The 56,600-nt window shown below is 61.8% G+C and carries 53 protein-coding genes, 1 pseudogene and 1 riboswitch (1 of these 55 running past the window's edge); of the genes and pseudogenes, 33 read left to right on the top strand and 21 right to left on the bottom strand.

The window, feature by feature from the left end; translation table 11 throughout:
* From mreB to tldD, 8 genes are all read left to right on the top strand, one after another.
* On the top strand, positions 1–412 hold the 3' end of the coding sequence (gene mreB, locus BM300_RS24385) for a rod shape-determining protein MreB (RefSeq protein WP_002555108.1). Its footprint begins 626 nt before the window's first position; the window shows 412 of its 1,038 coding nt (coding positions 627–1,038); its start codon lies off the left edge, out of view; its stop codon occupies positions 410–412.
* A gap of 142 nt (positions 413–554) precedes the next feature.
* Entirely contained in the window at positions 555–1,706 is a 1,152-nt protein-coding gene (gene mreC, locus BM300_RS24380; protein WP_092149031.1) for a rod shape-determining protein MreC, read from the top strand.
* The gene (gene mreD, locus BM300_RS24375; protein WP_003197820.1) at positions 1,703–2,191 is read left to right on the top strand and encodes a rod shape-determining protein MreD; all 489 of its coding nucleotides are present in this window, start codon (positions 1,703–1,705) and stop codon (positions 2,189–2,191) included. Before mreC ends, mreD begins: the two co-directional genes overlap by 4 nt.
* 183 nt (positions 2,192–2,374) lie before the next feature.
* Positions 2,375–2,971 carry a Maf family protein gene (locus tag BM300_RS24370; protein WP_092225339.1) on the top strand — a complete coding sequence of 199 codons (597 nt, stop codon included), beginning with the start codon at positions 2,375–2,377 and terminating at the stop codon, positions 2,969–2,971.
* Positions 2,972–3,027: 56 nt separating this feature from the next.
* Positions 3,028–4,485, top strand: coding sequence for a ribonuclease G (rng, locus tag BM300_RS24365; protein ID WP_018613976.1), 1,458 nt, complete (start codon positions 3,028–3,030; stop codon positions 4,483–4,485).
* Positions 4,486–4,545: 60 nt separating this feature from the next.
* Positions 4,546–8,349: a YhdP family protein gene (locus BM300_RS24360; protein WP_092348342.1), complete on the top strand. Its 3,804-nt coding sequence runs from the start codon at positions 4,546–4,548 to the stop codon at positions 8,347–8,349.
* A 130-nt stretch (positions 8,350–8,479) separates the two neighbouring features.
* On the top strand, positions 8,480–9,343 hold the full coding sequence (locus BM300_RS24355) for a carbon-nitrogen hydrolase family protein (protein ID WP_092348345.1): 864 nt from the start codon (positions 8,480–8,482) through the stop codon (positions 9,341–9,343).
* A gap of 5 nt (positions 9,344–9,348) precedes the next feature.
* Complete coding sequence (gene tldD, locus BM300_RS24350; RefSeq protein ID WP_072341241.1) at positions 9,349–10,791, top strand: metalloprotease TldD; 1,443 nt, start codon at positions 9,349–9,351, stop codon at positions 10,789–10,791.
* A 146-nt stretch (positions 10,792–10,937) separates the two neighbouring features.
* Here the strand turns inward: tldD and yjgA are convergent, their stop codons facing one another.
* Positions 10,938–11,462: a ribosome biogenesis factor YjgA gene (gene yjgA, locus BM300_RS24345; RefSeq protein ID WP_014336624.1), complete on the bottom strand. Its 525-nt coding sequence runs from the start codon at positions 11,460–11,462 to the stop codon at positions 10,938–10,940.
* A 108-nt stretch (positions 11,463–11,570) separates the two neighbouring features.
* On the opposite strand from yjgA, the gene pmbA reads away from it, so the two are divergent.
* The 6 genes from pmbA (at position 11,571) to BM300_RS24315 (ending at position 16,968) form a co-directional block, all read left to right on the top strand.
* The gene (gene pmbA / locus BM300_RS24340) at positions 11,571–12,917 is read left to right on the top strand and encodes a metalloprotease PmbA (RefSeq protein WP_092225346.1); all 1,347 of its coding nucleotides are present in this window, start codon (positions 11,571–11,573) and stop codon (positions 12,915–12,917) included.
* Between the two features lie 284 nt (positions 12,918–13,201).
* On the top strand, positions 13,202–13,597 hold the full coding sequence (locus BM300_RS24335; RefSeq protein WP_063322919.1) for a hypothetical protein: 396 nt from the start codon (positions 13,202–13,204) through the stop codon (positions 13,595–13,597).
* Entirely contained in the window at positions 13,590–14,966 is a 1,377-nt protein-coding gene (locus BM300_RS24330; RefSeq protein WP_092149025.1) for a class II fumarate hydratase, read from the top strand. Before BM300_RS24335 ends, BM300_RS24330 begins: the two co-directional genes overlap by 8 nt.
* 28 nt (positions 14,967–14,994) lie before the next feature.
* Entirely contained in the window at positions 14,995–15,435 is a 441-nt protein-coding gene (locus tag BM300_RS24325; protein WP_063322917.1) for a hypothetical protein, read from the top strand.
* 2 nt (positions 15,436–15,437) lie between these two features.
* The gene (locus BM300_RS24320; protein ID WP_092464218.1) at positions 15,438–16,049 is read left to right on the top strand and encodes a superoxide dismutase; all 612 of its coding nucleotides are present in this window, start codon (positions 15,438–15,440) and stop codon (positions 16,047–16,049) included.
* A gap of 28 nt (positions 16,050–16,077) precedes the next feature.
* A complete protein-coding gene (locus BM300_RS24315; RefSeq protein ID WP_092225350.1) occupies positions 16,078–16,968 on the top strand; it encodes a ZIP family metal transporter in 891 nt (296 codons plus the stop codon).
* Positions 16,969–17,219: 251 nt separating this feature from the next.
* On the opposite strand, the gene BM300_RS24310 is transcribed toward BM300_RS24315, so the two are convergent.
* The 10 genes from BM300_RS24310 to BM300_RS24265 form a co-directional block, all read right to left on the bottom strand.
* Positions 17,220–17,495 (bottom strand): HPr family phosphocarrier protein, encoded by a 276-nt coding sequence (locus BM300_RS24310; RefSeq protein WP_063322915.1) that lies wholly within the window; start codon positions 17,493–17,495, stop codon positions 17,220–17,222.
* A 15-nt stretch (positions 17,496–17,510) separates the two neighbouring features.
* The gene (rapZ, locus tag BM300_RS24305; protein WP_003197845.1) at positions 17,511–18,368 is read right to left on the bottom strand and encodes an RNase adapter RapZ; all 858 of its coding nucleotides are present in this window, start codon (positions 18,366–18,368) and stop codon (positions 17,511–17,513) included.
* A 2-nt stretch (positions 18,369–18,370) separates the two neighbouring features.
* Positions 18,371–18,835: a PTS IIA-like nitrogen regulatory protein PtsN gene (gene ptsN, locus BM300_RS24300; RefSeq protein WP_092348347.1), complete on the bottom strand. Its 465-nt coding sequence runs from the start codon at positions 18,833–18,835 to the stop codon at positions 18,371–18,373.
* 12 nt (positions 18,836–18,847) lie between these two features.
* A complete protein-coding gene (gene hpf / locus BM300_RS24295) occupies positions 18,848–19,156 on the bottom strand; it encodes a ribosome hibernation-promoting factor, HPF/YfiA family (RefSeq protein ID WP_003178005.1) in 309 nt (102 codons plus the stop codon).
* Positions 19,157–19,232: 76 nt separating this feature from the next.
* Positions 19,233–20,726 carry an RNA polymerase factor sigma-54 gene (locus BM300_RS24290; protein WP_063322914.1) on the bottom strand — a complete coding sequence of 498 codons (1,494 nt, stop codon included), beginning with the start codon at positions 20,724–20,726 and terminating at the stop codon, positions 19,233–19,235.
* Positions 20,727–20,890: 164 nt separating this feature from the next.
* The gene (gene lptB / locus BM300_RS24285) at positions 20,891–21,616 is read right to left on the bottom strand and encodes an LPS export ABC transporter ATP-binding protein (RefSeq protein WP_063322913.1); all 726 of its coding nucleotides are present in this window, start codon (positions 21,614–21,616) and stop codon (positions 20,891–20,893) included.
* The gene (gene lptA / locus BM300_RS24280; RefSeq protein ID WP_063322912.1) at positions 21,616–22,167 is read right to left on the bottom strand and encodes a lipopolysaccharide transport periplasmic protein LptA; all 552 of its coding nucleotides are present in this window, start codon (positions 22,165–22,167) and stop codon (positions 21,616–21,618) included. The genes lptB and lptA overlap by 1 nt, the downstream gene beginning before the upstream one ends.
* A complete protein-coding gene (lptC, locus tag BM300_RS24275; RefSeq protein WP_063322911.1) occupies positions 22,154–22,723 on the bottom strand; it encodes an LPS export ABC transporter periplasmic protein LptC in 570 nt (189 codons plus the stop codon). The genes lptA and lptC overlap by 14 nt, the downstream gene beginning before the upstream one ends.
* Positions 22,724–22,730: 7 nt before the next feature.
* On the bottom strand, positions 22,731–23,255 hold the full coding sequence (locus BM300_RS24270) for a KdsC family phosphatase (RefSeq protein WP_063322910.1): 525 nt from the start codon (positions 23,253–23,255) through the stop codon (positions 22,731–22,733).
* Positions 23,256–24,230 (bottom strand): KpsF/GutQ family sugar-phosphate isomerase, encoded by a 975-nt coding sequence (locus BM300_RS24265; protein ID WP_063322909.1) that lies wholly within the window; start codon positions 24,228–24,230, stop codon positions 23,256–23,258.
* Positions 24,231–24,504: 274 nt separating this feature from the next.
* Here BM300_RS24265 and BM300_RS24260 point away from each other — a divergent pair, with 274 nt between their 5' ends.
* The 10 genes from BM300_RS24260 (at position 24,505) to hisC (ending at position 32,586) form a co-directional block, all read left to right on the top strand.
* Positions 24,505–25,314, top strand: a complete 810-nt coding sequence (locus BM300_RS24260) for an ATP-binding cassette domain-containing protein (protein WP_072346979.1) — start codon at positions 24,505–24,507, stop codon at positions 25,312–25,314.
* Positions 25,314–26,111 (top strand): lipid asymmetry maintenance ABC transporter permease subunit MlaE, encoded by a 798-nt coding sequence (gene mlaE / locus BM300_RS24255; protein WP_092464217.1) that lies wholly within the window; start codon positions 25,314–25,316, stop codon positions 26,109–26,111. The genes BM300_RS24260 and mlaE overlap by 1 nt, the downstream gene beginning before the upstream one ends.
* Positions 26,111–26,578 (top strand): outer membrane lipid asymmetry maintenance protein MlaD, encoded by a 468-nt coding sequence (gene mlaD, locus BM300_RS24250; protein WP_003178020.1) that lies wholly within the window; start codon positions 26,111–26,113, stop codon positions 26,576–26,578. Before mlaE ends, mlaD begins: the two co-directional genes overlap by 1 nt.
* A gap of 11 nt (positions 26,579–26,589) precedes the next feature.
* Complete coding sequence (locus BM300_RS24245) at positions 26,590–27,243, top strand: MlaC/ttg2D family ABC transporter substrate-binding protein (protein ID WP_063322906.1); 654 nt, start codon at positions 26,590–26,592, stop codon at positions 27,241–27,243.
* An 8-nt stretch (positions 27,244–27,251) separates the two neighbouring features.
* Positions 27,252–27,557 carry an STAS domain-containing protein gene (locus tag BM300_RS24240; RefSeq protein WP_063325164.1) on the top strand — a complete coding sequence of 102 codons (306 nt, stop codon included), beginning with the start codon at positions 27,252–27,254 and terminating at the stop codon, positions 27,555–27,557.
* Positions 27,558–27,780: 223 nt separating this feature from the next.
* Positions 27,781–28,020 carry a BolA family protein gene (locus tag BM300_RS24235; protein WP_092225356.1) on the top strand — a complete coding sequence of 80 codons (240 nt, stop codon included), beginning with the start codon at positions 27,781–27,783 and terminating at the stop codon, positions 28,018–28,020.
* A gap of 22 nt (positions 28,021–28,042) precedes the next feature.
* A complete protein-coding gene (gene murA / locus BM300_RS24230; protein ID WP_003197868.1) occupies positions 28,043–29,308 on the top strand; it encodes a UDP-N-acetylglucosamine 1-carboxyvinyltransferase in 1,266 nt (421 codons plus the stop codon).
* Between the two features lie 127 nt (positions 29,309–29,435).
* A complete protein-coding gene (gene hisG, locus BM300_RS24225; RefSeq protein ID WP_003197870.1) occupies positions 29,436–30,071 on the top strand; it encodes an ATP phosphoribosyltransferase in 636 nt (211 codons plus the stop codon).
* Between the two features lie 123 nt (positions 30,072–30,194).
* Complete coding sequence (gene hisD / locus BM300_RS24220) at positions 30,195–31,532, top strand: histidinol dehydrogenase (protein ID WP_063322905.1); 1,338 nt, start codon at positions 30,195–30,197, stop codon at positions 31,530–31,532.
* Between the two features lies 1 nt (position 31,533).
* Positions 31,534–32,586: a histidinol-phosphate transaminase gene (gene hisC / locus BM300_RS24215; protein ID WP_092464216.1), complete on the top strand. Its 1,053-nt coding sequence runs from the start codon at positions 31,534–31,536 to the stop codon at positions 32,584–32,586.
* A gap of 188 nt (positions 32,587–32,774) precedes the next feature.
* Here the strand turns inward: hisC and BM300_RS31865 are convergent, their stop codons facing one another.
* Entirely contained in the window at positions 32,775–33,518 is a 744-nt protein-coding gene (locus tag BM300_RS31865; protein ID WP_371856178.1) for a methyl-accepting chemotaxis protein, read from the bottom strand.
* Positions 33,519–33,632: 114 nt separating this feature from the next.
* Positions 33,633–33,833 (bottom strand): annotated as a pseudogene (locus tag BM300_RS31860) (HAMP domain-containing protein); the annotation flags it as partial.
* A gap of 1,297 nt (positions 33,834–35,130) precedes the next feature.
* Here BM300_RS31860 and BM300_RS24205 point away from each other — a divergent pair.
* Positions 35,131–35,946: a M48 family metallopeptidase gene (locus BM300_RS24205; RefSeq protein WP_092149017.1), complete on the top strand. Its 816-nt coding sequence runs from the start codon at positions 35,131–35,133 to the stop codon at positions 35,944–35,946.
* A 140-nt stretch (positions 35,947–36,086) separates the two neighbouring features.
* Here BM300_RS24205 and BM300_RS24200 read toward each other — a convergent pair whose 3' ends face one another.
* From BM300_RS24200 to BM300_RS24190, 3 genes are all read right to left on the bottom strand, one after another.
* On the bottom strand, positions 36,087–36,671 hold the full coding sequence (locus BM300_RS24200; RefSeq protein WP_092348350.1) for a TMEM165/GDT1 family protein: 585 nt from the start codon (positions 36,669–36,671) through the stop codon (positions 36,087–36,089).
* Positions 36,672–36,760: 89 nt separating this feature from the next.
* Positions 36,761–36,881: riboswitch (yybP-ykoY riboswitch) on the bottom strand.
* A gap of 52 nt (positions 36,882–36,933) precedes the next feature.
* Positions 36,934–37,932: a class I SAM-dependent methyltransferase gene (locus BM300_RS24195; protein ID WP_092149016.1), complete on the bottom strand. Its 999-nt coding sequence runs from the start codon at positions 37,930–37,932 to the stop codon at positions 36,934–36,936.
* 45 nt (positions 37,933–37,977) lie between these two features.
* Positions 37,978–38,943 (bottom strand): 2-hydroxyacid dehydrogenase, encoded by a 966-nt coding sequence (locus tag BM300_RS24190; protein ID WP_092149014.1) that lies wholly within the window; start codon positions 38,941–38,943, stop codon positions 37,978–37,980.
* Positions 38,944–39,163: 220 nt separating this feature from the next.
* Between BM300_RS24190 and BM300_RS24185 the strand changes: the two genes are divergently transcribed.
* From BM300_RS24185 to BM300_RS24160, 6 genes are all read left to right on the top strand, one after another.
* A complete protein-coding gene (locus tag BM300_RS24185; protein ID WP_072346960.1) occupies positions 39,164–39,793 on the top strand; it encodes a LysE family translocator in 630 nt (209 codons plus the stop codon).
* 324 nt (positions 39,794–40,117) lie between these two features.
* A complete protein-coding gene (locus BM300_RS24180) occupies positions 40,118–41,800 on the top strand; it encodes a fatty acid--CoA ligase (RefSeq protein WP_063322897.1) in 1,683 nt (560 codons plus the stop codon).
* Positions 41,801–42,131: 331 nt separating this feature from the next.
* Positions 42,132–43,994 (top strand): DUF1302 domain-containing protein, encoded by a 1,863-nt coding sequence (locus tag BM300_RS24175; protein WP_072346956.1) that lies wholly within the window; start codon positions 42,132–42,134, stop codon positions 43,992–43,994.
* Positions 43,995–44,019: 25 nt separating this feature from the next.
* Positions 44,020–45,384 carry a DUF1329 domain-containing protein gene (locus BM300_RS24170; protein ID WP_063322895.1) on the top strand — a complete coding sequence of 455 codons (1,365 nt, stop codon included), beginning with the start codon at positions 44,020–44,022 and terminating at the stop codon, positions 45,382–45,384.
* 366 nt (positions 45,385–45,750) lie between these two features.
* A complete protein-coding gene (locus BM300_RS24165) occupies positions 45,751–48,486 on the top strand; it encodes a winged helix-turn-helix domain-containing protein (RefSeq protein WP_092149008.1) in 2,736 nt (911 codons plus the stop codon).
* Between the two features lie 171 nt (positions 48,487–48,657).
* A complete protein-coding gene (locus BM300_RS24160; protein ID WP_063322893.1) occupies positions 48,658–49,158 on the top strand; it encodes a methylated-DNA--[protein]-cysteine S-methyltransferase in 501 nt (166 codons plus the stop codon).
* Between the two features lie 79 nt (positions 49,159–49,237).
* Here the strand turns inward: BM300_RS24160 and BM300_RS24155 are convergent, their stop codons facing one another.
* The 5 genes from BM300_RS24155 to dctP form a co-directional block, all read right to left on the bottom strand.
* Positions 49,238–51,142: an alkaline phosphatase D family protein gene (locus tag BM300_RS24155; protein ID WP_092348351.1), complete on the bottom strand. Its 1,905-nt coding sequence runs from the start codon at positions 51,140–51,142 to the stop codon at positions 49,238–49,240.
* 259 nt (positions 51,143–51,401) lie between these two features.
* On the bottom strand, positions 51,402–52,397 hold the full coding sequence (locus BM300_RS24150) for a TRAP transporter substrate-binding protein (RefSeq protein ID WP_092149004.1): 996 nt from the start codon (positions 52,395–52,397) through the stop codon (positions 51,402–51,404).
* Positions 52,398–52,505: 108 nt separating this feature from the next.
* Positions 52,506–53,789, bottom strand: a complete 1,284-nt coding sequence (gene dctM, locus BM300_RS24145) for a C4-dicarboxylate TRAP transporter large permease protein DctM (protein WP_092348352.1) — start codon at positions 53,787–53,789, stop codon at positions 52,506–52,508.
* A complete protein-coding gene (locus tag BM300_RS24140; RefSeq protein WP_092149000.1) occupies positions 53,786–54,418 on the bottom strand; it encodes a TRAP transporter small permease in 633 nt (210 codons plus the stop codon). Before BM300_RS24140 ends, dctM begins: the two co-directional genes overlap by 4 nt.
* Before the next feature lie 66 nt (positions 54,419–54,484).
* Positions 54,485–55,480, bottom strand: coding sequence for a C4-dicarboxylate TRAP substrate-binding protein DctP (gene dctP, locus BM300_RS24135; RefSeq protein ID WP_014336661.1), 996 nt, complete (start codon positions 55,478–55,480; stop codon positions 54,485–54,487).
* 329 nt (positions 55,481–55,809) lie between these two features.
* Between dctP and BM300_RS31470 the strand changes: the two genes are divergently transcribed.
* The gene (locus BM300_RS31470) at positions 55,810–55,935 is read left to right on the top strand and encodes a hypothetical protein (RefSeq protein WP_256572246.1); all 126 of its coding nucleotides are present in this window, start codon (positions 55,810–55,812) and stop codon (positions 55,933–55,935) included.
* Entirely contained in the window at positions 55,932–56,159 is a 228-nt protein-coding gene (locus BM300_RS24130; RefSeq protein WP_092148998.1) for a hypothetical protein, read from the top strand. The genes BM300_RS31470 and BM300_RS24130 overlap by 4 nt, the downstream gene beginning before the upstream one ends.
* Positions 56,160–56,600 lie beyond the last annotated feature (441 nt).

Here is a 56,600-nt window from a genome sequence, read left to right as displayed (position 1 = left end):
CGAATCCACCGCCGAGCGCATCAAGCAGGAAATCGGCACGGCCTACCCGGGCGGTGAAGTGCGTGAAGTCGACGTGCGTGGTCGCAACCTGGCTGAAGGCGTTCCACGGGCCTTCACCCTCAACTCCAACGAAGTGCTCGAAGCGCTGCAAGAGTCGCTGGCGACCATCGTCCAGGCGGTCAAGAGCGCCCTGGAGCAGTCGCCGCCGGAGCTGGCGTCGGACATCGCCGAGCGCGGCCTGGTGCTGACCGGTGGTGGCGCACTGTTGCGTGACCTTGACAAGTTGTTGGCCCAGGAAACCGGCCTGCCGGTGATCGTTGCCGAAGACCCGTTGACCTGCGTTGCCCGCGGCGGTGGCCGAGCATTGGAAATGATGGACAAGCACACCATGGACCTGCTCTCCAGCGAATAAGTTTTGCTGAAGTGGTCTATGTTGTTCGCTCCCGGGCAGCACTTTGCAGTGCTGCCCGTTGGCGTTTATCTTCTGTCATTCGTATCCAGGCCGGTTTGATGCCGTATGAATAAAGAAAACATTTGCCTGGGAGGAGCGGCCTATTAAACCGCTTTTCGCCAAAGGCCCCTCATTGGGTGTGCGCCTGCTGGTGCTGACCGTGCTATCGGTCGCGCTGATGGTGGTCGATGCCCGCTTCACGCTGCTCAAGCCTGTACGCAGCCAGATGTCGCTGGTGTTGATGGAATCCTACTGGATCACCGACCTGCCGCAGCGCCTGTGGCAAGGTGTCGCCAGCCAGTTTGGCAGCCGGACCGAACTGGTCGCCGAAAACGAAAAACTCAAGACCGAAAACCTGCTGTTGCAGGGGCGCATGCAGAAGCTGGCGGCCCTCACCGAGCAGAACGTTCGGCTGCGCGAGTTGCTCAATTCTTCGGCGCTGGTCAACGAGAAGGTCGAAGTGGCCGAGTTGATCGGCATGGACCCCAACCCCTTCACCCACCGTATCATCATCAACAAGGGCGAGCGCGACGGCGTGGTCCTCGGCCAGCCGGTGCTCGACGCCCGTGGCCTGATGGGCCAGGTGGTGGAGTTGATGCCCTACACGTCCCGCGTGTTGTTGCTGACCGATACCACCCACAGCATTCCGGTGCAGGTCAACCGCAACGGCCTGCGGGCGATCGCCAGCGGCACCGGTAACCCGGAACGCCTGGAGCTGCGGCATGTGGCCGATACCGCCGATATCAAGGAAGGCGACCTGCTGGTCAGTTCCGGCCTCGGCCAGCGCTTCCCGGCCGGGTATCCGGTGGCGACGGTCAAGGAAGTCATCCATGACTCCGGCCAGCCGTTTGCCATCGTTCGCGCGGTGCCGACGGCGGCATTGAATCGCAGCCGCTACCTGCTGCTGGTATTCAGCGACAACCGCACGCCCGAAGAACGTGCCAACGATGCCGCCGTGGCCCAGGAAGCCCAGGACCGCCAGGGCGGCGAGTCGGCCGCCCCAGTGACCGCAGCGCCGGCGCCTGTCCCGGCCGCGGTGCCAAAACCACCAGTGCCAGCACCCGCGACGGCGGCTCCGGCCACCGCGCCGGCGGCAACCCCGGTCACCGCGCCCGCCGCGCCTGCTGTGAAACCGACCCGCTCGGCCACCCACGCGCCCGCCGCGCAGCCTGCTCAACCAGCCCGGCCCGCCGCCAAACCGCCAGCCTCCACGCCGGCCACCGCGCCAGCCCCCAGGGGAGCACGAGAAGAATGAGCAGTACCCAATCCGGTAACGGCTGGATGGTCTGGCTGACCTTCGCCATCGGCCTGTTGCTCAGCGTTTCGCCGCTGCCGCAGTTCATGGAAATCCTGCGCCCACTGTGGCTGGCCCTGTTGCTGGCCTTCTGGGCGCTGGCCTTGCCGCACAAGGTCGGCATGGTCACCGCCTGGTGCCTGGGCCTGGCCGAGGACGTGCTTTATGGCACGTTGCTGGGGCAGAACGCGCTGATCCTGACGTTGATCACCTTCTTGGTGCTGTCGCTGCAACAACGCCTGCGGATGTTCCCTATGTGGCAGCAGTGCCTGGTGATCCTGGTGATCTTCGGCCTGGCGCAACTGGTGCAGTTGTGGCTCAGCGCGCTGACTGGCAACCGCCAGCCGACCCTGGCGCTGGTCTTGCCAGCCCTGGTCAGCGCCTTGCTCTGGCCCTGGGTCAGCTTCGGTTTGCGTGGCCTGCGCCTGCGTTTCAAAATCAACTGATTCGGTCAGGATACCTACACTTTTTCTGATGACTTACATCCCTGTGGCGAGGGAGCTTGCTCCCGCTCGGTTGCGTAGCGACCGTAAAGGTTGGGGCCGCTGCGCAGCCCAGCGGGAGCAAGCTCCCTCGCCACAAAAGCTGTTTTTGTCTGGATGGCTGTGCTTTGAGAGGGAGATGTCTTGATGAAACCGCTTTACCTCGCCTCAGGTTCGCCGCGTCGGCGTGAACTGCTCACGCAGATCGGTGTACCCTTTACCGCCGTCGGCGCGGACATCGACGAAACTCCCCTGGACCACGAAACCCCTTCGGCCTATGTCGAGCGCCTGGCGCGCTGCAAGGCCGAGGCGGGTCGGCGAGCCCTGGACGCCGGCATGGATGGCTGCGTGTTGGGCGCCGATACGGCTGTGGTACTGGACGGGCGAATTCTCGGCAAACCCGTGGACCAGGCCGATTCCATGGCGATGCTCTTGAGCCTGTCCGGTCGCGAACATGAAGTATTGACCGCCATTGCCATACTGGGAGGGCAGCGTTGTGAATCCCGCGTTGTGCGCAGCCTGGTGCGCTTTCGGTCGATCACGGAACAGGAAGCGGCGGCCTACTGGGCCAGCGGTGAACCCCGGGACAAGGCCGGCGGCTATGGCATTCAAGGGCTGGGTGCGGTATTCGTCGCCGGGCTTGAAGGCAGTTATTCAGCCGTGGTCGGCCTGCCGCTGTGCGAAACCGCAGAACTACTGGGCCATTTCGGCATACCCTGTTGGCAAACCTTGAGCGCGCGCTGAGCGCCGTCTGACTTGATGCGGCCATAATCGTGAACATGCCTGAACGAGACCCTGCCATGAGTGAAGAGATCCTGATCAACATCACGCCGATGGAATCGCGCGTGGCGGTGGTTGAAAACGGTGTTCTGCAAGAGGTCCACGTCGAGCGCACGCAAAAGCGTGGCATCGTCGGCAATATCTATAAAGGCAAGGTGGTGCGGGTGCTGCCGGGCATGCAGGCGGCCTTCGTCGACATCGGCCTGGACCGCGCGGCATTCATCCATGCGTCGGAAATTTCCATGCGCGAAGGGCCGGCCGTGGAGAGCATCAGCGCGCTGGTGCATGAAGGCCAGAGCCTGGTGGTGCAGGTCACCAAGGACCCCATCGGCTCCAAGGGCGCGCGCCTGACCACGCAACTGTCGATTCCGTCGCGCTACCTGGTGTACATGCCGCGCACCGCCCATGTCGGCATTTCCCTGAAGATCGAAGACGAGGCCGAGCGCGAGCGTCTCAAGCAGGTGGTCAGCGACTGCGTGGAAAAAGAAGGCATCAAGGAAGCCGGTGGGTTCATCCTGCGCACCGCCGCCGAAGGGGCCGGGGCCGATGAGATCCTCATGGACATCCGCTACCTGCGCAGGCTTTGGGACCAGATCGCCGCGCAGATCAAGACCATCGCCACCCCCAGCGTGATCTACGAAGACCTGGGCCTGGCGCTGCGGACCTTGCGCGATCTGGTCAGCCCCAAGATCGAGAAAATCCGCATCGACTCCCGGGAGACCTTTCAGAAAACCACGCAGTTCGTCGCCGAACTGATGCCGGAAATCGCCGACCGCCTCGAGCATTACCCTGGCGAACGGCCGATTTTCGACCTGTACGGCGTCGAAGACGAAATCCAGAAAGCCCTTGAACGCAAGGTCCCGCTCAAGTCCGGCGGCTACCTGGTGGTGGATCCGGCCGAGGCCATGAGCACCATCGACGTCAACACCGGGGCGTTCGTCGGCCATCGCAACCTGGAAGAAACCATCTTCAAGACCAACCTGGAAGCCGCCACCGCCATTGCCCGGCAACTGCGCCTGCGCAACCTGGGTGGGATCATCATCATCGACTTCATCGACATGGAAGATGAAGAGCACCAGCGCCAGGTGCTGCGGACCCTGGAAAAACAACTCGAACGCGACCACGCCAAGACCAACATCATCGGTATCACCGAGCTGGGCCTGGTGCAGATGACCCGCAAGCGCACCCGCGAAAGCCTCGAACAGGTGCTGTGCGAGCCGTGCAGCAGTTGCCAGGGCCGCGGCAAGCTCAAGACCCCGGAAACCGTGTGTTACGAAATCTTCCGGGAAATTCTCCGGGAGGCGCGCGCCTACCAGGCGACCGGCTATAGAGTGTTGGCGAACCAGAAAGTCGTGGACCGCCTGCTCGACGAGGAGTCAGGCAATGTCGCAGAGCTGGAAGCGTTTATTGGACGCACGATTCGCTTCCAGGTGGAAACCATGTATTCCCAGGAACAATACGACGTGGTGTTGCTCTGAAGAGCTTGGGAAGCGGCGGGCCCGCGGATTTGATCGTCTTTGCCAGGGGAGCCCACTGACATGGAGCGTCTGACACGCATTTTGGCGGCGCTGACTCGCTGGGGGCTGGGGCTGTGCGCCCTGCTGCTGGTGTTGCTGGCGTTGTACGTCAGCCTCGGTCGCGAGCTGGTCCCGCTGGTGGCCGAATATCGCGCCGAGGTCGAGACCCGGGCCGGCGCTGCCTTGGGCATGCCTGTGCACATCGGACGCCTCGACGGTAGCTGGAGCGCCCTGGCGCCAATCCTGGCTGCGCGCGACGTGGTGGTCGGCGAAGGCCCCAACGCCTTGCACCTGGATCAGGTGCGAGCCGTGCCCGACCTGTGGGACAGCTTGCTGGCACGTCAGGTGCGTATTGCCCACCTGGAAGTCAGCGGCCTGAAGATCAGCCTCAAGGAGGGCACCGACGGCAAGTGGGCCCTGGAAGGCCTGCCGGTGAAGGACGACCAGCCCCTCGATCCGCAGCAATTGCTCGAACGCATGCAGGTGGTCTCCAGGTTCTCGCTGCTCGATAGCCAGGTGACGTTGCAACCTGTCGAGCAACCACCGCTGACCCTCACCTACGTCGGTTTGAGCTTGCGCACCGGCGCCATCCGTCAACGGCTGGACGTGCGCTTGACCCTGCCTGACGGTCAGCCGGTGGCGATCAACCTGCGCACCCGTATCCGCGCCAGTGACTGGAAGAACGGCCAGGCCGATGCGTACCTGAGCCTGCCGCAAAGCGACTGGGCCAAATGGCTGCCCAAACGCCTGACCCAGCAATGGAATTTTTCCCGGATCAAGGCCGGTGGCGAGTTCTGGCTGAGTTGGGGCGGCGGTACGGTGCAAAGCGCGGCCATGCGCTTGAACGCTCCTGACATCCTGGGTGCCTACGCCGAGCGCAAGCCGGTGCAGATCCATAACCTGGCGCTCAATGGATATTTCCAGCGTGGTGACCAGGGATTTACCGCGACCTTCGATTCCCTGGCGATGAACCTGGGCGAAACCCGCTGGGAATCGCGCCTGCAACTGCAACAGAGTGCTGCCACCGAAAAGGCCGAGGAGCGCTGGCACCTGCAGGCCGATCGCCTCGACCTGACCCCGCTTACGCCTTTGCTCAACGCCCTGGCACCGTTGCCTGAAGGCCTGGCGACGACCATCGACCGTCTCAAGGTGACCGGTGGCCTGCGCAACGTGCTGCTGGACTACCGGCCGCAGAACACCGGTGACCAGAAAATCAGCTTCGCCACCAACCTGGACACCGTGGGCTTTGACGCCTATCGCGGCGCCCCGGCTGCGCGCAATGTATCGGGGAGTCTGAGCGGCGACCTCGGTGGCGGCGAGCTGCGCATGGACAGCAAGGACTTTTCCCTGCACCTGGACCCGATTTTCGCCAAGCCCTGGCAGTATCTGCAGGCCAACGCCCGGTTGACCTGGAAGCTCGACAAGCAAGGCTTCACCCTGATCGCGCCGTATTTGAAGGTGCTGGGCGAGGAGGGTCGGATTGCTGGCGATTTCCTGATCCGCCTGCATTTCGACCACAGCCAGGAAGACTACATGGACCTGCGGGTTGGCCTGGTGGACGGTGATGGACGCTACACCGCCAAGTACCTGCCGGCGGTCCTCAGCCCGGCGCTGGATGAGTGGCTGCGCACGGCCATCGTCAAGGGCGCGGTGGACGAGGGCTTCTTCCAGTATCAAGGCTCGCTCAATCACGGTGCCGAAGACGCGGCACGCAGTATCAGCCTGTTTTTCAAGGTGCATGACGCCGAACTGGCGTTCCAGCCGGGCTGGCCTTCGGTCAGCAAGGTCAGCGGTGATGTCTTCGTCGAAGACAGCGGCGTGCGCATCTTCGCCAGCCAAGGACAATTGCTCGATACCCAGGTCAAGGATGTTTCGGTGAACATTCCCCATGTACCCAGCGGGCAAAGCGTTCATCTGTTTCTGGACGGCGGGTTCGCTGGAGGACTGGGGGACGGTCTGAAAATCCTCCAGACCGCGCCGATCGGGACCGCCGAGACATTTGCCGGCTGGGAAGGCGAGGGCGACCTGCAAGGCAGCGTGAAGCTCGACATCCCCCTGGTCAAAGGCGAGCAACCGAAGATCCTGGTGGATTTCGCCACCGACAAGGCCCGTCTCAAGCTCAGCGAGCCGGTACTGGAACTGACCCAACTCAAGGGCGATTTCCGCTTCGACAGCAACAAGGGCTTGAGCGGCAAGGGCATCAGTGCCCGGGCATTCGACCGGCCCGTGACCGCACAGATTTTCGCCGAAGGCCACGCCGGAGCGCTCAACACACGAGTCACGGCGTCCGGGCAGGTGGAGATCAAGAAACTCACCAGTTGGCTGAATGTCACCCAGCCGTTGCCGGTATCCGGTGTCGTGCCGTACCAGTTGCAAGTGATCCTCGACGGCGCCGACAGCCAATTGTCGGTCAGTTCCAACCTCAAGGGCGTGGCGGTGGACCTGCCGGCACCCTTCGGCATGGCCGCCGATGTCGGGCGCGACACGGTGTTTCGCATGACCCTGCAAGGGCCGGAGCGGCGTTATTGGCTCGATTATGGCGACCTGGCCAATTTCACTTACGCCGCGCCGAGCGGGAAAGTCGCCGATGGTCGTGGCGAATTGTTGCTGGGGGCCGGCGATGCCGTTCTACCCGGGGCCAAGGGACTGCGACTGCGCGGCACACTGCCTGCACTGGACGTGAGTCCCTGGCAGGACCTGGTCAACAAGTACGCCGGCCAGGATCCGGGCGGCAGTGCCAAGCAACTGCTCAGCAGCGTCGATCTGACTGTCGGCAAGCTCACGGCCATGGGTACGACCCTGGACCAGGCATCGGTGCAATTGGACCGCAGGTCGGACGCCTGGGCCTTGCGGCTCGACAGCCAGCAGGCCAAGGGCAATGTCAGCCTGCCGGACGCAAAGGCCGCCCCGATTGGTATCAAGCTTGATTATGTGCGCCTGCCGGCCACAGACCCGACGGTCCAGGCGGATGAAAACTCACCGGACCCGTTGGCGTCGGTCGATCCCGGCAAAATCCCGGCCATGGATATTGCCATCGACCAATTGTTCCAGGGCCCTGATCTCATCGGTGCGTGGTCGTTGAAAGTACGACCGACCGCCAAGGGCATCGCGCTGAACGAGCTGGACATGGGCCTCAAGGGCATGGTGTTGAACGGCAGCGGTGGTTGGGAAGGCGCGCCCGGTTCCACCAGCAGTTGGTACAAGGGCCGTATCGGCGGCAAGAACCTGGGCGACGTGCTCAAGGGCTGGGGTTATGCCCCAAGCGTGACCAGCCAGACGTTCCGCCTGGATGTCGATGGCCGCTGGCCCGGCTCGCCAGCGTGGGTCGCCACCAAGCGTTTTTCCGGCAGCCTCGACGCGTCGCTGAGCAAGGGCCAGTTTGTCGAAGTGGAAGGCAGCGCCCAGGCGTTGCGGGTATTTGGCCTGCTGAACTTCAACTCCATCGGCCGACGCTTGCGCCTGGACTTCTCCGACCTGTTCGGCAAGGGGCTGAGCTACGACCGGGTCAAGGGACTGCTGGTGGCAAGCGATGGTGTGTACGTGACCCGCGAACCCATTACCCTGACCGGGCCGTCGAGCAACCTGGAACTCAACGGCACGCTGGACATGGTGGCCGACCGGGTCGACGCCAAGTTGCTGGTGACGCTGCCGGTGACCAACAACCTGCCAATCGCCGCGCTGATCGTCGGTGCCCCGGCGGTGGGTGGCGCGCTGTTTTTGATCGACAAACTGATCGGCGACCGCGTGGCGCGCTTTGCCAGCGTAAGATACGACGTCAAGGGGCCGTGGAAAGAGCCGAAGATCAGCTTCGACAAGCCGTTTTGACAGCTTTGATCGTTCCCACGCTCTGCGTGGGAACGCCGCCCGGGACGCTCTGCGTCCCTGTGACGTGGAGCATCACTTGATGCATTCCCACGCAGAGCGTGGGAACGAGATGAGACAGGGAGGAGGCACCATGCCATTCGCCGTGATTCAAATGGTCAGTCAAAGCGATGTGCTCGCCAACCTGGCCCGTGCTCGTGCGCTGCTGGAGCAGGCTGCCGCAGGCGGCGCCAGGCTGGCCGTGCTGCCGGAGAATTTCGCGGCGATGGGACGGCGGGACATTGCCGATATCGGTCGTGCCGAAGCCTTTGGTCAGGGACCGATCCTGCCCTGGTTGAAACAGGTCGCCCGAGACCTCAAGTTATGGATTGTGGCCGGCACGTTGCCGTTGCCACCGGTGGACCAGCCCGAGGCCAGGTCCCACGCCTGTTCGTTGCTGGTCGACGATCAGGGCCAGATCGTGGCGCGCTACGACAAGCTGCACTTGTTCGATGTGGATGTGGCGGACAATCGCGGGCGCTATCGCGAGTCGGATGACTATGCTTATGGCGCTAACGTGGTGGTTGCCGATACCCCCGTGGGCCGGGTCGGCCTGACGGTCTGTTACGACTTGCGGTTTCCGGAGCTCTACAGCGAGTTGCGGGCTGCCGGGGCCGAACTGATCACGGCGCCGTCGGCGTTTACCGCGGTGACCGGCGCGGCCCATTGGGAGGTATTGATTCGCGCCCGGGCCATCGAGACCCAGTGCTACATGCTGGCGGCCGCCCAGGGCGGCGTGCATCCGGGGCCGCGGGAAACCTTTGGCCATGCCGCGATTGTCGACCCGTGGGGCCGCGTGCTGGCACAACAGGATCAAGGTGAGGCCGTGCTGCTGGCCGCACGCGACAGCAGCGAACAGGCGTCCATCCGGGCGCGCATGCCGGTGGCCAGCCATCGGCGCTTTTTCTCGCAGGGCGCTCGACAGCGACCTGTCCAAGACGACGAATTCAAGGCGTAAAACATATGAGCGGGTTGTTGTCCTCAGTCAGTGAACACCTCTTAGCCCCTGGCGGCGTAACCCTGGAGAGCCTGCAAGGCGTGCTGGGCGACCTGGCCGGCCCGGGCATCGATGCGGCCGACCTGTATTTCCAAGGGCAGATCTCCGAATCCTGGTCGCTGGAAGACGGCATCGTCAAGGAAGGCAGTTTCAACCTTGACCAGGGCGTGGGTGTGCGCGCCCAGTCCGGGGAAAAAACCGGTTTTGCCTACAGCAACGCCATCACCCTGGAGGCCCTCGGTGCCGCGGCCCGTGCGGCCCGTTCGATCTCCCGCGCCGGGCAGAATGGCACGGTCCAGGCGTTCAGCAGCCAGGACGTGGCGCAGTTGTATGCGCCGGATAACCCGCTGGAAGTCATGAGCCGCGCCGAAAAAGTCGAGCTGCTCAAGCGCATCGACGTCGCCACCCGTGCCCTCGATCCGCGTATCCAACAAGTGACGGTGAGCATGGCCGGGGTCTGGGAGCGGATCCTGGTGGCTTCCACCGACGGCGGTCTGGCGGCGGACGTGCGGCCGCTGGTGCGGTTCAACGTCAGCGTGATCGTCGAGCAGAACGGTCGCCGTGAGCGCGGCGGCCATGGTGGCGGCGGACGCACCGATTACCGTTATTTCCTCAGCGAAGACCGCGCCATGGGCTACGCCCGCGAAGCGCTGCGCCAGGCGCTGGTCAACCTCGAGGCCATTCCGGCCCCGGCCGGTACGTTGCCGGTGGTGCTGGGGTCCGGTTGGTCCGGCGTGCTGCTGCACGAAGCGGTGGGTCACGGCCTGGAAGGCGATTTCAACCGCAAGGGCAGCTCAGCCTACAGCGGGCGCATGGGGGAAATGGTTGCCTCGAAACTCTGCACCATCGTCGATGACGGCACCCTGGCCGGGCGTCGTGGCTCCCTGAGCGTCGACGACGAAGGCACGCCGACTGAATGCACCACGCTGATCGAGAACGGTGTGCTCAAGGGCTACATGCAAGACAAGCTCAATGCCCGGCTGATGGGCGTGGCCCGCACGGGCAACGGTCGCCGTGAATCCTACGCGCACCTGCCCATGCCGCGCATGACCAACACCTACATGCTCGGTGGTCAAAGCGATCCGGCGGAAATTATCGCCTCGGTGAAAAAAGGTATCTATTGCGCCAACCTCGGCGGCGGCCAGGTCGACATCACCAGTGGCAAGTTCGTGTTCTCCACCAGCGAGGCCTACCTGATCGAAGACGGCAAGATCACCGCGCCGGTCAAAGGCGCGACCCTGATCGGCAACGGGCCGGAGGCGATGAGCAAGGTGTCGATGGTCGGTAACGACCTGGCGCTGGACAGCGGTGTGGGGACGTGTGGCAAGGATGGGCAATCGGTGCCGGTGGGCGTCGGCCAGCCGACCTTGAAGATCGACGCGATTACCGTGGGTGGCACGGGCGCATGAAAATATTCAGCGGCCCCGTGGCGAGGGAGCTTGCTCCCGCTGGGCTACGCAGTAGCCCCATGCGGTCGCTGCGCAACCGAGCGGGAGCAAGCTCCCTCGCCACGGTAATGGCTACCCTGGCAAGGGATTGGTGAGCCAGTGAACGATCAGCGCAAGCCGCGTTGGGTTTCGTCCAGCTCACGGATGTACTTGAAGATTTTACGGCTCGAGGCCGGTGGCTTGTTCTGCGCCAGCTCGTGCTGGGCCTGACGGATCAGGGAGCGTAATTGCTGACGATCAGCCTCCGGGTAGTCGATGACGAATTTTTCCAGGGTGCCGTCGTCGCCTGCGATCAAGCGATCGCGCCAGCGCTCCAGGTTGTGGAAACGTTCGTTGTATTGCCGGGTGGAGGCATCGAGTTGATCGAGCAGGACCAAAATGGCGTCAGTGTCCTGATCGCGCATCAGCTTGCCGATGAATTGCAGGTGCCGTTTACGCGCGATATTCGCGGTGTGCTTGGGCGCATCGGCCAGGGCCCGGCGCAAGGCGTCGGTCAAAGGCAGTTTGGCCAGCAAGTCAGGCTTGAGTGTTGTCAGTCGCTCGCCGAGGTCAACCAGAGCATGCAGCTCGCGTTTGACCTGGGATTTGCTTTTTTCACCCTCGTAGAGGGAGTCGTCGTAAGAATCAACCATGGTGGCAGTCCGCAAAGAAACGCCGCCATGATAACCAGTCGGGGGCCGCTTGTCCGGCCCGGTCGCTCGAAGGCCATCACCGAAAGAAGAATTTGAGTGGAGAACACCATGAGTGCAGTTCAAAGCGTCGGCCCGCAAGCATTGCCGGCACTGCAGGAGCAAGTCGAGCAGATCCTTGCCGAGGCCAAGCGCCAGGGCGCCAGTGCCTGTGAAGTGGCTGTATCGCTGGAGCAGGGCCTGTCGACGTCGGTGCGCCAGCGCGAGGTGGAAACCGTCGAATTCAATCGCGACCAGGGCTTTGGCATCACCTTGTACGTGGGCCAGCGCAAGGGCTCGGCCAGCACGTCGGCGAGTGGTCCGGAGGCCATTCGCGAAACCGTCGCCGCGGCACTGGCTATTGCCAAGCACACCTCCGAAGACGAAGCCTCGGGCCTGGCCGATGCTGCGCTGATGTGCAAGGAGCTGCGCGACTTCGACCTGTTTCACGCCTGGGACATCACCCCCGAGCAGGCCATCGAACAGGCACTGCGTTGCGAAGCGGCGGCATTCGAGGCCGACAGCCGTATCAAGAATGCCGACGGCACGACGCTCAATACCCACCAGGGCTGCCGGGTCTATGGCAACAGCCACGGCTTCATCGGCGGTTATGCATCGACCCGCCACAGTCTCAGTTGCGTGATGATCGCCGAAGCCGATGGCCAGATGCAGCGCGATTACTGGTACGACGTGAACCGCCAGGGCACCTTGCTGGCGGACCCGGTGAGCATTGGCCGGAAAGCCGCACAACGGGCGGCCAGCCGCCTGGGCGCGCGGCCGGTGCCGACCTGTGAAGTGCCGGTGTTGTTTTCGGCCGAGCTGGCCGGCGGCTTGTTCGGCAGCTTCCTGTCGGCGGTGTCTGGCGGCAACCTGTACCGCAAATCGTCGTTCCTCGAGGGCGCGCTGGGGCAGAAACTGTTCCCGGAATGGATGACCATCGACGAGCGTCCGCACCTGATGCAGGCCATGGGCAGCTCCGCGTTCGACGGCGACGGCCTGGCCACCTACGCCAAGCCGTTCGTGGAAAAGGGCGAGTTGGTGTCCTACATCCTCGGCACCTATTCGGGCCGCAAACTCGGCATGCCGAGCACCGCCAATGCCGGTGGCGTGCATAACCTGTTCGTGACCCATGGCGAAGAAGACCAGGCCGCCTTGCTGCGGCGCATGGGGCGTGGCCTGCTGGTGACTGAACTGATGGGCCATGGCCTGAACATGGTCACCGGCGACTATTCCCGTGGCGCGGCGGGTTTTTGGGTCGAGAACGGCGAGATCCAGTTCCCGGTCCAGGAAGTGACCATCGCCGGGAACATGCGCGACATGTTCAAGCAGATCGTAGCGGTGGGCAACGATCTGGAAATGCGCAGCAACATCCGTACCGGCTCGGTACTGATCGAGCGGATGACAGTAGCGGGTAGCTGACCTTCAATCGCAGTAAAAAAGGCGCGTCATCCTAGCGGGTGACGCGCCTTTTTCATGTTCGCAGAAACCCCTGTGGCGAGGGAGCTTGCTCCCGCTCGGCTGCGCAGCAGCCGCAAAAATCTCAGCAGCACCGCAAAGACATGACAACCCTGATAAACAGGGCCTGCTTCGCAGTCCAGCGGGAGCAAGTTCCCTCGCCACGGTGAATTTTGTACGGGCTTACGGTTGTGTTGCTTCTTATTATCATCTAATAATGAATCTCATTCGCCGAGTGAGCCCCGGTCATGAGTTCTGCCCTGCACGAGCAACCCTACCTTGAAAGCTGGCGCTGGATGAGTCGCCAGATCCGTTGTGCGATGAGTCCGGACGAGCCGCGGCTGATCGAGCATTACCTGGCCGAAGGCCGTTATCTGGCCTGCTGCACAGCCACTTCGCCGTGGATGATTTCCGAAACCGCGTTTCGCTTGCTGCTCGACACCGCCGCCGACGTCGCGCTGCCGTGGCATTGGCGCAATCTCTGCCTCGACCAGGCCTGGCGTCCTCTGCGTGAGCTCGAACAACAATCACTGTGCCGCTGCCGCCTCAAGCGTTGGCAGAGTCATGCCTGGGCGCTGGCGACCTGCGCCCTGGAGCCGTCGATTCCTCTTATTGAACTGGTGCAAGGATCTCCCGATGAGTAATACCCGTATCGAACGCGACAGCATGGGCGAGCTGCAAGTCCCGGTGGATGCCCTCTATGGCGCCCAGACCCAGCGCGCAGTGGATAACTTTCCGGTCAGCGGCCAACGTATGCCGGCGCAGTTCATTCGCGCCCTGATCCTGGCCAAGGCGGCTGCCGCTCGGGCCAACGTAGAGCTGGAACAAATCAGCGCGGCCCAGGGCAAGGCCATTGTCGACGCCGCCCAAGGGCTACTCGAAGGCCAATTCATGGACCACTTCCCGGTGGATATCTTCCAGACCGGCTCCGGCACCAGTTCCAACATGAATGCCAACGAAGTGATCGCCACCCTTGCCAGTCGTTTGTTGGGGGAAACGGTTAATCCGAACGACCACGTCAATTGCGGCCAGAGCAGCAATGACATCATCCCTACCAGCATTCATGTCAGCGCTGCGCTGGCCTTGCATGAGCAACTGCTGCCGGCGCTGTTGCACCTAGTGCAGGTGATTGAGCGCAAGGCCGAGGAGGTGCACCCGTTCATCAAGACCGGTCGCACCCATCTGATGGATGCCATGCCGGTGCGCCTGAGCCAGGTGCTTGACGGCTGGGCGCAGCAACTCAAGGCCAATATCGGCCACTTGCAGGACCTGCTGCCGAGCCTGCAATCCCTCGCCCAGGGCGGTACGGCGGTCGGCACCGGGGTCAACGCCCATCCACGCTTCGCCGAGCTGTTCAGTCAACAACTGACGCAACTGACCCAGGTGCAGTTCACCCCAGGCCAGAATCTGTTCGCGCTGATCGGCTCCCAGGACACCGCCGTGGCGGTGTCCGGACAGCTCAAGACCACGGCGGTGTCGCTGATGAAAATCGCCAATGACCTGCGCTGGATGAACTCCGGGCCGCTGGCGGGCCTGGGCGAGATCGAACTCGAAGGCTTGCAGCCGGGCTCCTCGATCATGCCCGGCAAGGTCAACCCGGTCATTCCTGAAGCCACCGCGATGGTGGCGGCCCAAGTGATTGGCAACGACACGGTGATCACTATCGCCGGTCAATCGGGCAACTTCGAATTGAACGTGATGCTGCCGATCATCGCCCAGAACCTGCTGAGCAGCATCGCGCTGATGTCCACTGCCAGCCGCTTGCTGGCGGACAAGGCCATCGCCACCTTCAAGGTCAACGAGGCCCGGCTCAAGGAAGCGTTGTCGCGCAATCCGATCCTGGTGACCGCGCTGAATCCGATCATTGGTTACCAGAAGGCCGCTGAAATCGCCAAGAAGGCTTACCAGCAAGGTCGGCCGGTCATTGATGTCGCCCTGGAGCACACCGACCTGACACGCAGCGAACTCGAAGTCCTGCTGGACCCGGAGAAGCTCACCGCCGGCGGCGTGTAACCCCCGACACCTGTGTGGAGGACTCATCATGGAACACTGGAAACGTACGATTGAACGGGCCAACCGCTGTTTCATGCTGGGCGAGCTGGTAGATGCCCGCGAAGCCTACCTGCAAGCCCTGGCGCTGGCCCAGGTGCTGTTCGAGCGTTGGTCGGATGCCGACGAAGCGGTGGCCGCGTGCGTCGTCTCCCATCACAACCTGGCGGACCTGCACTTGCGCCTGAACCAGCCAGAGGAGAGCGCCGAGTACCTCTGCGCCATCCACCAGCGGTTGTTGCAGACCCTGCAGGACGAGCGCATGGCGCCGGCCCTGCGTGCTGCTGCGTTGCGTCAGAGCCACAAGACCTATGTCGAACTGCTGACGTTCATCAGCGAACACGGTGAATACCCTCGTACCCAGCGCCTGCTGGGTTGCAATGCCGCTTCGCCCCAGCAGCGCGATGCCCCTGTTCATTACGGAGTTCATTGAAAATGGCTTTTACCTTGCCTGCATTGCCCTACGCCTACGATGCCCTGGAACCGCACATCGATGCGCAAACCATGGAAATCCACTACACCAAGCATCACCAGACCTACATCAACAACCTCAACGCGGCGGTGGACGGTACCGAATACGCCGAATGGCCGGTCGAAAAACTGCTGTCCAGCATCGAGCAATTGCCGCAAAGCCTCAGGGCCGCGGTGATCAACCAGGGCGGCGGCCATGCCAACCATTCGTTGTTCTGGGAGGTCATGGCGCCCCAGGGCGGTGGACACCCAGAGGGGGCCCTGGCCGCCGCGATCGAAGCGCAACTGGGTGGGCTCGAACGGTTCAAGGAAGCATTCACCAAGGCGGCGCTGACCCGTTTCGGCAGCGGTTGGGCCTGGTTGAGCGTGACCCCGCAAAAGACATTGGTGGTGGAAAGCAGCGGCAACCAGGACAGCCCGTTGATGAACGGCCATACGCCGATCCTGGGCCTGGACGTCTGGGAGCACGCGTATTACCTGCTGTACCAGAACCGTCGGCCAGAATACATCAACGCGTTCTACAGCGTGATCAACTGGCCGGAAGTCGCACGCCGTTACCAGGCTGCGCTGGCCTGAGTGCCTCATAAACAATCCAAGGCTGACTATGGATACTGAAACGCTGGCGATAGGGAGCGGACGGATGTTCCGCTACGCCTTGGGATCGCTGTTATTGTTGGCCGGGATGACATTGCTGGTAGCCCAGGGCCTGGCGTGGCTGGACCTGGAGCCGAAACTGTTGCGTGCCCTGCAGGGCGGTGGGCTTTGCGCCTTGGGCACGGCGTTGGGCGCTGTGCCGGTGCTGGTGATCCGCCGCATGCCCCAGGCCGTGAGTGATTCGTTACTCGGTTTCGGGGCTGGCGTGATGCTGGCCGCGACGGCGTTTTCGCTGATCGTGCCGGGCATTGCCGCAGCCGAACAGCTGGGGCTCACGCCTTGGGCGGCCAGTGGCCTGATCAGCTTCGGTATCCTGCTGGGGGCATTCGGGCTGTACCTGGTCGACCGTAAAGTGTCAGCCAGCCCTGCAAGGCTGGTAGAGGCGCCCGGACGTCCGATCATTGCCCCGCGGATCTGGCTGTTCGTGTTTGCCATCGTGGCCCACAACATTCCTGAGGGGATGGCCGTTGGCGTATCGGCGGGTGGCGGCATGCCCGATGCCGACAGCCTGGCGATGGGGATCGCCTTGCAGGATGTCCCTGAAGGGCTGGTGATCGCGCTGGTGCTGGCTGCGGCCGGGATGTCGCGGCTCAAGGCGTTCGTGATTGGCGCTGCGTCAGGGCTGGTCGAGCCAGTGTTTGCGCTGTTGTGCGCCTGGTTGGTGAGCCTGGCCGAGATGCTGCTGCCCCTGGGGCTGGCGCTGGCGGCCGGGGCGATGCTGCTGGTGGTGACTCACGAGGTCATTCCCGAATCGCGCCGCAATGGCCATGACAAGCTGGCGAGCCTCGGGTTGCTGGTGGGGTTTTGCCTGATGATGGTGATGGATACGGCGTTGGCGTGACAGGGAAAGTCTGTGGGACAGAGATCAATCTGTGTGGCAGGGGGACAATCTGTGGGGCAGGGATCAATCTGTGTGGCAGGGGGGACAATCTGTGGGGCAGGATCAATCTGTGGCGAGGGGATTTATCCCCGCTGGGCTGCGAAGCAGCCCCAAAACCTACTCTCGCGGTGGCCCTGGTTGATTGCATAGAGCTTTTTTTGGGGGGGGCGCTTCGCACCCCAGCGGGGATAAATCCCCTCACCACAGGGGGGTTATTCGCCTTCGTCGAAGTACCTGTTGATCAGGTCCACCAGGGCATCCATCGCTTCCTGCGCTCGATCGCCTTCAGTGTGCAGGTGGATCTTGGTGCCCTTGCCGGCGGCGAGCATCATCATCGCCATGATGCTTTTACCGTCGACCGCGGTCTCGGGTGTGCGACCCACCCTGATGGTGGTGTCCTTGAACTGGCCCGCGACTCCGACGAACTTGGCCGACGCTCGGGCATGCAAACCCAGCTTGTTGATGATTTCAATTTCCTGAGCAGGCATCGCGATGTGAATCCTTTAGCTGAGGTCGCGGTGGCGAACCTGGACGTTCTTCAGGGATTGTTGCAGGAGTTGACCCAGGCGTTCGGTCAGGTAGACGGAGCGGTGATGACCGCCAGTACAACCGATGGCGATCGTGACATAGGCGCGATTGCTCGCGGCAAAGCGGGGCAGCCATTTGAGCAGGTAGCTGGAGATGTCCTGGTACATTTCTTCGACATCCGGCTGGGCGGCCAGGTAGTCGATCACCGGTTGGTCGAGCCCGGACTGAGCGCGCAATTCCGGTTTCCAATAAGGATTGGGCAGGCAGCGCACATCGAACACCAGGTCGGCGTCTACGGGCATGCCACGCTTGAAACCAAACGACTCCACCAGGAACGCCGTGCCCGGCTCGGGTTGGTTGAGCAGGCGCAGCTTGATGGTGTCGCGCAACTGATACAGGTTCAGGTGCGTGGTGTTGACCTTCAGGTCTGCCAGGTCGGCGATCGGCCCCAGTAGCTGGCTTTCATCCTCGATGGCTTCGGCCAGCGAACGGTTGGCATTGCTCAGTGGGTGGCGTCGGCGGGTTTCGGAAAAACGCTTGAGCAGTGTCTCTTCATCGGCATCCAGGTACAGCACGTCGCATTGGATATGCCGGCTGCGCACTTCCTCGAGCAGTTCAGGAAAGCGCGACAGGTGGCTTGGCAGGTTACGTGCATCGATCGACACCGCCACCAGCGGCTGTGCCAACTCGGTGTGGATCAGGGCGCGCTCGGCCAGTTCCGGCAGCAGGCCGGCGGGCAGGTTGTCGATGCAATAGTAGCCGCTGTCCTCAAGCACGTTGAGGGCCGTGCTTTTACCGGAGCCGGAGCGGCCACTGACAATGATCATGCGCATGTTTAATGACCGTTCTGTTCGTCCACGACAACCTGATACAAGGCTTCGTTGCTCGGTGCGCTGCGCAGTTTTTCGCGCACTTCCTTGCGGTCCAGCATGCTGGCAATCTGGCGCAGCAGCTCGAGGTGCGCATCGGTCGCCGCTTCCGGTACCAGCAATACAAACAGCAGGTCGACCGGGGCGCCGTCGATGGCGTCGAAATCTATAGCAGTTTCAAGGTGCAACAGCGCGCTGATCGGCGCGCTACAACCCTTGAGGCGGCAATGGGGAATGGCGATGCCGTTGCCAAAACCGGTGGAACCGAGTTTTTCACGGGCAACGAGGGCCTCGAAGACGTCCTGCATTTCCAGATCCGGAACCTCGCGGTGGATCAGGTTGGCAATGTGTTCGAGGGCTTTCTTTTTACTGCCGCCCGGCGCGTTCACCTGGGAACGGCCGGGGGTCAGGATGGTTTCTAGTCGGATCATGGATTGGGGGGGTTAACGACCGGTTGCGCCCTGGAGGAGGCTCTGGGTCTTTTCCTTATGCTTTTTGAGTTGGCGATCCAGCTTGTCGGTCAGCAGGTCAATCGCGGCATACATGTCTGTGTGCTCTGCGTTGGCAACCACTTCTCCGCCGGGGATATGCAGCGTGGCTTCGATTTTCTGCAGCAGCTTCTCGACGTTCATCGTGACTTGCACGTTGGTGATCTTGTCGAAATGCCTCTCCAATCGGTCGAGTTTTTCGCCGATGTAGGTGCGCAGGGGTTCGGTCACTTCCAGTTGGTGTCCACTGATGTTGACTTGCATACAGCTTCTCCTTCGTTGCCAGTGCATAAAGCGGCAGGCAGAAATGCCTGCCACTGGAACGCTGTGGCGTGGCCTGTTACATCAACCGCTTGCGTTCGCTCGAAGGCGCGATCCCGAGGGATTCGCGGTATTTGGCGACGGTGCGGCGGGCCACCTGAATGCCTTGTGCCTCCAGTAAACCAGCGATCTTGCTGTCACTCAACGGCTTTTTCTGATTTTCCGCGGCCACCAGTTTTTTGATGATCGCGCGGATGGCCGTGGATGAGCATTCGCCGCCTTCGGAGGTGCTGACGTGGCTGGAGAAAAAGTATTTCAATTCATAGATACCCCGAGGGGTATGCATGAATTTCTGGGTGGTTACCCGGGAAATCGTCGACTCGTGCATGCCCACTGCCTCGGCAATGTCATGCAGGACCAACGGTTTCATCGCTTCATCGCCGTACTCCAGGAAGCCGCGCTGATGCTCGACGATCTGGGTGGCAACTTTCATCAGGGTTTCGTTGCGGCTTTGCAGGCTCTTGATGAACCAGCGCGCTTCCTGCAACTGGTTGCGCATGAAGGTGTTGTCGGCACTGGTGTCGGCACGCTTCACAAAGCCGGCGTACTGGGCGTTGACCCGCAGCTTGGGCACCGACTCCTGGTTGAGCTCCACCAGCCAGCGATCATTGTGCTTGCGCACGATCACGTCGGGGACTACATATTCGGGTTCGGTGGATTCGATCTGCGAGCCGGGGCGCGGGTTGAGGCTCTGCACCAGTTCGATGACCTGGCGCAGCTCATCTTCCTTGAGCTTCATGCGACGCATCAGTTGGCTGTAGTCGCGGCCGCCCAACAGGTCGATGTAATCGGTGACCAGCCGCTTGGCTTCGGCCAGCCACGGCGTCTTGGCGGACAACTGGCGCAGTTGCAGCAACAGGCACTCGCCCAGGTTGCGGGCGCCGATGCCGGCCGGTTCGAACTGCTGGATGCGATGAAGGACGGCTTCGATCTCGTCCAGCTCGATGTCGAGCTCGGGGTCGAAGGCTTCCAGGATTTCTTCGAGGGTCTCGTCCAGGTAGCCTTGGTTGTTGATGCAGTCGATCAGGGTCACGGCGATCAGGCGATCGGTGTCGGACATCGGCGCCAGGTTCAACTGCCACAGCAGGTGGCTTTGCAGGCTTTCGCCCGCAGAGGTGCGGGTGGTGAAGTCCCACTCGTCGTCATCGCTGCTTGGCAGGCTGCTGGCGCTGGTCTGGTAGACGTCTTCCCAGGCCGTGTCCACGGGCAGTTCGTTGGGGATGCGTTCGTTCCATTCGCCGTCCTCGAGGTTGTCCACCGTCGGGGCGGTTTCCTGGTAGGTCGGTTCCGGGATTTCGGTGTTGGTCTTCTGCTCGACGTTGTCGGCCAGCGGATCGGTGTTGTCGAAGTCGTCGCCTTCTTCCTGGCGTTCGAGCATCGGATTGGACTCCAGGGCCTCCTGGATTTCCTGCTGCAGGTCCAGGGTCGACAATTGGAGCAGGCGGATGGCCTGTTGCAGCTGCGGTGTCATCGTCAGCTGCTGGCCCATTCTCAAGACTAGCGATGGTTTCATGGCAGGGGCTTAACACCTTATTAGCCGGCGCACATGCGCCATCCACTACAGGGCGCCGAAGCGCCAAACTTAAGCAAATTATATGCCTGAAACTGAAGTGTTTGCCTAGAGCGTCGCCACAATAAAATTAAACGACGCTCGGACAATTCGCCAGACACTTGTGATTACAGGCGGAACTCATGGCCCAGATACACTTCCTTGACCAGCTCATTGGCCAGGATGGCTGCGGAGTCGCCTTCGGCGATCAGTTGGCCATCGTTGACAATGTAGGCGGTTTCACAGATATCCAGCGTCTCGCGCACGTTGTGGTCAGTGATCAGCACGCCGATCCCCTTGGCCTTGAGGTGATGGATGATCTGCTTGATATCACCTACCGAGATCGGGTCCACGCCAGCGAACGGTTCGTCGAGCAGGATGAACTTCGGTGCGGTGGCCAGGGCGCGGGCAATTTCCGCGCGACGCCGCTCACCGCCGGACAGGCTCATGCCCAGGTTGTCGCGAATATGGCTGATGTGGAATTCCTGCAGCAGGCTTTCCAGCTCCTGGCGACGGCCGGCCTTGTCGAGTTCCTTGCGGGTCTCGAGGATCGCCATGATGTTGTCGGCAACCGACAGTTTGCGGAAGATCGATGCTTCTTGCGGCAAATAGCCGATACCTGCCTTCGCCCGGCCGTGCATCGGCTGGTGGCTGACATCCACGTCGTCGATCAGTACGCGACCCTGATCGGCCTGGACCAGGCCGACGATCATGTAGAAGCAGGTGGTCTTGCCCGCGCCGTTGGGGCCGAGCAGGCCGACGATCTGGCCGCTGTCGATGGACAGGCTGACATCACGCACGACTTGACGGCTCTTGTAGCTCTTGGCCAGGTGCTGAGCTTTCAGAGTTGCCATTACTGGGCCTTCTGCTCGTCGGTTTTCTTTTTCGGTTGGATCACCATGTCGATCCGCGGACGCGACTCGGTCACCTTGCTGCCGGTGGCGCGACCGGCGCTGGCGAGTTTCTTGTTGGTGTCGTAGACGATTTTCTCGCCTTGGGTCACGTTGTTGTCCTTGTCAACGACCTTGGCGCGGTCGATCAGGACGACGCGATCCTGGGAGGCGTGGTACTGGATGGTTACCCCGTAACCCTGCACAGGCTTGGTATCGCCTGCGGTTTGCAACTGCTCGAAATAGGCCAGGTTGCCCACCGAGGTCACCACGTCGATGTCGCCGGACTGGGTGCGGGTGATGGTCACGGTATTGCCGGTGACCTTCATCGAGCCCTGGGTGATGATCACGTCGCCTTTATAGGTGGCGACGCCATTCTTGTCGTCGAGCTGGGCGTCGTCGGCCTGGATGCGGATAGGCTGGTTGCGGTCGTCGGGAAGAGCCCAGGCGCTCGCGCTTCCCAGTGCTGCTGCGCCCAGACTGAGCAAAATAGGGAGGGTTTTAGCGAGCTTCATACTGTCCTCTTACGTTCGATAGCAGGTGTATCCTGCTTTCCTTCAAATACGCTTTCATTCCCGTGCCGGTCGATACACCCCCGGCGCCGTCGATTCTAACGGGTTGCTCGGTCTGCGCATATTCTTGCTGTGGGAACACGGTCATGCGCGTGCTGGTGATGATGGTCGTACGGTTTTTCTCGTCGGTTCGGGCGATGCGCACCGAGTCGATCAGTTCCACTTCGGTGCCGCCGGAATTGACTTCGGCATGCTCGCTCTGCACATGCCACGGAAACTCGGTGCCGCGGAACATGTTCAGGTCGGGCTTGGTGACCAGCGTAATGTCAGTGGCCTTTACGTGGTCGACCTTGTCGGACGTCATCTCGTACTGCACTTTGCCGTCGGGCAGGTACTGCAGGGTATGCGTGTTGGTCGCGTACCAGTCGATCTTTTCCTCGATCTGGGCCGCAGGCCGGTCGAGAAACCGTTCGGGGCTGATGTTCCAGTAGCCCACCGCAGCAAAAATCGCCGCGATACAGCCGAACACCACGATGGTGCGAATCTTCTTGCTCAGCATAAATGGCTCACAGGTACGCGGCGTTGGCCGCTTCGAGGTGGCCCTGGGCGCGCAGGATCAGTTCACAGAATTCGCGGGCCGCACCTTCGCCGCCTCGCGCCGTGGTGACGCCGTGGGCGTGCTCGCGGACGAAGCTGGCCGCGTTGGCGACCGCCATGCCCAGGCCGACCCGGCGAATCACCGGCAGGTCTGGCAGGTCGTCACCGAGGTAGGCCACCTGTTCATAGCTTAGGTTGAGTTGACCCAGAAGCTCGTCCAGCACCACCAGTTTGTCTTCGCGCCCCTGGTAAAGGTGCGGGATGCCGAGGTTCTTCGCGCGCCGCTCGACCACTGGGGTCTTGCGGCCGCTGATGATAGCGGTCTGCACTCCGGCGGCCATCAACATCTTGATGCCTTGGCCGTCGAGGGTGTTGAACGTCTTGAACTCGCTGCCGTCTTCAAGGAAGTACAGGCGACCGTCGGTCAGCACGCCGTCCACATCGAAAACCGCCAGCTTGATGGCTTGGCCGCGTTGCAACAGGTCTGTGTTCATTTACATGACTCCCGCACGCAGCAAATCGTGCATGTTCAGGGCGCCCACCGGACGGTCTTCGTCGTCGACAACCACCAGGGCGCTGATCTTGTGGTCTTCCATGATCTTCAGGGCCTCGGCGGCGAGCATCTCGGCGCGGGCGGTCTTGCCGTGGGGCGTCATGACTTGCTCGATGGTCGCACTGTGAATGTCGATGGTGCGGTCCAGGGTGCGGCGCAGGTCGCCGTCGGTGAAGATCCCGGCGAGCTTGCCGTCGGTCTCCAGGACCACCGTCATGCCCAGCCCTTTGCGGGTCATTTCCATGAGGGCGTCCTTGAGCAGCGTGCCGCGCAGCACTTGTGGCAAATCCTGGCCAGCGTGCATCACGTTTTCGACTTTCAGCAGCAGGCGACGGCCGAGGGCGCCACCGGGATGGGAAAAGGCGAAATCTTCCGCGGTGAAGCCCCGGGCTTCCAGCAGCGCCACGGCCAGGGCGTCGCCCATGACCAGGGCCGCGGTGGTGGAGGAGGTCGGTGCCAGGTTCAGCGGGCAGGCTTCGTGTTCGACATGAACATTGAGGTTGACTTCGGCGGCCTTGGCCAGCGGCGAGCCCGGGTTGCCGGTCATGCTGATCAACTGGATGCCCAGGCGCTTGATCAGCGGCAGCAGCGTTATGATCTCATTGGTGGAGCCGGAGTTGGACAGGGCCAGGATGACGTCGTCCCGGGTGATCATGCCCATGTCTCCGTGGCTGGCTTCGGCCGGATGGACAAAAAAGGCCGTGGTGCCGGTGCTGGCGAGGGTGGCGGCGATCTTGTTGCCGATGTGCCCGGACTTGCCCATGCCGACCACGACCACCCGGCCTTTGCTGGCCAGAATCATCTCGCAGGCGCGTACGAAATTAGCGTCGATATGGGGCAGCAAGCCTTGCACGGCTTCGAGCTCGAGGCGGATGGTACGTTGTGCCGATTGAATCAGGTCGCTGGATTGGCTCATGTCAGAAATCGTATAGCCCGATGAAAAGGCGGCGATTATAGCGGCAATGAACAATTCCCTCACGTAAGTTCGTCATGCTTTGTTCGGGAGGCCGCAAGGTTCGACATAAAATGTGGCTTTTAACCTTAAGCCAGGCTTAACAGGCGGGGCGTTGGCCTTGGGCGCTTGGCCGTTGCAGTGATATAGTTCGCCGCCGGTTCGCATGCCCGGCGGTACCGGCGCTTGTCGGCTGCCCAGGGCATTCGAATGTGAGGCTGCATCGCAAGGAGTTTAGATGAGTGCCGACAACGCCTACGCGGTCGAGCTGAAGGGACTGTCCTTCAAGCGAGGGACGCGCAGCATTTTCAATGACATCGATATTCGCATTCCGCGCGGCAAGGTCACCGGCATCATGGGGCCTTCCGGGTGTGGCAAGACCACGCTGTTGCGGCTGATCGGGGCACAACTGCGCCCCAGCGCCGGCGAAGTCTGGGTCAATGGTCAGAATCTTCCCCAGTTGTCTCGCAGCGACCTGTTCGATGCGCGCAAGCACATGGGCGTGCTGTTCCAGAGTGGCGCGCTGTTTACCGATCTCGATGTGTTCGAGAACGTGGCGTTCCCGTTGCGGGTCCATACCGAGCTGCCGGAAGAGATGATCCGCGACATCGTCCTGCTCAAGTTGCAGGCCGTCGGGCTGCGGGGCGCCCTCGACCTGATGCCCGACGAGCTGTCCGGCGGCATGAAGCGGCGGGTCGCGCTGGCGCGGGCGATTGCCCTCGATCCGAAGATCCTCATGTACGACGAACCCTTCGTCGGGCAGGACCCGATCGCCATGGGTGTGCTCGTGCGCCTGATCCGCCTGCTCAACGATGCGCTGGGCATCACCAGCATCGTGGTCTCCCACGACCTGGCCGAAACCGCGAGCATTGCCGACTATATCTATGTGGTTGGCGATAGCCAGGTGCTGGGGCAGGGCACGCCCCAGGAACTGGCGGATTCTGACAATCCGCGCATTCGCCAATTCATGAAGGGTGATCCGGACGGGCCGGTGGCGTTCCATTTTCCGGCCACGGATTACCGTACCGATCTGCTGGGGAAGCGCTGATGCGCAAGAAATCACTGTTGGAAAGAATTCGCCTGTTTGGTCGCTCGGGTATCGACGTGGTGGCGGTACTGGGCCGCTCCTCGCTGTTCCTGATGCACGCCTTGCTCGGTCGCAACTCGACGGGCGGCGGTTTTAGCCTGCTGGTCAAGCAGTTGCACTCGGTGGGCGTGATGTCCCTGGTGATCATCGTGGTCTCCGGGATCTTCATCGGCATGGTGCTGGCGCTGCAAGGCTTCAGCATTTTGTCCAGCTACGGTTCGGAGCAGGCGGTCGGGCAGATGGTTGCGTTGACGCTGCTGCGTGAGCTCGGCCCCGTGGTAACGGCGCTACTGTTCGCCGGGCGTGCCGGTTCGGCGCTGACGGCCGAAATCGGTAACATGAAGTCCACCGAGCAGTTGTCCAGCCTGGAAATGATTGGTGTCGACCCGCTCAAGTACATCATTGCCCCGCGCCTGTGGGCCGGTTTCATTTCCCTGCCGGTGCTGGCGATGATTTTCAGCGTCGTGGGGATCTGGGGCGGCTCGTGGGTGGCTGTCGACTGGCTTGGGGTCTATGAGGGTTCCTACTGGTCGAACATGCAAAACAGCGTCGACTTCCTCGACGATGTCCTCAATGGCGTGATCAAAAGTGCCGTATTCGCTTTCGTCGTGACCTGGATCGCCGTGTTTCAAGGCTATGACTGTGAGCCCACGTCAGAGGGGATCAGCCGTGCCACAACCAAGACCGTGGTGTACGCCTCGCTGGCGGTCCTGGGCCTCGACTTTATTCTGACCGCCTTGATGTTTGGAGATTTCTGATGCAAAACCGCACCCTGGAAATCGGTGTCGGCCTTTTCTTGCTGGCTGGCATCCTGGCTTTGCTGTTGCTGGCCCTGCGGGTCAGTGGACTGGCGCCGACGGCAAGCACCGATACTTATAAACTTTATGCCAACTTTGACAATATCGCCGGTTTGACGGTCAGAGCAAAGGTGACCATGGCCGGTGTCACTATCGGCAAGGTCACGGCAATCGATCTGAATCGCGAGGATTTCACCGGTCGGGTGACGCTGCAGTTGGAAAAGCGCGTGGATAACCTGCCGACTGATTCCACTGCATCTATCCTCACGGCTGGGCTGCTGGGTGAGAAATACATTGGCATCAGCGTGGGTGGGGAAGACACCGTGCTCAAGGACGGTGGTGTCATCCACGACACGCAGTCGTCCCTAGTGCTCGAGGACCTGATCGGTAAATTCCTGCTCAATACCGTTAGCAAAGACGCCAAATGAGGAGCTTTTGAATGATCTCTATCTTGCGACGTGGCCTGTTGGTGCTGCTTGCCGCGCTGCCGTTGATGGCTAACGCCGTGGCTGCGCCTTCGGCCCATGACATCATCCAGGACACGACGACCCGGCTGTTGGCGGACCTTTCCGCCAACAAAGAGAAGTACAAGCAGGACCCGAGTGCGTTCTATGACGCGCTGAACGGCATCGTCGGCCCCGTTGTGGACGCCGACGGCATCTCCAGGAGCATCATGACCGTCAAGTACTCGCGCAAGGCGAGTCCGGCACAGATGACTCGTTTCCAGGAGAACTTCAAGCGCAGCCTGATGCAGTTCTATGGCAACGCCTTGCTTGAGTACAACAACCAGGGCATCACCGTTTCGCCGGCCAAGGACGAAAGCGGCACCCGCACCAGCGTCGACATGCAGGTCAAGGGTAACAACGGCGCGATCTACCCTGTCTCCTACACTCTCGAGAAAATCAACGACGAGTGGAAGGTGCGCAACGTGATCATCAATGGCATCAACATCGGCAAGCTGTTCCGCGATCAGTTCGCCGACGCGATGCAGCGCAATGGCAACGATCTGGACAAGACCATCAACGGTTGGGCCGGTGAGGTCGCCAAGGCCAAGGAAGTGGCCGAAGAAGCCGAAGAGAAGCAGGCGCAATGATCGAGTCGGTGAGTGAATCGGCCGTTCGTCTGGGTGAGGCTGGCGTGCTGATGCTCAGTGGCGTGCTGGATTACCGCACGGGCCCGGCCCTGCGCAAGGAGGGCCAGGCGCTGATCAAGTCCATCAGTGCCGCCGAGGTGGTCATTGACTGCTCGGCGGTGCAGAAGTCCAGCAGCGTCGGCCTGTCGCTGCTGCTGTGCTTCATGCGGGACGCCAAGGCTGCCGGCAAAACGTGGAGCATCCGTGGGATGCCCGAAGACATGCGCGAAATAGCCCAGGTCAGCGAGCTGACTGAGTTGTTGGCGCACCCCTGACCCATTGTGGCGAGGGAGCTTGCTCCCGCTGGCCGCGCAGCGGCCCCTGCTTTTATTGGGACAGCTTTGCAGCCAGGCGGGAGCAAGCGCCCTCGCCATGATGATTCACGCAAGCAAGTGGCCAGCGTTACTCGTCAGAGTCCTGCTTCGCGGGGTTCGCAGGCGCGGGGCTTTTTTGTATGATGTGCGACCCGCGCGCACAGGGCGCCGATTGAGGTTGAGCATGCAGGCTGTAGAAGTAAAGAGCTTCCTAGAAGGAAAGCTGCCTGGTACGCAGGTGGAAGTCGAAGGCGAAGGCTGCAACTTCCAGCTGAACGTGATCAGCGATGAACTGGCGGCGTTGAGCCCAGTGAAGCGTCAGCAGAGCATCTATGCCCATTTGAACCCATGGATCGCCGATGGCAGCATCCACGCGGTCACGATGAAATTTTTCAGCAGCGCGGCCTGGGCCGGGCGCACCTGAGCCCAAGGGCCTCGAGATTCTTATGGATAAACTGATTATTACCGGCGGCGTTCGTCTTGATGGCGAAATCCGTATTTCCGGGGCAAAGAACTCTGCCCTGCCGATCCTGGCCGCGACCCTGCTATGTGATGGCCCGGTGACCGTGGCCAACCTGCCGCACCTGCACGACATCACCACGATGATCGAGCTGTTCGGCCGCATGGGCATCGAGCCGGTGATCGACGAGAAGCTCAGCGTCGAGATCGACCCGCGCACCATCAAGACCCTGGTCGCCCCGTACGAGCTGGTGAAGACCATGCGTGCGTCGATCCTGGTATTGGGCCCGATGGTCGCCCGTTTCGGTGAAGCCGAAGTCGCCTTGCCTGGCGGTTGCGCCATTGGCTCGCGCCCGGTGGACCTGCACATTCGCGGCCTGGAAGCCATGGGTGCGGTAATAGACGTCGAAGGCGGCTACATCAAGGCCAAGGCGCCGGAAGGCGGCTTGCGCGGCGCGCACTTCTTCTTCGATACCGTCAGTGTGACCGGGACCGAGAACATCATGATGGCCGCCGCACTGGCCAAGGGCCGTAGCGTGCTGCAAAACGCCGCACGCGAGCCTGAAGTGGTCGACCTGGCGAACTTCCTGATCGCCATGGGCGCCAAGATCAGCGGCGCTGGCACCGATACCATCACCATCGATGGCGTCGAGCGCCTGCATTCGGCCACCTACAAAGTGATGCCGGACCGGATCGAAACCGGTACCTACCTGGTGGCCGCTGCGGTCACAGGTGGCCGCGTCAAGGTCAAGGACACCGATCCGACCATCCTTGAAGCCGTCCTGGAGAAACTCAAGGAAGCCGGTGCCGAAGTCACCTGCGGCGAAGACTGGATCGAAGTGAACATGCACGGCAAGCGGCCAAAAGCCGTCAACGTGCGGACCGCTCCGTACCCGGCGTTCCCGACCGACATGCAGGCGCAGTTCATCTCTCTCAACGCCATTGCCGAAGGCACGGGTGCGGTGATCGAGACGATCTTCGAAAACCGTTTCATGCACGTCTACGAACTGCACCGCATGGGCGCCAAGATCCAGGTGGAAGGCAACACGGCCATCGTGACCGGCACCGAGAAGCTCAAGGGCGCGCCAGTGATGGCCACCGACCTGCGGGCCTCGGCCAGCCTGGTCATCTCGGCCCTGGTTGCCGAAGGCGATACCCTGATCGATCGCATCTACCACATCGACCGTGGTTATGAGTGCATCGAAGAGAAACTGCAGATGCTCGGCGCCAAGATCCGCCGCGTGCCGGGCTAGTTCCGGCTGCATGGGCGCAGGGACGCGTCCGTTGATTTCGTTTTATCGAGGGTGGTTGCACCCTCGATGTGTGTCCGGCGCCGCTTGCGACCGGGCATGAGTACCTTGATAAGGACTGACGTTTCCCATGTTGACCATCGCACTGTCCAAGGGCCGCATCCTTGACGACACCCTGCCGCTTCTGGCTGAAGCGGGCATCGTGCCGACCGAGAATCCGGACAAGAGCCGCAAGCTGATCATCCCCACGACCCAGGCCGATGTGCGCTTGCTGATCGTGCGTGCCACCGATGTGCCGACCTACGTGGAACATGGCGCCGCCGACCTGGGCGTTGCCGGCAAGGACGTGCTGATGGAATACGGCGGCCAGGGCCTGTACGAGCCCCTGGACCTGCAGATCGCCCGCTGCAAGCTGATGACCGCCGGTAAAGTCGGCGCGCCGGAGCCCAAGGGGCGTTTGCGCGTGGCGACCAAGTTCGTCAACATTGCCAAGCGTTATTACGCCGAGCAGGGCCGTCAGGTCGATATCATCAAGTTGTACGGTTCGATGGAACTGGCGCCGCTGATCGGCCTGGCGGACAAGATCATCGACGTGGTCGACACGGGCAACACCCTGCGGGCCAATGGCCTGGAACCCCAGGATTTCATCGCCGACATCACCTCCCGGCTGATCGTCAACAAGGCTTCGATGAAAATGCAGCACGCCCGTATCCAGGCTCTGATCGATACCCTGCGCAAGGCAGTGGAATCGCGACACCGCGGCTGATTCACCTGCGCGACCTTGAGTCGCGCCCGTCTATCCGTGTCATAGCCAATTTTCTCAGGTGCCCACGCGAATGGACTGGTAGCTTAGGGCGCCTGAGCATTTGCCATTAATGAGGCCTTCGCTATGACCGCTCCCACTTCGATTCGCCGTCTCAACGCTGTCGACCCGGATTTCGCACATCATCTGGATCATCTGCTGAGCTGGGAAAGCGTGTCTGACGACTCGGTCAATCAGCGGGTGCTGGACATCATCAAGGCTGTGCGCGAGCGTGGCGATGCCGCCCTGGTGGAATTCACCCAGAAGTTCGACGGCCTGCAAGTGGCGTCCATGGCCGACCTGATCCTGCCGCGCGAGCGCCTGGAACTGGCCCTGACCCGGATCACCGTGCCCCAGCGCGAAGCCCTGGAAAAAGCCGCGTCGCGGGTGCGCGACTATCACGAAAGGCAGAAACAGGACTCCTGGAGCTACACCGAAGCCGACGGCACGGTGCTGGGCCAGAAGGTCACGCCGCTGGACCGCGCCGGCCTGTACGTGCCGGGTGGCAAGGCGTCCTATCCGTCCTCGGTGCTGATGAACGCGATCCCGGCCAAGGTCGCCGGCGTAACCGAGGTGGTCATGGTCGTCCCGACCCCGCGGGGTGAAATCAACGAGCTGGTGCTGGCCGCCGCTTGCATTGCCGGCGTGGACCGGGTGTTCACCATTGGCGGCGCCCAGGCCGTGGCTGCGCTGGCCTATGGCACCGAAAGCGTGCCGCGGGTCGACAAGGTGGTCGGGCCGGGCAACATCTATGTCGCCACCGCCAAACGCCACGTGTTTGGCCAGGTCGGCATCGACATGATCGCCGGCCCTTCGGAAATCCTCGTGGTATGCGACGGCCAGACCGACCCGGACTGGATCGCCATGGACCTGTTTTCCCAGGCCGAGCACGACGAAGACGCCCAGGCGATCCTGGTCAGCCCGGACGCCGAGTTCCTCGACAAGGTCGCCGCCAGTATCGACAAGCTGCTGCCGACCATGGACCGCGCCGAAATCATCAACACCTCGATCAACGGCCGTGGGGCGCTGATCCATGTCCGCGACATGGAGCAGGCCATCGAAGTCGCCAACCGTATCGCGCCGGAACACCTGGAGTTGTCGGTCGCCGACCCGCAGGCCTGGTTGCCGCAGATCCGTCACGCCGGTGCGATCTTCATGGGCCGCCACACCAGTGAGGCCCTGGGCGATTACTGCGCAGGTCCCAACCACGTGTTGCCGACCTCCGGCACCGCGCGCTTCTCGTCGCCGCTGGGGGTGTATGACTTCCAGAAGCGTTCGTCGATCATCTTCTGCTCCGAGCAGGGCGCATCCGAACTGGGCAAGACCGCTTCGGTGCTGGCCCGTGGCGAATCGCTGAGCGCCCACGCGCGCAGTGCCGAGTACCGCATTCTTGACGAGCCTTCCATTGAAGGGCAGGGGAACTGAAATGAGTAAATTCTGGAGCCCGTTCGTCAAGAACCTGGTGCCCTACGTGCCGGGTGAACAGCCGAAGCTGACCCGCTTGGTCAAGCTCAACACCAACGAGAATCCCTACGGCCCATCGCCCAGGGCCCTGGCGGCGATGCAGACCGAGCTGAACGACAACCTGCGCCTGTATCCGGATCCCAACAGCGACCTGCTCAAAGGCGCCGTGGCCCGCTATTACGGCGTGCAGAGCAACCAGGTGTTCCTGGGTAATGGCTCGGATGAAGTGTTGGCGCACATTTTTCACGGCCTGTTGCAACATGACCAGCCGCTGTTGTTCCCCGACATCAGCTACAGCTTCTATCCAGTGTATTGCGGGCTGTACGGCATTCAGTTCGATGCGGTGCCGCTGGATGCGCAATTCCAGATCGACCCGGCAGACTACGCCAAACCCAATGGCGGGATCATTTTCCCCAACCCGAACGCGCCGACCGGCTGCCTGCTGGCGCTGGAAGCGGTCGAGCAGATCCTCAAGGCCAACCCGGATTCGGTGGTGGTGGTCGACGAGGCCTATATCGACTTCGGCGGCGAGACGGCCATCAGCCTGGTGGATCGCTATCCGAACCTGCTGGTGACCCAGACCTTGTCCAAGTCCCGCTCCCTGGCGGGGCTGCGTGTGGGCCTGGCGGTGGGCCATCCGGACCTGATCGAAGCGCTGGAGCGGATCAAGAACAGCTTCAACTCCTACCCGCTGGATCGCCTGGCGAATGTCGGCGGCGCGGCGGCGTTCGATGATCGCGAGTATTTCGATCGGACTTGCCGGTTAGTCATCGAGCACCGTGAATGGGTCGTGGCCCAACTGCAAGCCAAGGGCTTTGAAGTGCTGCCCTCGGCGGCCAACTTCATCTTCGCCCGCCACCCTCGGCACGATGCGGCAGGGTTGGCGGCGAAACTGCGGGAACAGGGGGTGATCGTGCGGCACTTCAAGCAGGAGCGGATTGCCCAATTCCTGCGCATCAGCATCGGTACACCGGAGCAGAACCAGGCCCTGATCGAAGCCCTCGGCGAACTCTGAAACCCTGCAAATCCCCTATGGGAGCAGGCTTGCCCGCGAAGGCGTAGTGTCAGTCGCTTCGATGTTGGCTGAACCGACGCCATCGCGAGCAAGCTCGCTCCCACAGTTGTTTTGGGGTGTTCGCACTGTCGCCGTTCCACCGCCAATCCCTCTGTGGGAGCGAGCCTGCTCGCGATGGGGCCTTCGGATCAGACCCTGAACTGATTGATCAACCGCCGCTGCTGCTCCGCCAGTTTGGTCAACCCGGCGCTGGCCGCGCTGGATTCGTCGGCGCCGCTGGCGACTTCGTTCGCCACTTGCCCGATGTTGATCACGTTACGGTTGATGTCGTCGGCTACGGCGCTTTGTTCCTCGGCGGCGCTGGCGATCTGGGTGTTCATGTCGTTGATCACCGACACGGCCTGGGTGATCGTTTCCAGGGCCTGGGCCGCTTTCGCCGCATGCTGCACGCTTTCGTCGGTGCGGGTCTGGCTGTCTTCCATCACCCGCACCACATCCCGGGTGCCTTGTTGCAACTGTTGGATCATCGTCTGGATTTCTTCGGTCGCCTGTTGCGTCTTCTGCGCCAGGTTGCGCACTTCATCGGCGACTACCGCGAAACCACGGCCCTGTTCACCGGCACGGGCGGCTTCGATGGCGGCGTTGAGGGCGAGCAGGTTGGTCTGCTCGGCGATTCCGCGAATGGCGGTGAGGATCGCGTTGATGTTCTCGCTGTCCTTGGCCAGCGTCTGTACCACGCCCACCGCCTTGCCGATTTCCACGGCCAGGGCACCGATGGAGGTGGAAGTGTCCCGCACGATCTGCATGCCCTGGCTGGCAGCCTGGTCTGCATGGCTGGCGGCCTGGGCGGCTTGGGTCGCGTTGCGGGCCACGTCCTGGGCGGTGGCGGTCATTTCGTGCACGGCAGTGGCGACTTGATCGATCTCTGACATCTGCTTGTGCACGCCCTGGTTGGTGCGGATCGCGATATCGGCGGTATGCTCCGACGAATCGCTGACGCTCTGCACCGAGGTCACCACCTGGGTGATCATGCCCTGCAACTTGCTCAGGAAGGTATTGAAACCCCTGGCGATCGCCCCCAGCTCATCGGCGCGGTCGCTCACCAGGCGGCGGGTCAGGTCGCCTTCGCCCTGGGCGATGTCATCGAGCATCGCCACCATTTGCTTGAGTGGTCGGGCAATGCCGTGGCCCACCAGCCAGATCACCAGCAGACCGATGCCGGCAATCACCAGGCCCACTATCGCCATGCCGAAGATATCGGCCTGGCGCTGGTGGTCGAGGTCTTTCTGCAGCGCTTGCAGGTCGGCCATGACCGCGTTCAGTGGCAGCTGCAACATCAGCGTCCAGCGGGCGTTGGTCTCGCCGATGCCGAACGGCATGTACACCTCGATATGCCCGTGTGCTTCGTCGATGTCATAGCGCACTTCGCCGACGCCCAGCTTGGCGAGGTTATCCAGTGCACTGGCGTCCAGCAGGTCGCTGGCCTTTTCTCCGAGTTTGCTCGGGTCCTTGGTGAAGGCCACCAGTCGATTGTTGCTGGAGAGCAAGGCCATTTCCCCGGCGCCGTCGTACAACTTGCCATCGGCGGCCACGAGCATGTCCTGGATGAAGTTCACCGACAGGTCGGCGCCGACGATGCCCTGGAACTGGCCATCGATCATGATCGGTTCGATGAACGAGGCGAGCATGGTCATCGTGCTGCCAACGCGATAGGGCGCCGGGTCGATCACGCAGGCTTTCTTGCTGTCCTGGGAGCACAGGTAGTACTCACTGGCGCGGATGCCGGTGGACAGTAGTTTCTGGTCGGTCACGTCGGCGAGTTTTTCCAGGCCCAGGGAGCCGTCCTGGTTACGGAACCACCACGGCAGGAAACGCCCGTTGGTTTCCATGCCCACCACCTGGCTGTTCACATAGTTGGCGTCGTCGTGGTCGATGGCGTTCGGTTCCCAGGCGATGTAGGCACCGAGGATCTTCGGGTTGCGCACCACGGTTTCGCGCAACAGGCTGATCATTTGCTCGCGGGGCACCTTCAATTGCGGGTTGCCGTCCGTGCCGTTCATGCCCATCAAGGCGTTGCTGGTGGCCAGGCCGCGGGCGAGCAGTAGCGGGGCTTCCAGCTCCCGCTGGATCAGGCTCGCCTGGGTGCGGGCCAGGGCAGTGAGACGTTGTTCGATGAGTTGTTCGAACTGGGCCTTGGTCCGCTGTTGCACCATGTCCTGGGTGCGCGCGCCGACAAACAACGCGTACAGCACGAGGGCGCCCACCACGCTGAGCACGATGGCACCGGCCAGGGCGGCCACGGAAAACTGGATCGATCTGAATTTCATAAAGGCTCCGGACGCGGAAATGACGTCTGGAGCCGTTATCGGCGTTTCTGTGGCGCGGCATGAGGCGCTGTTCGTCGGGTGACTGTTTTAGCTGCGTAGGTGTCGCAAATGGACTGGGTGGGGTCTGTCCGAAAAACCTGTAATCCTTCGTTATGTATCTGGCGCTGATACAGATCAAGGCCTAGGATACGCCCACGTTTCCAGGGAGCTTTTTTACATGAACAAGACATTGATGGTGAGTGCTCTGAGCGCGGCGCTGCTGCTCACCGGTTGCCAGTCGGTCAATACCACCAGCGGCGGAGCCGTGGGCGTGGAACGCAAGCAGTACATGTTCAGCATGCTGTCGACCGATCAGGTCAACCAGATGTACGCCCAGTCCTATCAAAAGACGATGGGCGAGGCCAAGGCCCAGGGTGCGCTGGACAAGACCAGCAACGATGCCAAGCGCATCCAGGTCATTGCCGATCGCTTGATTGCCCAGGCGCCGATGTTCCGCCCGGATTCGGCCCAGTGGAACTGGGAAGTGAACCTGATCAAGAGCGACGAGCTCAACGCCAATTGCGGCCCTGGCGGCAAGATCATGTTCTACACCGGCCTGATCGACCAGTTGAAGCTGACCGACGCTGAAATCGCCGCGATCATGGGCCACGAAATCGCCCACGCCCTGCGCGAGCACGGGCGCGAAGCGATGTCCAAGGCCTATGGTATCGAGATGGCCAAGCAGGGCGCTGGTGCCTTGTTCGGCCTGGGCCAGGACAGCCTGGCGTTGGCCGACACCGTCGCCAACTATGGCATGACCTTGCCCAACAGCCGTGGTAACGAGAACGAAGCCGACCTGATCGGCCTCGAACTGGCCGCCCGCGCCGGCTACGACCCGAACGCGGCGATCACCTTGTGGAACAAGATGGCCAAGGCCTCGGAAGGCGCGCCACCGGAGTTCATGAGCACCCACCCGTCGTCGAGCAGCCGTATCGCTTCATTGCAGGCGGCGATTCCGAAGGTGATGCCGCTTTATCAGCAGGCCAAGAAGTAAGCATCGTCATGCGGTAAAAGCTGTTTTTTGTGGTGAGGGAGCTTGCTCCCGCTCGGTCGCGTAGCGGCCGCAAAAGCTTAGGGCTGCTTCGCAACCCAGCGGGAGCAAGCTCCCTCGCCACAGAACCTGCATCAACCTGATCAAACCCACCCGCTGCTCTGCATCGCCTTGTACACCGCCACGATCGCCAGGACGAAGAATGCCGAGGCGGCTAGGCGGCGGATCAGGGCCAGGGGCAGTTTCTCGGCGGCGAAATTGCCCGCCAGGACCACCGGCACGTTGGTAATCAACATGCCCACGGTGGTGCCGATGATGACCAACCACAACTCCGGGTATTGCGCGGCGAGCATCACCGTGGCGATCTGCGTCTTGTCGCCGATTTCCGCGAGGAAGAACGCAATGAGCGTGGTCAGGAATGGCCCGAACTTGCGGGCCGTGTTCGCTTCCTCATCGTCCAGTTTGTCCGGGACCAGGGTCCACAGCGCCGTGGCGGTGAAGCTTGCCGCCAGTATCCAGTGCAGCACCGCATCGGAGAAAAATCCACTGACCCAGGCCCCTACTGCCCCGGCGGCTGCATGGTTGGCGAGTGTTGCGGCAATGATGCCGGCGATGATCGGCCAGGGTTTGCGAAAGCGAGCGGCCAGGATAAGTGCGAGCAATTGCGTCTTGTCGCCAATTTCGGCCAGCGCAACGATAGCGGTAGGTACGAGGAGTGAGTCCAGCATCAGGAATTCCTAAAGGGGCGGGTCGACACGGCTATGACACGTACAGCCTTCCCGCCCCGGGTAAGGTGTGCGTGTCATAGGTCTTGTCAAACCCAGCGACCATCTGCGTGGACGCTTGGGCCGCATACGCCATGGTCTGCTGACCAAGTATGTTGACGTATGCCGGGCGAGCATGGGGCTCGCGGGAGACTACTCCCCTAGGACGGAGCGGATTCTGCCTAGGCAAATCCGATTGGGCAAGTGCTGTTTTTTAAAAAAGGTTTCAGCCGCGCTTGGCCCGGTAGATGCGAAAACCCTGGCCCTCGGCCTTGATCGCACACACGCCCAGATGCTCTTCGATCAGCGGTTGGTACTTGAGGAAACTGTTCGCCACCAAACGCAGTTCGCCACCATTTTTCAGATGTTTGGCCGCTTTTCGCAGCAGGTTTTCCGTTGCGTGGTAGTCGGTATGCACGCCGACATGGAATGGCGGGTTGCTCAAAATCGCGCTCAAACCCATCGGCGCGGCGTCGATCCCATCACCAGTCAGCACCTCGGCTTCCAGACCGTTGGCAGCCAGGGTCAGGCGACTGCTGGCGGCGGCGAATGCGTCCACGTCCAACAGGGTGACGGTGTTGTGCGGGTAGCGCCGCTTGACCGCCGCCCCCAGCACCCCGGCACCGCAGCCGAAGTCGAGCAAGTGCCCGCTGGGCAGTTTATCCAGGTGTTCCAACAGCAGCGCACTGCCGCGATCCAGGCGACCGTGGCTGAACACCCCCGGCAAGCTGATGACTTTCAGCGGGCCTTCGGCCAGGGGCAATTCGTAGGTCTGGGCCAGGCTTTCCAGGGGCTTGGCCTCGGGCGCGTTGGCGACGGTGACTTGCCACAGTTGGCAATGCCGCGCACTGTCGAGCTTGCGTGGCTTGCCGAACGGGTTGAGCTGCTTGGACGCGCCTTCGATGCCGCTGCGTTTTTCCCCCACCAGGTACACCTCGCGACCGGCCAGGCGCGCGGCCACGGCATTGAGGAGGTAGTCGGTCAGGTCCTTGGCCTTGGGCAGGAACACCACGGCGGTGTCGAACCCACGCTCGGGCACGGTCACGCCAAAGTGGCTGCGCTCGGGAAAGCGAGCGTCCAGCGCCGCCTGATCGCCGGCATGCCAGCACCAGCCATGGGCCTCTGGCAAACGGCCGAGCAGATCGTCGGCGGGCAGGCCGGCCAACAACACCGAACCCCGGAATAACTCGGCCTGACGAAGCAGTACTTCACTGCGCGGATCCATGGTCTGCTCCTTGATAAAGCGGGTAAAAAAAAGTGCGGCAGTTTATCAACTGACGACACGCCGCGCTGTACCGCTGAAAAAGCCCTGGGCGTTTTCACTCATTTGCCCGACGATCCGTTGCCGCGCCTCGCGGCTGCCCCAGGCGTTGTGCGGTGTGACAATCAAGCGTGGAATATCGCCGGCCAGCAGCGGGTTGCCTTGGGCCGGCGGCTCCACGCTGAGCACGTCGGTGGCGGCGCCCCCCAAGTGACCGTTGCGCAGGGCTTCGGCCAGGGCCTGTTCGTCGATCAGGCCGCCACGGGCGGTGTTGACCACGAATGCGCCGGGCTTGAGCTGCGCCAGTTCGCGAGCGCCGATGAAGTTCCGCGTGTGCTCGTTGAGCGGGCAGTGCAGGGTCAAGGCATCGACTTGCGGCAACAACTGCTCCAGCGGCAAGCGGTCGGGGCGGGCCGGGCGCCCGGGGATCTGCCCCAGCAGCACACGCATGCCAAAGGCTTCGGCCAGCCGCCCGACGGCGCTGCCCAATTCACCATGGCCCAGCAAACCCAGGGTCTTGCCTGCCAGCTCGACAATCGGATAGTCCAGCAGGCAGAACTGCGAAGCCTGTTGCCAGCGACCTTCACCCACCGCTTTTTGATAATCGGCCAGGCGCGTCGCCAGGTTCAGCAACAGCATGATGGTGTGCTGGGCCACCGACGGTGTGCCGTAACCCTGGCAATTGCACACCGTGATGCCATGGCTGCGGGCGGCGGCCAGGTCGACATTGTTGGTGCCGGTGGCGCTGATCAGGATCAGCTTCAGTTCGGGGCTGGCCGCCATGGCCTGTGCATCGATCACGATTTTGTTGGTGATCGCCACGGTGGCGCCCTTGAGTCGCTCGATGACCTGCTCCGGCGTGGTCCGGGCGAACAGTTGCAGGTCGCTGAAGCAGTTGCGCAGCGGGGCCAGGTCCAGGTCGCCGAGGTCCAGGGAAGGGTGGTCGAGGAAGACTGCGCGGGCGGTGTTCGTCATCAGCTGTACCTTTTATCTCAAGAATCGAAGGCGTAATGTGGCGAGCCTATCAGATGAAATGCGGCTGTGGCGGTGTGTATCCGTGGCGAGGGAGCTTGCTCCCGCTGGCCTGCGAAGCAGGCCCCAGTACACGGCATGCGACTGCTATGCAGTCGAGCGGGAGCAAGCTCCCTCGCCACGGGATTTCATCCAACAAAAGATTGTCGCAAGGAGCTCCACCATGTACCTCACCGAATTCCTCACCGTCGCCCTGATCCACCTGCTGGCCGTTGCCAGCCCCGGGCCGGATTTTGCCGTGGTGGTGCGCGAAAGCGTGACCCATGGCCGGCGTGCCGGGACCTGGACGGCGCTGGGCGTCGGCACGGCGATTTTCCTGCATGTCGGGTATTCGCTGTTGGGTATCGGCCTGATCGTGTCGCAATCGATCGTGCTGTTCAACGCGCTGAAATGGGCCGCCGCTGCGTACCTGCTGTACATCGGCTTCAAGGCACTGCGGGCGCAACCGGCCAAGCCCACCGAGGACAACCTGCACAAGGAGGCCGGTGAACGTACTCCTCGCGGCGCGTTCACCTCGGGCTTCGTCACCAATGGCCTGAACCCCAAGGCGACGCTGTTTTTCCTGTCGCTGTTCACCGTGGTGATCAACCCACACACGCCGTTGGCCGTCCAGGCCGGTTACGGTGTGTACCTGGCGGTGGCGACGGCCGCCTGGTTCTGCCTGGTGGCGCTGCTGTTCAGCCAGCAACGGGTGCGCGCCGGTTTTGCGCGCATGGGCCACTGGTTCGACCGGACCATGGGCGCGGTGCTCGTCGCCATTGGGGTGAAGCTGGCGTTTACCGAAGCGCATTGACCGTTGCGCGCTGTCCTTTGATCGCTTCCACGCGGATGGAAGGGGCCACGATCGACATTTTCTGTCAAAAAGTGGTGGCATGCTGGAGACCTGCCAGGGCATTTCCCCGCAGGTTTTTGTAACAAGCGGATACCTGTGCTCGCTGTTGGATCCCGATGAGACAAGGTTTGGTTGCGCCATGCTTGCGAAAACCTGGGGGCGAGATGGCTCAAGGCTAGTATTTGCGCGCGGATCAAATCATTCCTTTGGCTGATTTGATCTGTGTACAAGCGCTCTAGAGTGCTTGCTTCCAGCCAAGACCGTGCAGTCAGAAAAGGGACTCTTATGTTGCAGACTCGCGTTATTCCCCCAGCCGAAGGCGCCTATCAATACCCGCTGCTGATCAAGCGGCTGCTGATGTCCGGTACGCGTTACGAGAAAACCCGCGAGATCATCTACCGCGACCAGTTGCGCTACAGCTATCCGACGCTGATCGAACGGGTCGCGCGCCTGGCCAACGTATTGACCGAGGCGGGGGTCAAGGCTGGCGATACCGTGGCGGTGATGGACTGGGACAGCCATCGCTACCTGGAATGCATGTTCGCGATCCCGATGATCGGCGCGGTGATCCACACCATCAACGTGCGCCTGTCACCGGAGCAGATCGTCTACACCATGAACCACGCCGAGGACCGCTTCGTGCTGGTCAACAGCGAGTTCGTCGGCTTGTACCAGGCGATAGCCGGGCACCTGACCACGGTGGACAAGACCCTGCTGCTGACCGACCTGCCGGAAAAAACTGCCGAGCTGCCGAACCTGGTGGGTGAATACGAGCAATTGCTGGCCGCCGCGGCGCCCACCTACGACTTCCAGGATTTCGACGAAAACTCCGTCGCCACCACGTTCTACACCACCGGCACCACGGGCAACCCCAAGGGCGTTTACTTCACCCATCGGCAACTGGTGCTGCACACCATGGGCGTGGCGACCATCATGGGGGCCATCGACAGCGTGCGGCTGCTGGGCACCAACGACGTGTACATGCCGATCACGCCGATGTTCCACGTCCATGCCTGGGGCCTGCCCTATGTCGCGACCATGCTCGGGCTCAAGCAGGTCTACCCGGGGCGCTACGATCCCGAATTCCTGGTCCAGCTGTGGCGCAAGGAAAAGGTCACCTTTTCCCATTGCGTGCCAACCATCCTGCAAATGGTCCTCAACGCCAAGGGCGCCCAGGACACCGATTTCGGCGGCTGGAAGATCGTCATCGGCGGCAGCGCCCTGAATCGCAGCCTGTACGAAGCGGCCAAGGCGCGGGGCATCCAGCTCACTGCCGCCTATGGCATGTCGGAAACCGGCCCGCTGGTGTCTTGCGCCCACCTCAATGAGGAACTGATGGCCGGCAGCGAAGACGAGCGCACCACCTACCGGATCAAGGCCGGCGTGCCAGGCCCGCTGGTGGAAGCGGCGATCGTCGACACCGAGGGGCGCTTCCTGCCGGCCGACGGCGAGACCCAGGGCGAACTGGTGCTGCGCGCGCCGTGGCTCACCGAGGGCTATTTCAACGAGCCGCAGAAGGGCGCCGAGCTCTGGGCCGGCGGCTGGCTGCACACCGGCGACGTCGCCACGCTGGACAACATGGGCTTCATCGACATCCGTGATCGCATCAAGGACGTGATCAAGACTGGTGGCGAATGGATCTCCTCCCTGGACCTGGAAGACCTCATCAGCCGTCACGTGGCGGTACGCGAAGTAGCAGTGGTCGGCATCCCCGATCCGCAGTGGGGTGAGCGGCCGTTTGCCTTGCTGGTGGTTCGAGAAGGGCATGAGATCGGGGCTCGCGAACTCAAGGAGCACCTCAAGCCGTTCGTCGAGCTGGGGCACTTGAGCAAGTGGGCGATCCCGAGCCAGATCGCCCTTGTTACGGAAATTCCCAAGACCAGCGTCGGCAAGCTCGACAAAAAGCGCATCCGCGTCGATATCACCGAATGGCAGAGCAACAACAGCACCTTCCTGTCCACGCTTTAGGCCTTTTTGCCGTGCCCGAAAGGGCACGGCAGCCCCACCAAGCAAGCGCTTGACTTGTCAAACCGTAAATTTCAGCCATCCTTGCCGTGCCGACACCTGTCGGCCTGGCGAAAGGACTGTCCCAGAGTGGTTGAGGGCTGCAAATCACACTTTAGAGGGATCAAGCCGTACTACCTGCTGGCTATAGTCCGCTCACGGATTCTCAGGAACGGGGCGCACGCACGAAAGGGCGATGCGACTTCGACGGATGTCGGGACGCTGCCGCTCCCAGCCATCGAGGTGTTCTTGAAATGTCCACTGCCATAACAATAATGCACATGGAGTAGCGTCGATGACCTCAGCAACCACGTTCTGGCGCCGGGCAAAACTGCCTCTGGCGGTCAGTCTCGCCTCTTCGCTCGCCGGGCCAGCATTCGGCGTCAGTTTCAACATCGGTGAAATCGAAGGCCAGTTCGACTCGTCCCTGTCGGTCGGCGCGAGCTGGTCCACGGCCAACGCCAACAAGGACCTGATCGGTGTCAACAATGGCGGCAAGGGTTTGTCGCAGACCTCCGATGACGGCCACTTGAATTTCAAGCGAGGGGAAACCTTCTCGAAGATCTTCAAGGGTATCCATGACCTGGAACTGAAGTACGGCGATACCGGTGTGTTCGTGCGCGGCAAGTACTGGTACGACTTCGAACTCAAGGACGAACACCGCCTGTACAAGGACATCAGCGACAGCAACCGCAAGGAAGGCGCCAAGTCCTCCGGCGGGCAGATCCTCGATGCGTTCGTCTACCACAACTATGCCATTGCCGATCAGCCAGGCTCCGTGCGCCTGGGCAAGCAGGTGGTCAGTTGGGGTGAAAGCACGTTCATCCAGGGCGGCATCAACTCCATCAACCCGGTCGACGTGTCCGCGTTCCGTCGTCCTGGCGCCGAGATCAAGGAAGGCCTGATCCCGGTCAACATGTTCTACGTGTCCCAGAGCCTGACCGACAACCTGTCGGCCGAGGCGTTCTACCAGATTGAATGGGACCAGACCGTGGTGGATAACTGCGGTACGTTCTTCTCCCAGCCGGATGTGATTGCCGATGGGTGTACCGATAACCTGCGGGTGTTGAACAAGCGTTCAAGCATTCCGTTCCCGGGGGTCCTTCTTCCGATATTGGAAGGCCAGGGTGTCGATATCAACGAAGAAGGCGTGCTGGTACGGCGTGGCCCGGACCGTGATGCTCGCGACAGCGGCCAGTGGGGCGCGTCGTTGAAGTACATGTTCGAGCCGCTGGACACCGAGTTCGGTGCGTACTTCATGAACTACCACAGCCGTGCGCCGATCTTCAGTGCCACCGGCGCGCCTCAGTCAGTCTACGACGCGGTCACTGGCTCGCCGCTGGCGCCACTGATCGTCGCGGGTAATTCCCAATATTTCGTCGAATATCCGGAAGATATCCGTCTCTACGGCTTGAGTTTCTCCACCACCCTGCCAACCGGTACGGCGTGGAGCGGTGAGATCAGCTATCGGCCGAACGCGCCGGTGCAGTTGAGCACCACCGATATCTTGTTCGCCGGCGTTCGCCCGATCGGTGGTCCTGTGTTGGGCAATGCGTCGCTGCTCCAGGGAGTGCCAGGCCAGGATCTGCATGGTTATCGCCGCAAGGAAGTCACTCAGTTCCAGACCACCTTCACTCACTTCTTGGATCAGGTCATGGGCGCCAGTCGCCTCACATTGGTAGGTGAAGTCGGCGTGACTCATGTTGGAGGCTTGGAAAGCAAGTCGGATGTTCGCTACGGTCGTGACCCTGTCTTTGGTCCGGGTCAACTGCCCAGCGGAGCCTGTAACGCGCTCAACAGCTCTACCGCCACAGGCGGCGGCCAGACCATCAACGACGTGAACAGCAACTGCAACAACGACGGCTTCACCACCTCCACCTCCTGGGGCTACCGCGCTCGCGCCATCTGGGAATACCCGGACGTGTTCGCTGGCGTGAACCTCAAGCCCAACGTGGCCTGGTCCCATGACGTCAAAGGCTACTCGCCAGGCCCTGGCGGCAACTTCGAGGAAGGCCGCAAAGCCGTCAGCCTCGGGCTCGATGCCGAGTACCAGAACACCTACAACGCCAGCCTGGCCTACACCAACTTCTTTGGTGGCGACTTCAGCACCGTAGACGATCGCGACTTCCTGGCGCTCAGCGTCGGCGTGACCTTCTAAGCACCGTATTTCAGGACGACACACTATGAAAATAACAAAGAATCTGTTGCAGGCCGGTGTTCTGGGGCTCTCCCTGCTGGCCGCCAGCGTCATGGCGGCAGTGCCCGCGGCCGAGGCCGATAAACTGGGCAAGAGCCTGACGCCGATGGGTGCCGAGATGGCCGGCAATGCCGACGGCTCGATCTCGGCCTGGAAACCCATGGCCAAGAATGCCGGTTCCGTGGACAGCAAGGGCTTCCTCGCCGACCCATACGCCAGTGAAAAACCGCTGTTCACCATCACCGCGCAGAACGTCGACCAGTACAAGGACAAGCTCGCGCCGGGTCAGTACGCGATGTTCAAGCGTTACCCGGAAACCTTCAAGATGCCGGTCTACCCGACCCATCGCGGTGCCACCGTGCCGGACGCGGTGTTCGCCTCCATCAAGAAAAACGCGGTCAACACCAAGCTGGTTTCCGGCGGTAACGGCCTGGAAAACTTCGAGACGGCTGTGCCGTTCCCGATTCCCCAGAGCGGCGTGGAAGTCATCTGGAACCACATCACCCGCTATCGTGGTGGCAGCGTAACGCGCCTGGTCACCCAGGCCACCCCGCAGCCCAACGGTTCGTACAGCCTGGTGTACTTCCGCGACCAGTTCGTGTTCCGCGACAAGATGAAGGATTTCGATCCGGCCAACCCTGGCAACATCCTGTTCTACTTCAAGCAGCAAGTGACCGCGCCGGCGCGCCTGGCCGGTGGTGTGCTGTTGGTGCACGAAACCCTCGACCAGGTTAAGGAACCGCGTTCGGCATGGGTCTACAACGCTGGTCAGCGCCGTGTGCGCCGTGCCCCGCAAGTGTCCTACGACGGCCCGGGTACCGCCGCCGACGGCCTGCGTACCTCCGACAACCTGGACATGTACAACGGCGCGCCGGATCGCTACGACTGGAAGCTGGAAGGCAAGAAAGAGCTGTACATCGCCTCCAACAGCTACAAGATCGATTCGCCGCAACTCAAGTACGCCGACATCCTCAAGGCCGGCCACATCAATCAGGACCTGGCCCGCTACGAGCTGCGTCGTGTCTGGCACGTGACCGCGACGCTGAAGGAAGGCCAGCGCCACATCTATGCCAAGCGTGACTTCTTCATCGATGAAGACACCTGGCAAGCGGCGGTAATCGACCATTACGACGGCCGTGGCCAACTGTGGCGCGTGGCCGAGGCCCATGCCGAGAACTACTACGACAAGCAAGTGCCGTGGTACGCCTTGGAAACCCTCTACGACCTGCAGTCCGGCCGCTACCTGGCACTGGGCATGAAGAACGAAGAGAAATCGGCCTACGACTTCGGCTTCACCGCCACCACCGCCGATTTCACCCCGAACGCCCTGCGTCAGGACGGCATCCGCTAAACCGCTGCATCCGAGGCCGCATCCTCGAAACAACGCCCCGACTGGTTCGGGGCGTTGTTTTTTGTTCGATCAGTCAACACAAAACCCTGTGGCGAGGGAGCTTGCTCCCGCTGGGCTGCGCAGCAGCCCCAAACCAGCCTTCTCATTCTGTCAGGTACAACGCAGTCGCTGCCTTGCGGGTTGCTTCGCAACCCAGCGGGAGCAAGCTCCCTCGCCACAAGAGCGGTGGCTGCCTGAATTTTTTCAAGTCGGTCGGCTTGTAGTCTTTTTGTAGCCATTTGTAGCACTCCCTTCAATACCTCCTCGTTTACCGCTAGTCTGCGGACATCTGCAACGCCGCCACCCGCATTCCTACAAGAGCCGGCCATGACTGATTTGTCTTCACTTCCGGATTCTGCCCGCGCAGCCATCGCGGTACAGGACGGGCGTTTCTACCGCCCGCCCTTGCCCGACGGCCATGTTATGCGGCCGCGGTTGTGCGAGCGTTTGAGCGCAGGGCTCGGAGGCAGGTTGCTGTTGGTCAGTGCCCCGGCGGGGTTCGGTAAAAGCTCCCTGGCGGTGGAGTTCTGCCAGAGCCTGCCGGCCCATTGGCAAAGCCTCTGGCTGGGGCTCAGTGCCCGGGACAACGATCCAGGCCGCTTCCTTGAACGGTTGCTCGAAGGGCTCCAGGCCTTTTTCCCGCAACTGGGCGGTCGGGCGCTGGGGTTGCTGAAAATGCGCCAACGTCATCAACCCTTTGCCTTCGAAGAATGGCTCGACGGCTTGCTGGACGAACTGTCCACGCACTTATCGCCCCACGAGCCCTTGCTGCTGGTGCTCGACGATTACCACCTGGCCCAAAGCCCGGTGCTGGATCGCTGCCTGCAGTTTTTCCTCAATCACCTGCCCGACGGATTGTTGGTCCTCGTCACCAGCCGCCAGCGCCCAGACTGGCATTTGGCGCGCCTGCGCCTGTCGCGGCAACTGCTCGAACTCAATGAGCAGGACCTGCGCCTGACCCATGAAGAAGCCTTGACCCTGCTCCAGCATCACAGCAGTTCGTTGCGCGGTGAGGCGCTGGAAAATCTTATCCAGCGCAGTGAAGGTTGGGTGGCCGGGCTGCGTTTCTGGTTGCTGGCCGCCTCCGAAGCCGGTACCGAAGGCCTGCTGCCCCAGGCCTTGCACGGCGGCGAAGGGCTGATTCGCGATTATCTGCTTGAAGAGGTCATCGACTGCCTGCCCGCCGAGGTGCAGGCATTTCTCTACGACACGGCCCCTCAGGAACGCTTTTGCAGCGAACTGTGCGACGCCGTGCGCGAGGCCCATGACAGCGCCGAAATCCTGCGTTACCTGGCGGCCCACCAGGTGTTCCTGGTACCGCTGGACGAGCACGGCCATTGGTATCGATATCACCACCTGTTTTCCGACCTGCTGCGCAGTCGCCCCAGCGCACCGGCCATGGTCCCGGCCGCGACCCTGCACCTGCGGGCCTGCCGTTGGTTCAACGCCCAGGGCCTGATCGACGAAGCCGTGGAGCAGGCGCTGCGGGCCGGGCACCTGGACGTGGCGGCGAACCTGGTGCAGAACCTCTCGGAGGAGCAACTGCTGGCCGAGCAGAACGTCGGCATGTTGCTGCGCTGGAAAATGGACTTGCCCGACAGCCTGCTCATCAGCACCCCGCGGCTGATCGTGCTCTACAGCTGGGCGTTGGGGCTGGCCTGCCAGTTGGACGCTGCCGAAGAGCTGGCGGCGCACTTGAGTCGTTTCCTGCCGGCCCCCTCGGCCACTGCGCAAAAATCCATGCTCGCCCAATGGCTGGCCCTGAGCGGGATCATCGCCCGTGGCCGGGGGGATCGCGAGACCACCGTGCGGTATTGCAGCGAAGCTTTGGAGAGCCTGCCGCAAAAACGCTACGGCCAGCGCCTGATGTGCCTGTCCACACTGTCGAACCTGGCGATTGCCGACGGCGACCTGTGGCGCGCCCGGAACCTGAACCGCGACTCCCTGGAGCTGGCGCAACGGGTCGGAAATCCACTGTTCGAGGCCCTGGCCCATTATGATCGTGCCCGGGTCCTGCAGGCGCGGGGAGAGATCCTGCGGGCGCTGGATGAAGTGCACCAGGGCCTGCAACGTTTGCACAAGCTGTCGCCCCAGCGGCTTTATGCGGTGCGGGCGCGCTTGATCATGTACGAAGGTTTTTTGCTGACCTTGCGCATGCAGCCTCAGGCCGGCCTTGCGCGCCTGCAGGCGGGCCTCACCGAAGCCCGCGCCTGCCGCGACATCAGCGTGCTGATCGGCCATTGCGTGATCGCGCGTATCGAAGGCTACAGCGGCGAGTTCGCCCGGGCCTTCGCCGAACTGGCGGAAGCCGAGCGCCTGATGCACATCTGGGACGTTCCGCCGATCTACTATCTGGCGATGATCACCCTGGTCAAGTGCGAACTCTGGTTGGCCCAGGGTCGTACCGACCTGGCCGAAGCCTGGCTGGCCCGGCTGGGCCAGACCTACACGGGCGAACGGGCCGCCGCGCCACCGGAATTCCACCCGCAACTGCCGCTGCATGTCGAGTTGCAACAGGCGGTGCTGGAGTCCATCCGGGGCCAACCGATACTCGCGCAAGGACGACTCGATGCCTTGCTTGAACACGGTCAGCAAAGTGGCCGGCAGATGCTCAGCGTGATGGCGCTCAACCAGAAAGTCGCCTTGCTGCTGAGCATCGGGCGTGAAGCCGAAGCCCGTCGCACCCTGGCCCAGGCTTTCGAAGCTGCCAGCGGCGGGGTGTTGCAGCCCTTCGAGTGGTTGTTCGGTGAGCACCGTGAATGGTTGCGCGAACAACTGCTGCAGGCACCGCCCAGTACCTTGCGTGAGCATCTGCTCGAACGCCTGCCCTCGACGGTGGCCCAGCCTGCCGACCCGGCGGCGCCGGTCGAAACCCTCAGCAGTCGCGAGCGGGCGGTGTTGCAACTGATTGCCCAAGGCTGTTCGAACCAAGAGATCAGCGAGCAATTGTTCATCTCGCTGCACACGGTCAAGACCCACGCCAGCCATATCAACAGCAAGCTCGGTGTGGAGCGTCGCACCCAAGCAGTGGCGCGGGCGAAGGCGTTGGGGTTGTTGGGCTGAGTAAGATATTGCGGTCGGTGAGATCCCCGTGGCGAGGGAGCTTGCTCCCGCTGGGCTGCGAAGCAGCCCCAACTGATAATCTGACACACCGCGGTGCCACGTGTAGGGTCGCTTCGCAACCCAGCGGGAGCAAGCTCCCTCGCCACAAAGGCTTTGACAAGGAATCCCTCGATGTTGCCTCTGTACAAAACCATCCAATCCCCTGTCGGCCAACTGATCCTCGTCGCCCGGCAGACACGGCTGGCGGCCATCCTCTGGGAAAACGAGCGGCTCAATCGGGTGCGCCTGGGGCCTTTGGAGGAGGACACCCAGCATCCGGTCCTCAAGGAAACCGAGCGTCAGTTGCTGGAATACTTCGCTGGCCAGCGCCGTCGTTTCGAGCTGGAGCTGGACTTCGCGGGCACTGATTTCCAGATCCGGGTCTGGCAAGCCCTGTTGACCATCCCCTTTGGCGAAACCCGCAGCTACCGCGACATCGCCATCCAGGTGGGGCAACCCACGGCGGTCCGGGCGGTCGGCGCCGCCAATGGCCGCAACCCCATCTCGATCATCGCCCCGTGCCACCGGGTCATCGGCAGCTCCGGCAGCCTTACCGGCTTCGCTGGTGGCCTGGCGGCCAAACAGTTCCTGCTGAGCCTTGAAGGTCAGCAGTCGCTGCAATTGGTGTTCTGACTGCCACTTCCCTGTGGGAGCGAGCTTGCTCGCGATAGCGAATTGTCAGCTTGCGTAGGTGCTGGCGGTGCCAGCGCTTTCAGGTCGGTGGTGATTTTGGGGGCAGCATCCGCGTCGGCGGTTGGCCGTTGGCATTGTGCTGGTAGATCTGCGCGGGCTGGCCCTGTTCATTGAAGAACACCTGGCCAATGCCGGCGCTGTTCCACAACCGTTCGCCCGCTTCGGCGTGTTCCGGGGTGTGGGGGACGATGCGCATGCTGCGGCGCTTGGTGAACCAGTTCAGGGGCGAGCGTGGCGAGTAGAGCCAGCGGTTCAGGCGATCGAACCATTCCAGCAGCGCAGGGGGAAATTCATTCTTGATGCCGCTGCTGGTGATCTGCCAGATGCGCGGGCCGCCCTTGCGGTGCGGGATCAACACTTCGTATACGAAGCAATAGTGCACGTCCCCGGACAGCACCACGTAATTACCGGGCGTACGTGAGTGGCGGAAAATGTTCAGGATCACCTGGGCAGCGCCGCGATGGGCCATCCAGTTTTCCGCATCCACCAGCAGTGGATAACCGCACCAACTGAACACCCGCTGCACGGTCTCGATCAGCTTCACACCGAAGATCGGCGCCGGTGAGACGATAATCGCCGACGGGTGATCCAACAACTCCTGCTGCAACTCGCTCAGGGCTTCCCAATCCAGCAGGCCGGAAGGTTGCTTGAGGTTGTTCTCGCTGCGCCAGCGGCGGGTGCGGGTGTCAAGCACCACCAGGGCCGGGGTACTCGGCAGCACGTAATGCCATTGCTGGAAACCCAGCAGAGTGTCGATCAGTTGGTCCTGGGGTTCGCTGTCGAGGTAACGGTCTCGGGCGGTGTCGCTCAGGGCCAGGGTTTGCGGGAGCACGTCAGCGAAGGCATCGGGGTTGTTACCCCAGCCCTGGCAGAGCATGTAGGCGATCAACGCATTGCCGATGATGCGTTTGGAGAACGGATGGCCGTAGGCCGTTTCCTCCCACTGCGCAGACAGGTTCCAGTCATCGGTAATGTCGTGGTCGTCGAAAATCATCAGGCACGACAGGTGCGCAAACACTCGCGCCACGCCGCCCAGCCCGGTCTTGAACGCATCGATGCGCTGCTGTTCCAGGTCGTAGCGCTGGCGCCGTTCGACGGTCAGTTCGGGCGGCTGCACGGTGATCAGCGTCCAAGGCACGGGCGACCACACTAGCAGGTACATCGCCATGACCTCGGCGAAGGTCACCAGGTGATTGTCGGCACTGCTGCTGGTGAAAATCGGCTTGCGGGCCCCGCCGAAAAATCGCTCGCGCAGGGTTTCGTTACTCTCCAGTGCCGGCAACAAATCGGCACGATGGTAATAACTGGCCGGGTGCCGATAGAGCTTGGCGCTGTCCTCCACCACGGCACCTTCCAGGCATTCCTCGAACAACCCCAGGCATTCGATCAGCGCATGAATCGCCCGCAACATGGGCCCGGCGACGTCGTCGGCATAGACCTGGTCGCCGCTCATCATCAGCAATGCCGGGCGTTGGTCAGGGGCTTGCGCCAACAGCCGGTCGACGCAGAGCAGGCCGTCGTTGGCTGGGTAATGGGGTTTGCGGCAAGAGCCGTGGACCAGTTGCTCGATGCGCGAATGCAGTATGAAATTCGGGCACTGTGCGCCGTCATACAGCAGGTGCGGCGCCCATTCGGCGATGGGCGCGCCGTCCACCAGCAAGTCGTAGTCAATCGTCACGTCCCGGGGCAGGGGGCTGGCGAGCCGTACATCGATCAAGTGCACAAACGCCCGCTGTCCCACCGGCACCACGGTGCAGCGTGTCGCATCCAGTGCAAGATCACCCACGCCGGCCACGCGCAACGTCATCGCCAATGCTCGCGTGCCCACCAGCCACATCACCAGCCGCGTGGGCTCCAGCCGTCGCAACAGTGGGCCGACCAGGACGGCGGGCAGGGTGGTGATATCAGAAGTGGATGGCAGCATTCGCGGGTAAAAGCTCTGTTCAGGGAGAGGCGGGGGATCATAACGCAATGTGCCGGGTTGCTGGGGACAGGGAGGCGTTGTGGTAACCCTGTGGCGAGGGAGCTTGCTCCCGCTGGGCTGCGCAGCAGCCCCCAAATGTTTGCCTGACACACCGCGGTATCAGGTTTTGGGGGTGCTTCGCGCCCCAGCGGGAGCAAGCTCCCTCGCCACAACAGAAGTGTTCAGCCAGGGGCTTCAAGTTATCCCCCGCCTTGTTACATCACTGGGCCTTGTTGGACGCCTGCGCCGCCTTGATCAGATCGGGCCCGATCTCCTGTTCGAACTTGGCCCATACCGGCTTCATTTTTTCGCGCCAGGCATTGCGCTGCTCTGGTGTGAGGGTAATGACCTCGGTGGTCTTGGCGTCCAGCACATGCTGCTTGTCCTGTTGGTTGAACCGCTCCGCTTCTTGGTTGGCATAGGCGGTGGACTCAACCACGATCTTGTCCAGTTCGCTGCGGATATCCGGTGGCAGGCCTTTCCAGAAGTCCGAGGTGGTGATCAACATGTAGTCGAGTATGCCGTGGTTGGACTCGGTGACATATTTCTGCACTTCATTGAGTTTCTGGTTGTAGAAGTTCGAATAGGTGTTTTCCGTGCCGTTGACCAAACCGGTGCGCAAACCCTGGTACACCACTGAGAAAATCATCGGTTTAGCCTTGGCATCCACCGCCTTGAACTGTTCCTCCAGCACTGCGGAGGTCTGGATCCGGAACGTCAGGTCGCGGGCGTCCTCGGGTGTGCGCAACGGCTTGTTGGCCGATAGCTGCTTCATGCCGTTATGCCAATAGGCCAGGCCGGTGATGTTCTTGCTTTCCATGGACTTGAGCAGCTTCTGGCCCTCGGGGCTGCGCTGAAAACGGTCCACGGCGGCGATGTCGTTGAACAGGAAGGGCAAGTCGAACAACTGTACCGACTTGGTGTACTGATCGAATTTGGCCAACGACCGCGCAATGATCTGCACTTCCCCGAGGAGCAAGGCTTCCAACTCCTTGTCATCGCCATACAGCGTGGAGTTGGGGTACACCTCCACCTTCACCTTGCCCGCCAGCCGTTCATCCACGAGCTTCTTGAACATCAACGCGCCCTGGCCCTTGGGCGTTTGTTCGCCGACGACGTGGGAGAATTTGATGACGATCGGCTCAGTCGCCATGACCATGCCCCACGCCCCGAAAGCCAGGGTGCAGGCGAGCGCTTTCCACATAGGTTTTAGCATTGCGAGGCGTCCCTTTCAGTGTCCGAAGGCACAGGGCCGACAGGTCGGCCCTATCCCTCTGTGACGAACAAGTTGTCCCGTGCCCGTCACGGAGTGTGTTTATCGGGTTTAACTCATTCCCAACCAGTTCGGTAGCACCAGCGAGATCCACGGCACATAGGTAATCAGCACCAGGAACGCCAGCAGAATCATCAACCACGGCATGGCCGCGCGGATGGTGGCGGGCAGGGACATGCCGGTCACCGCCGAGGTGACGAACAGGTTCAACCCCACCGGTGGTGTGATCAGGCCGATCTCCAGGTTCACCACCATGATGATGCCCAGGTGGATCGGGTCGATGCCCAGTTTCATGGCGATGGGGAACAGGATCGGCGCCAGGATCAGGATGATCGCCGAGGGCTCCATGAACGCGCCGGCAATCAGCAGCACGATGTTCACCACCAGCAGGAAGGTCACCGGCGTCAACCCGGCATCGATCACCCATGCCGTGATTTGCTGCGGCAGTTGCTCGGTGGTCAGCACATGGGCGAAGAGCATGGCGTTGGCGATGATGAACATCAGCATGATGCTCAGCTTGGCCGACTCCAGCAGCACTTTCGGCGTCTCACGGAACGTGAGGTCCTTGTAGACGAACAACGCGATAAACGCCGAATACACCGCCGCCACTGCCGCTGCTTCGGTGGGGGTGAACATCCCGGAGTAAATCCCGCCGAGGATGATGAACATCAGCAGCAGGCCCCAGATGGCCTTGCGCGCGGTGGTCAACCACTCACGGAACGTCGCCCGGGGCAGGGCTGGGAGGTTTTTCTTCACCGCGACGATGTAGATCGCCACCATCAGGAAAAAACCCAACAGCAAGCCGGGAATCACACCGGCCATGAACAGCTTGCCCACCGAGGTTTCGGTCGCCGCGGCATACACCACCATCACGATCGAGGGCGGAATCAGGATGCCCAGGGTCCCGGCGTTGCAGACGATGCCTGCGCCAAACGCCTGTGGATAACCCGAGCGCACCATCCCGGCAATGGCAATGGAGCCGACCGCCGCCACTGTCGCGGGACTTGAGCCCGACAACGCCGCAAACAGCATGCAAGCCAGCACCGCCGCAATCGCCAGGCCGCCACGGATATGCCCGACGCAGGCGTTGGCAAAGTCGATCAGCCGCCGCGCCACACCGCCAGTGGTCATGAACGCCCCGGCCAGCAGGAAGAACGGAATCGCCAGCAGCGTGTAGTGCTCGGAGGTTTCGAACAGCTTGATCGCCAGGGAACGCACCGAGTCGGGACTGAAGAAAATGATGGTCAACGAACCGGCCAAACCCAGCGATATGGCGATGGGCACGCCGATGAACATCAGCACGAACAGTGCTATGAACAGGAAGGCAATGGTCATGGCTTGTCTTCCTCATGTTCGGTCAATTTGATGGCTTCGGCCGCTTCATCGGCCAGCCCCAGGCCGGTCTGGCGATTGCGCAGGATTCGCACGAGAATTTCCGCGAAACGGATAAACACCAGGGCAAAACCGACCGGTACGATCAACCCGATATGCCACTGCATGATGCCGAAATGGCCGAGATCCTCGGCGCCGATCTGGGCAATCATCAACGTGTTGATCCATTCGAAACTCGCCACCGCCAGCAACCCGGCATAGCCAAGGCAGCACAGGCAAGCGATGACGCCGATGAAACGCTGCACCGGTTTGCTCGCCAGTTTCACCAGCGCATCGACGCCGATGTGCCCGGCCGTGCGCACGCCGTACGACAGGCCAAAGAAAATCAGCCAGCCAAACAGCGCCTTGGTCAGTGATGTGCTCCAGGTCATGGCCTGGGCCATACCCATGATGTTGTCGCCGATGGCGAACATCGGTTCGCTGGCGGCTGGCCAATGATCGCCGAGGCTGTAGAAAACCGCATAGAGGTTGTTGAGTACCACGTAGACGAACGTTACGAGCGTCATGGCGGCCAGGAGAAAGGCGATGAAACCTTCCTCGAAGTGTTCCCAGATGCGCCGAAGGGCGTTCATGGACGACATCTCCTGTTGGAGGGACGACAGGCCGGTGCCGCCAGGGTGGCGACACCGGCCAACCAATCACTGGGCTTTATTGGACGCTTCGGCTGCTTTGATCAGGTCAGCGCCGATATCGCCTTCGAACTTCTTCCACACCGGTTTCATCTTGTCGCGCCATTCGCCACGTTCTTCTGGCGTCAGGGTGATGATCTCGGTGGTCTTGGCGTCGAGGATGCGTTGTTTGTCGTGCTCGTTGAGCTGTGCCGCCTCTTTGTTCACATGGGCGGTGACTTCTACCAGGATCTTGTCCAGTTCCGTGCGAATGTCCGGTGGCAGGCCGTTCCAGAACTTGGTGTTAGTGATCAGCATGTAGTCGAGCAAACCGTGGTTGGACTCGGTGATGTACTTCTGCACTTCATGCATTTTCTGGCTGTAGATGTTGGAGTACGGATTTTCCGCACCGTTGACCACACCGGTCTGCAAGCCTTGGTACACCTCGGCGAAACTCATCTTGCGCGGGTTGGCGTTCACCGCCTTGAATTGTTCTTCCAGCACCGCTGACGCCTGTACCCGGAACTTCAGGCCGCGAGCATCCTTGGGTTCACGCAGGGGTTTGTTCGCCGACAGCTGCTTCATGCCGTTGTGCCAATAAGCCAGGCCGGTGATGTTCTTGCTTTCCATGGATTTGAGCAGTTTCTGGCCTTCAGGGCTCAACTGGAAACGGTCCACGGCGGAGATGTCATCGAACAGGAACGGCAAGTCAAACAGCTGTACGGTCTTGGTGTATTGCTCGAACTTGGCCAGCGATGGCGCAATCATCTGCACGTCGCCCAGCAGCAAGGCTTCCATCTCCTTACCATCGCCGAACAACGAAGAATTGGGGTAGACCTCGACCTTCACTTTGCCTGGCAACCGTTCTTCCACCAGTTTCTTGAACAACAGTGCGCCTTGGCCTTTTGGTGTTTGCTCGGCGACCACATGGGAGAACTTGATCACCACCGGATCTGCCGCCATGGCCGTGCTCATCGCGCTCAGGGCCAATGTGCAAGCGAGCGCTTTCCAGATAGGTTTGAACATTAGGGGCTTTCCTCTTGTTTTTAGTATTTTCGTGCGAGCTCATTCAAAACGCAGCGTAAAGCGGAACAATGATGAGTCTAGGCAGAAAAACAACTTGCGGGGACGGTTGACGGGAAAAACCGTCCTTTGGCCATACGTCTCGACAGGTTGCGTTAGAGTCTTCCTTGTGTCGGGCTGAAACATCACAAACGGGTCGAATACTGGGCCGGAAACCGTGAAGGAGTGGTAATGACTGGCTCTCAATCTCACGCCAGCGCTTATCGAATTCATGGGGCGAGGGGGGCTGCTAGGCTATGCGTCCAGGATGAAAAACCTCATGGAGAGGACAGATGTTTACATTCGACACGTTGTGGAAAAGCCATCCGCAGATATTTGGACAAATGGGTTTTTCGATCGAAGGCACGTTCTCGGACTTTCACGATTCCAAGGACATCTGGTTCTGGAAAGTCATATGAACGTCATCAAGGAAATTTTCTTCGTGCTCCTGATCATCGTGCTGGCGGTCGGCACATTTAACTTGGCGTTCATGGCCGTTGGTAGTTATTTCGGACCGTTCTACGAGAGCGAAGCAGACCAGAGCCGCAACTTTGCGATCTGGTTGTTTGGCAATGTCGGGGTGGTGGTCATGGCTGCGGCGCTGGGCATTGCCTGGAGACGACGGCGCAAACCTCGAATCTAGCCAGGCAGCCAAAGTCTGCACAAAACCTGTGACAGGGCGTCACCTTCCGCAGCCATCGCCTCCCACAATTTTGATCTCCTGTGTTCACGAATTCTGCGTCCGCCACAGTCCCCCTGTGGGGAGCGAGCCTGCTCGCGAAGACGCCGGCCCAGCCAACATCACCCTCTCAGACTGCATTCGCGAGCAAGCTCCCACCGTGGAATGGTGGCCTGCACGAATCTGCCAATCGACACCGATCCCGTGTGGCGAGGGAGCTTGCTCCCGCTGGGCTGCGCAGCAGACCCAAGCCTTTGCCTGAGACACCGAGTCGTCAGGCTTCAGGGCCGCTTCGCGCCCCAGCGGGAGCAAGCTCCCTCGCCACGGGATGTGGCTGCACCTGACCAATAGCCGTGATCGGTTTGGTGCGCGGACCTGACAGTTCACCGTCGCCTGAGCCACCGC

Origin of the sequence: Pseudomonas sp. NFACC46-3, assembly GCF_900114515.1 — a bacterium.
In the GTDB taxonomy this organism is placed as follows: Bacteria; Pseudomonadota; Gammaproteobacteria; order Pseudomonadales; family Pseudomonadaceae; genus Aquipseudomonas; species Aquipseudomonas fluorescens_Q.
This window is presented reverse-complemented; position numbering and strand designations above follow the sequence as displayed.

Coding starts and splice junctions, on each gene's coding strand:
- lptB (WP_063322913.1), bottom strand. CDS start 21,616: ATGGCAACTCTGAAAGCTCAGCACCTGGCCAAGAGCTACAAGAGCCGT.
- tldD (WP_072341241.1), top strand. CDS start 9,349: ATGAGCGGGTTGTTGTCCTCAGTCAGTGAACACCTCTTAGCCCCTGGC.
- BM300_RS24150 (WP_092149004.1), bottom strand. CDS start 52,397: ATGCTAAAACCTATGTGGAAAGCGCTCGCCTGCACCCTGGCTTTCGGG.
- BM300_RS31865 (WP_371856178.1), bottom strand. CDS start 33,518: ATGTCAGAGATCGATCAAGTCGCCACTGCCGTGCACGAAATGACCGCC.
- BM300_RS24235 (WP_092225356.1), top strand. CDS start 27,781: ATGCAGGCTGTAGAAGTAAAGAGCTTCCTAGAAGGAAAGCTGCCTGGT.
- BM300_RS24185 (WP_072346960.1), top strand. CDS start 39,164: ATGTACCTCACCGAATTCCTCACCGTCGCCCTGATCCACCTGCTGGCC.
- hisG (WP_003197870.1), top strand. CDS start 29,436: ATGTTGACCATCGCACTGTCCAAGGGCCGCATCCTTGACGACACCCTG.
- rapZ (WP_003197845.1), bottom strand. CDS start 18,368: ATGCGCATGATCATTGTCAGTGGCCGCTCCGGCTCCGGTAAAAGCACG.
- BM300_RS24270 (WP_063322910.1), bottom strand. CDS start 23,255: ATGAACACAGACCTGTTGCAACGCGGCCAAGCCATCAAGCTGGCGGTT.
- BM300_RS24175 (WP_072346956.1), top strand. CDS start 42,132: ATGACCTCAGCAACCACGTTCTGGCGCCGGGCAAAACTGCCTCTGGCG.
- dctP (WP_014336661.1), bottom strand. CDS start 55,480: ATGTTCAAACCTATCTGGAAAGCGCTCGCTTGCACATTGGCCCTGAGC.
- mreD (WP_003197820.1), top strand. CDS start 1,703: ATGAGCAGTACCCAATCCGGTAACGGCTGGATGGTCTGGCTGACCTTC.
- hpf (WP_003178005.1), bottom strand. CDS start 19,156: ATGCAAGTCAACATCAGTGGACACCAACTGGAAGTGACCGAACCCCTG.
- BM300_RS24320 (WP_092464218.1), top strand. CDS start 15,438: ATGGCTTTTACCTTGCCTGCATTGCCCTACGCCTACGATGCCCTGGAA.
- BM300_RS24195 (WP_092149016.1), bottom strand. CDS start 37,932: ATGGATCCGCGCAGTGAAGTACTGCTTCGTCAGGCCGAGTTATTCCGG.
- hisC (WP_092464216.1), top strand. CDS start 31,534: ATGAGTAAATTCTGGAGCCCGTTCGTCAAGAACCTGGTGCCCTACGTG.
- dctM (WP_092348352.1), bottom strand. CDS start 53,789: ATGACCATTGCCTTCCTGTTCATAGCACTGTTCGTGCTGATGTTCATC.
- BM300_RS31470 (WP_256572246.1), top strand. CDS start 55,810: ATGTTTACATTCGACACGTTGTGGAAAAGCCATCCGCAGATATTTGGA.
- lptA (WP_063322912.1), bottom strand. CDS start 22,167: ATGAAGCTCGCTAAAACCCTCCCTATTTTGCTCAGTCTGGGCGCAGCA.
- murA (WP_003197868.1), top strand. CDS start 28,043: ATGGATAAACTGATTATTACCGGCGGCGTTCGTCTTGATGGCGAAATC.
- BM300_RS24170 (WP_063322895.1), top strand. CDS start 44,020: ATGAAAATAACAAAGAATCTGTTGCAGGCCGGTGTTCTGGGGCTCTCC.
- pmbA (WP_092225346.1), top strand. CDS start 11,571: ATGAGTGCAGTTCAAAGCGTCGGCCCGCAAGCATTGCCGGCACTGCAG.
- BM300_RS24265 (WP_063322909.1), bottom strand. CDS start 24,230: ATGAGCCAATCCAGCGACCTGATTCAATCGGCACAACGTACCATCCGC.
- lptC (WP_063322911.1), bottom strand. CDS start 22,723: ATGCTGAGCAAGAAGATTCGCACCATCGTGGTGTTCGGCTGTATCGCG.
- rng (WP_018613976.1), top strand. CDS start 3,028: ATGAGTGAAGAGATCCTGATCAACATCACGCCGATGGAATCGCGCGTG.
- BM300_RS24330 (WP_092149025.1), top strand. CDS start 13,590: ATGAGTAATACCCGTATCGAACGCGACAGCATGGGCGAGCTGCAAGTC.
- ptsN (WP_092348347.1), bottom strand. CDS start 18,835: ATGATCCGACTAGAAACCATCCTGACCCCCGGCCGTTCCCAGGTGAAC.
- BM300_RS24325 (WP_063322917.1), top strand. CDS start 14,995: ATGGAACACTGGAAACGTACGATTGAACGGGCCAACCGCTGTTTCATG.
- BM300_RS24355 (WP_092348345.1), top strand. CDS start 8,480: ATGCCATTCGCCGTGATTCAAATGGTCAGTCAAAGCGATGTGCTCGCC.
- mlaE (WP_092464217.1), top strand. CDS start 25,314: ATGCGCAAGAAATCACTGTTGGAAAGAATTCGCCTGTTTGGTCGCTCG.
- yjgA (WP_014336624.1), bottom strand. CDS start 11,462: ATGGTTGATTCTTACGACGACTCCCTCTACGAGGGTGAAAAAAGCAAA.
- BM300_RS24130 (WP_092148998.1), top strand. CDS start 55,932: ATGAACGTCATCAAGGAAATTTTCTTCGTGCTCCTGATCATCGTGCTG.
- BM300_RS24160 (WP_063322893.1), top strand. CDS start 48,658: ATGTTGCCTCTGTACAAAACCATCCAATCCCCTGTCGGCCAACTGATC.
- BM300_RS24200 (WP_092348350.1), bottom strand. CDS start 36,671: ATGCTGGACTCACTCCTCGTACCTACCGCTATCGTTGCGCTGGCCGAA.
- BM300_RS24360 (WP_092348342.1), top strand. CDS start 4,546: ATGGAGCGTCTGACACGCATTTTGGCGGCGCTGACTCGCTGGGGGCTG.
- BM300_RS24155 (WP_092348351.1), bottom strand. CDS start 51,142: ATGCTGCCATCCACTTCTGATATCACCACCCTGCCCGCCGTCCTGGTC.
- BM300_RS24260 (WP_072346979.1), top strand. CDS start 24,505: ATGAGTGCCGACAACGCCTACGCGGTCGAGCTGAAGGGACTGTCCTTC.
- BM300_RS24180 (WP_063322897.1), top strand. CDS start 40,118: ATGTTGCAGACTCGCGTTATTCCCCCAGCCGAAGGCGCCTATCAATAC.
- BM300_RS24190 (WP_092149014.1), bottom strand. CDS start 38,943: ATGACGAACACCGCCCGCGCAGTCTTCCTCGACCACCCTTCCCTGGAC.
- BM300_RS24315 (WP_092225350.1), top strand. CDS start 16,078: ATGGATACTGAAACGCTGGCGATAGGGAGCGGACGGATGTTCCGCTAC.
- BM300_RS24245 (WP_063322906.1), top strand. CDS start 26,590: ATGATCTCTATCTTGCGACGTGGCCTGTTGGTGCTGCTTGCCGCGCTG.
- BM300_RS24165 (WP_092149008.1), top strand. CDS start 45,751: ATGACTGATTTGTCTTCACTTCCGGATTCTGCCCGCGCAGCCATCGCG.
- BM300_RS24205 (WP_092149017.1), top strand. CDS start 35,131: ATGAACAAGACATTGATGGTGAGTGCTCTGAGCGCGGCGCTGCTGCTC.
- BM300_RS24335 (WP_063322919.1), top strand. CDS start 13,202: ATGAGTTCTGCCCTGCACGAGCAACCCTACCTTGAAAGCTGGCGCTGG.
- BM300_RS24290 (WP_063322914.1), bottom strand. CDS start 20,726: ATGAAACCATCGCTAGTCTTGAGAATGGGCCAGCAGCTGACGATGACA.
- hisD (WP_063322905.1), top strand. CDS start 30,195: ATGACCGCTCCCACTTCGATTCGCCGTCTCAACGCTGTCGACCCGGAT.
- mlaD (WP_003178020.1), top strand. CDS start 26,111: ATGCAAAACCGCACCCTGGAAATCGGTGTCGGCCTTTTCTTGCTGGCT.
- BM300_RS24140 (WP_092149000.1), bottom strand. CDS start 54,418: ATGAACGCCCTTCGGCGCATCTGGGAACACTTCGAGGAAGGTTTCATC.
- BM300_RS24310 (WP_063322915.1), bottom strand. CDS start 17,495: ATGCCTGCTCAGGAAATTGAAATCATCAACAAGCTGGGTTTGCATGCC.
- BM300_RS24370 (WP_092225339.1), top strand. CDS start 2,375: ATGAAACCGCTTTACCTCGCCTCAGGTTCGCCGCGTCGGCGTGAACTG.